Below are 55,417 nucleotides of genomic sequence, written 5' to 3'. Positions count from 1 at the left end.
CGAGGTGTCGATGGAGCGGCGCTCGCCCGAGGCCGCCGCGCCGAGCCCGGGCGGCCCGTGGCTGGCGCTCGTCGAGGAGGCGGCCCGGATGCTGGCAGCAAGGTCGGACGCAGACTGGCGCGTGGACGCCGCCGCGGGTCACGCGACGGTGCGCTTCACCTGCGCCTGAGAGCCTGTGAAGGAATCGGCTCGGTCACCGGCGACGGCGCGCTGCTCGGTCGCCGATTCCTTCACAGGCTCCGAGCGGACGGACGGCGCGCGGGTCCCGCACGCGCGCGGCGAGCGCCGCGATCGGCTCGCCGAGGGTCGGGTGCACGAGCCTCGGCGCCAGCGCCGTCAGGGGCTCCAGCACGAAGGGCCGCTCGGCGAGGCGCGGGTGCGGGAGCGTCAGGCCGGGCTCGTCGAGCACGCGCTCGCCGTGGAGGAGCAGGTCGAGGTCGAGGCTGCGGGCCGCGTTGGGCACGCTCCGCACGCGGCCGGCCTCCCGCTCGATCGCGAGCAGCGCGTCGAGGAGCGCGCGCGGCCCGAGCTCCGTGCGCAGCTTCGCCACCGCGTTGAGGAAGGGGCCCTGGGGCGGTGGCCCCACCGGATCCGTCTCGAAGACCGGCGACACCGCTGTGAGGGCGGTCTCCGGCAGCTCGGCGAGGCGGCGCAGCGCCAGCGCCAGGTGCGCGTCGCGATCGCCGAGATTCGTGCCGATCGAGACGTAGGCGTCCTCGCTCACCCGAGCGCCTCGTCCTCGCGGGTGGCGCGCTCGAGCGTGAGCGGGCGGCGCGTCGCGAAGGGCGCCGAGCGCACCGGGCAGGCCTCGACGGGACAGCCCGCGCAGTAGCGGGGACGGCAGGGGTCGAAGTGGACGATCACCTCGCCAGGCAGGCCCGCGCCGCGGAGCGCCACCTTCTCGACCTGCTCGCTGATCCCGTGCAGGCGGTCGGCGTCGAAGTAGCGTGGCACCACCAGGTGCAGGTCGACGTGCTCGGCGGCGCCCGAGCGCCACGCGCGCAGGCTGTGGGCGTCGATCCACCAGGGCTCGCGCGCGCCCTCGAGCGCGGCGACGATGTTCTGCAGCGTCTCGGGATCGGCCTCGTCCATGAGCCCGCCGACCGCCTGGCGCGCGAGCCGCCAGCCGGTGCGCAGGATCTGGAGCGCGACCGCCAGCGCGACCAGCGGGTCGAGCACCACCCAGCCGGTGACGCGCACGGCCGCGAGCCCGACCAGCACCCCGGCGCTGGTGAGGACGTCGGTGAGCAGGTGCCGGCCGTCGGCGACGAGCGCCAGCGAGCGCACGCGGCGGCCCACCCGGACCAGGTGCCAGCCCACCAGCGCGTTGGCCGCCGTGCCCGCCGCCACGAGGCCGAGCCCGAGCTCGAGCTGGCGGAGCGCGGGGCCCCGCCACAACGCGCGCAGCGCTTCGGCCGCGATCCAGAGCGCGGCGACGCCGATCAGGGTTCCCTCCACGCCGGCGGAGAAGAACTCGACCTTGCCGTGGCCATAGGGGTGGTCGCGGTCGGCGGGCCGGACGGAGACGTAGAGGCTGAAGAGCAGCAGCGCGGCCGCCACCACGTTCACGATCGACTCGAGGGCGTCCGAGAGCACCGCCGCCGAGCCGGTGAGCCGCCAGGCGGCGAGCTTCACGGCGAAGACGGCGGCGCCGGTCCCGAGCGCCAGCCAGCCGGCGCGCAGGCGCGCGCGGGCGGCAAGCCCGTCGGTGAGGGACGCAGCGCTCGGCGCAGCCATCGCCGCAGGATAGGGCGCGACGGCGCGCGGAGCCCCGCAAGCGCCGCGCGCAGCTCCCGGGTCGGGCCGGCCGCTACATTGCGGCCGTGACGCCGCCGCGCAACCTGCCGCCTGCCCTCGTGAGCGAGGTCCCCGGCCCGCGCTCGCGCGCCCTGGCGGCGCGCCTCGCGCGCGTCGAGTCACGCAACGTCACCTGCCTCGCGCCCGAGCCGCCGATCTTCTGGGAGCGCGCCGCCGGCGCCAACGTCTGGGACGCCGACGGCAACCGCTTCGTCGACCTCGGCGCCGGCTTCGGCGTCGCGAGCGCGGGGCACGCCCACCCGCGCGTGGTGGCGGCGCTCGGCGCGCAGGGCGCGACGCTCCTGCACGCGATGGGCGACGTCCATCCGGCGGCGGTCAAGGTGGAGCTGCTGGAGCGCCTGGCGGCGCTCTTCCCGGGCGGCGGCCCGGCGCGCGCGGTGCTCGGCTCGTCGGGCTCGGACGCCGTCGAGGCGGCGCTCGAGACCGCCGCGCTCGCGACCGGCCGCGCCGGGGTGGTCGCCTTCGAGGGCGCCTACCACGGCCTCTCGCTCGGCGCGCTCGACGCCACCTGGCGTCCGGAGTTCCGGGCGCCCTTCGCGGCGCGCCTGCCCGGCGCCACCGTCTTCGCCCGCTTCGGCGACGTCTCCAGCGTGTCGCGGGCGACAGCCGGGGCGCGCCCGCCGGTCGGCGCCGTGCTGGTCGAGCCGATCCAGGGCCGCGGGGGCGAGCGGATCCCCCCCGACGGCTTCCTCGCGGGCCTGCGCGCGCTCTGCGACCGCGAAGGCTGGCTGCTGATCGCCGACGAGGTCTACACCGGACTGGGACGGACCGGGCGGACCTGGGCGGTCGACCACGAGGGCGTGGTCCCGGACCTGCTGTGCGCGGGCAAGGGGCTCGCCGGAGGCATGCCCGTCTCGGCCTGCCTGGGCCGCGCGGCGGTGATGGACGCCTGGCCCGCCTCGACCGGCGAATCGCTCCACACCCAGACCTTCCTCGGCCACCCGCCGGGCTGCGCGGCCGCGCTGGCGGCGCTCGCCGTGCTCGAGGAGGAGAAGCTCGCCGCCCGCGCGGCCACGCTGGGCGCGCGGGTGCTCGCCCACCTGCGCGCGCGGCTCGCGCCGGCGCTCGCCGCCGGGCACGTGCGCGCCGTGCGCGGGCGCGGGCTCCTCCTCGGGATCGAGTGCGACGAGGGCGCGCGCGCGCTGCGCGCCTGCGCCGAGGCGCTCCGGCGCGGCGTCATCGTGATCCCCTCCGGTGACGCGGGGGAGGTCGTCTCGGTGACGCCGCCGCTCACGATCGAGGAGGACCTGCTGCTCGGCGCCCTCGACCTCCTCGCGGAGGCGCTCGCGGCGTGAAGGCCGGCGCGCCGCCGGGCGCGCGCGGGCCCGACCCCGCGCGCGCGGAGCTCGACGCGCGCGTCCTCGCCTGGATGCGCGAGCCGCTGTCCGGGCCGGCGGACGCCGGCGACGAGCCCCGCTTCGACGCGCTCGCGCGCGCCCTGTTCGCGTTCCAGTTCGCGCACTGCGCGCCCTACCGGCGCTTCTGCGCGGGGCGCGGGCGGACCCCGGAGACGGTCGCCCATTGGCGCGCGATCCCGGCGGTGCCGGCGGGGGCCTTCAAGGAGCTCGCGCTGCGCAGCTTCCCCGAGCCCTGCGAGGCCCACGCCTTTCGCACCAGCGGCACCGCCGCGGAGCGGCGCGGCGTCCTGCACCTCGACACGCTCGCGCTCTACGAGGCCTCGCTCCTGCCGAGCTTCCGGCGCGGCGTAGTGCCGGACCTCGCGCCCGGCGCGCGGGCGCGGCTGCGGATCCTGGCGCCCGCGCCGGCCGAGGCGCCCGACTCCTCGCTCTCCCACATGTTCGGCGTGGTCCTGGCGGCGCTCGGCGACGCCGGGAGCGGCTTCGACGTGCGCGGCGGAGCGCTCGACGCCGCGGGCCTGCTCGCGGCCCTCGAGTGCGCCGGCGCCGAGGGCGTGCCGGTCGCCCTGTGCGGCACCGCCTTCGGCTTCGTGCACCTGCTCGACGCGCTGGCCGCACGCGGCGCGCGGCTCGCGCTGCCCGCCGGCTCGCGCGTCATGGAGACGGGCGGCTTCAAGGGCCGCTCGCGCGAGCTGCCGCGCGAGGCGCTCTACGAAGGCATCGCGAGCGCGCTCGGCGTCCCGGCCACCCGGATCGTGAACCAGTACGGGATGACGGAGCTGGGCTCGCAGTTCTACGACTCGGTCCTGTGTTCCCCAGGCGAGCCGCGCCGCAAGCTCGCCCCTCCCTGGGCGCGGGTGCGCGTGATCGACCCCGAGACCGGCGAGGACGCGGCGCCCGGCGCCATCGGCGTGATCCGCATCCACGACCTCGCCAACACCGGCAGCGTCGCCGCGATCGAGACCGCGGACCTGGGCCGCACGGTCGCGGGCGGCTTCGAGGTGCGGGGCCGCGAGCCAGGCGCCGAGGCGCGCGGCTGCTCGATCGCAGCCGACGAGATGCTGGCGCCGTGAGCGCCGGCGCCGAGGTCGCGGGCGCGCTCGCGCGCCTGCGCGAGGCCGGCGCGGAGCTGCGCGCGCGCGCGCCCGCCCAGGTCCACGCGGCGCTCGCCGACGTGCTCGACGCCTGGCGCGCGCCCGGGTCGCCCTGGCAGGCGGAGCTCGTGGAGCGCCTGCCGGCCTGTACCGGCTTCTCGCCGGAGACCGTGCGCCGGGGCCTCGCGCTCGGGCTCGCGCCGCTCGGCGGCGAGGCGCTCCACGCGCTCGTGCGCAGCGAGCTCGGCGGCACGGAGGCGCTCGACCCGCGTGCCGCGGCGTCGTGGCAGGGCTTCGCGACCACCGCCGTCGTGCTGGCCGGAGCGATCCCGCTCCCCACGGTGACGGCAATGATCGCCCCGCTCGTCCTGCGCTCGCCGGTGCTGGTCAAGCTTCCGGCGCACGACCCCGTCACGGCTCCGCTCCTGGCCCGCGCGCTCGCCGAGCGGATGCCGGAGCTCGGCGCGTGCATCGCGATCGCCGACTTCCGCCGCGACGACCCGGCCGCGCTCGACGCCCTGTGCCGGGCCGAGTGCGTCGTCGCGACCGGCAGCGACGCGGCGATCGCGGCGCTCGCCGCGCGCGTCGCGCCGGCCCGGCGCTTCGTCGGGCACGGCCACCGCGTCTCGCTGGCGGTGATCGGCGAGGCGGCCACGCGCGGGGCCGCGCTGCTGCGCGCCGCGCGCGGCGTCGCGCTCGACACGGCGCTCTGGGACCAGCTCGGCTGCCTCTCGCCGATCGCGGTCTTCGTGCTCGGCGACCTGCGCGCGGCGGAGCGCTTCGCCGAGGCGCTGGCCGGCGCGCTCACGGCGCTCGAGCACCGCATGCCGCGCGGCCGCATCGAGCCCGCCGCGGCGGCAGCGATCACGCGCGAACGAGCCGAGGCCGAGCTGCGCGCCGCGGCGGGCGAGCCCGTCGCGCTCCGCACCGGGAGCGGCACCGCCTGGACCGTCGTCTGCGAGGCCGGCGCGCGGCTGCGTCCGGCGCCGCTCCACCGCTTCGTGCGCGTCCAGGCGGTGACGCCGCCGGAGCTCGGCGGCGTCCTGCGCGGCGCGCCGCTCGCCGGGCTCGCGACCTGCGCCGTCCCGCACGGCCTGCTCCTCGACGGCGAGGCCTCGCGCCGGTGCGCGCCGGGCCGGCTCCAGACCCCACCCCTCGCCTGGCCGCGCGGGGGCCTCGGCGTCCTGACCTCGCTCGCGCGCCGCGCCACGATCGAGAGCGACGCCTAGCGCGACGTCCGCGGTCCGGAAGCAGGTGAGCGGTCAGCGCACCTCGAACTGCTGGGTGCCGACGGACTTGCCGTCGGCCAGGATCTCGACCTGGTAGCGGCCGGGCGGAAGCCCGCCGGCGTTCGAGATGTGGAACTCCGAGGCGGCGGGGCCCCGGGGCGCGATCGTCTGGGTCGTCTCGTCGACCACCTGCCCGTCCTCGAAGGTCCAGCGCGCGGTGAGGGTCACGCTCGGCGCGCTGCCGTCGCTCGCGACCGACGTATAGATCGTGTCGCCGGGTGCGAGCGTCGCGGTCGGTGCGGTCACGCGCCGGTCGGCGTTGACGGCGTTGCCGACCTCGATGCTGGTGACCCGGAACGGGGCGGGCGCCGGGGCCGCCGTGGGCGGCGGGCTCTCGACCTTGGGCACCGGTGCCGGCGCGGGCGCCGGGGCCGCGGGGGCCGTCTCGGAGCGTTTGCAGGCGCCGAGCGCCAGCGGCGCGGCGAGGGCGGCGACGGCCGCCAGACGCAGGACGTGGCGATGCATGGGACCTCCTCGAGCGACTCAGTCCGGGATGCGCAGCACCTGGCCCGGGTGGATCAGGTCGGGGTTCTCGATCTGGTCGCGATTCGCCTCGAAGATGCGCTTCCACTGATTGGCGTCACCGTAGGCCTTCCGGGCGATCTTCGAGAGGCTGTCGCCCTGGGCCACCGTGTAGGTCTTCTCCGGCACGGGGCCAGGAGCCGGCGCGCTCGACGAGGCGCCGCTGCGCACCTTCGAGAAGTCCGCCTTCGGCTTCGCGCCGCCGCCGCTCTCGGCAGCCTGCGCGAAGGGTGCGGGGCCCCGCAACGGGTCGGAGGACTGGGCCTGGGCCGCGACGTCGCGCAGCCGCTCGGCCGGCGGCACCTGCCCGCCGGGCGTGAGCTTGTCGATCAGCTTGGGCAGCAGCACCGCGAGCGCCGCTGCGCCGGCGATCCCGCCGAGCCCCGCCCGCGAGGCCACGCCGTCGAGCGGGCTGCCGCGCAGCGCGCGGTCGAGCGCGCTCGGCTCCACCGGCTGGTTCGCGCCGGCGCCGATCCAGGAGGAGATCACGTCGCCGAGACCGGCGCCCTGGAGGCGCCGGGAGAGGCCTTCGATGCCCGCCTCCTGGCCGCCCCCGGCGAGCGACGCGAGGACGCCCCGCACGAGCGCACCCGCCTGGTCGTTCGACACGTTGCGGTCGCTGGCGGTCAGCGATCCGACGAGCTCGTCGAGGAGACCCATGACTCCCTCCACCGCGTGCGCCCGACCTCGCCCCGGTCCGAGCCTCGCCCGAGGGGGGGGCGGAGTCAAGCGGCAATTCGCGCGCGGGGTCCCTCAGGGCTCCGGCCGCTCGCCCTCGGAGCGCACGAGCGCGAGCAGGAGCACGCCGGCAACGATCGCCACGTCCGCGAGGTTGAAGACGCCCGTGCGCAGGGGACCGATCCCGAGGCTCACGAAGTCCGTCACCGCGCCCGCACCGACCCGGTCGAGCCAGTTGCCGAGCCCGCCCCCGACCACGAGGCCGAGGCCCACCATCGCGGCCGCCGACACCTCGCGCGAGCGCAGCACGAGCGCACAGACCACGAGCAGGCAGGCCGGCACCAGGCCGACGAAGACGACCCGCCGCCAGACGGGCGGGAGGCCGTCGCCGAGGCTCAGGAACCCTCCCGTGTTCGCGGCGAGCTGGAAGCGGACCGCGTCGCCGGCGAGCGAGATCGGCGGAGCGCCCTCCAGCCGCTCGACGGCGAGCTGCTTGGTCGCCTGGTCGCAGCCCACCGCCAGCAGGAGCACGGTCGCGAAGACGAGGGTACGGCCACGCACGTTCCGGCTCTCCCTGACGCAGCGACGCCGCCGACACGCTACCAAATGCGCCAGACCCCCATGCGGGCCGCCCTTCGCCGAAGCGGCACTGCGCGAGGTCGAGGCCATGCAGGTGACGGCGCGCGAGGCAGGGGACAGCTCGTGAACCGCCGCGGCTTCCTGCGCCTGCTGCTCCTCGCCAGCGGCGCCGCCGCCGGCCTGCGCGCGCGCGCCGAGGAGGAGCCCCCGGCGCGCGCGCCCGGCGTCCCCACCGTCGAGCCCTTCGAGCTGCCGAAGGCGCGCTGGAAGGAGCTCCTCCCCGCCGACGCCTACGCGGTGCTCTTCGAGGAGGCGACCGAGCCCGCCCGCACGAGCCCGCTCGACCGCGAGAAGCGCGCGGGCACCTACCTGTGCGCCGCGTGCTTCCTGCCCCTGTTCGCCTCGCAGGCGAAGTTCGAGAGCGGCACGGGCTGGCCGAGCTTCTCCGACCACCTGCCGGGCGCGATCGGCACGAGGCGCGACTTCTCGCTGCTGTGGCCGCGCACCGAGTACCACTGCGCCCGCTGCGGCGGCCACCAGGGCCACGTCTTCTCCGACGGCCCCGCGCCGACGGGCCTGCGCTACTGCAACAACGGCGTCGCGCTGCGTTTCGTTCCCGAGAGCGAGCCGCTGCCGGCGCTGCGGACGGGCGCCTGAGGCGCCGCCCGAGCCCGGGAGGGAGGAGGCTCCGTGGCCAGGAAGAGGCGGAGTTCCCGCGCCAAGCCCCGTGGCGCAGCCGCGCGCCGCCCGCGCGCCCGCGCCTCCGCTCCGCCCGCGCCGGCCCTGCGAGCGCTCCCGGAGCTCGGCGACGCAGACGTCGAGCGCCTGCTCGCCACCGGCGAGCACCGGGGCGTGCTCGAGGACGCCTTCGGGCCCGAGCTCACGCGCGAGCTCGAGGAGCTCGCGCGCGAGGCGCGCCGCGAGCCCCGGCGCGGCGGGCCGCCGGTCTGGATCCTGCCCGGGATCATGGGCTCGCAGCTCGGGCGGCGCCGGAAGGGCGCGGCCGACGTGATCTGGATCGACCCCTTCGAGATCGCCCGCGGCCGGCTGCTCGCGCTGGCGCTGCCCGACGCCGGCAGGATCGTGCCGTGCGGCGTCGTGCTCTTCGCCTACCTGAAGCTCGCGCTGCGCCTGCGCCTGGCCGGCTTCGACGCCGCGTTCGTGCCCTTCGACTGGCGCCAGAGCGTCCGCGACGCGGGCAGCGAGCTGGCCGACCGGCTCGAGGCGGCGCCCGCCAGGGTGCACCTCGTCGCCCACAGCATGGGCGGGCTCGTGGCGCGCGCCGCCCTCGCGCGCCCGCAGGCGGCGCGCCGGATCGCGCGCCTGGTGATGCTCGGCACGCCGAACCACGGCTCCTTCGGCCCGGTGCAGGCGCTGCGCGGCAGCTACTCGCTCGCGCGCAAGCTCGCGGCGCTCGACCTCGCCCACGGGCCCGAGGAGCTCGCGAGCCGGCTCTTCGCGACCTTCCCGGGCCTGCACGAGCTGCTGCCCCGGCCCGAGCGCTGGAACGGCGTCGATCTCTACGACGCGGCCGCCTGGCCCGGCGGCGCTCCCGCGCCCCGCCAGGCGATGCTCGACGCCGCGCGCTCCGTGCAGCGCGCGCTCCCCGAGCCGGCCGGCGACGAGCGCATCGCGCTGATCGCCGGCGTCGACCAGGAGACGGTCGTCGGCGTGAGCTTCGAGGACGGCGAGGTCTCCTACGACCTCGGCCGGGAGGGCGACGGCACCGTCCCGCTCGAGCTCGCGCTGCTGCGCGGCACGCGCACCTGGTACGTCGAGGAGGCGCACGGCAGCCTGCCCAACAACGGCGCGGTCGCGGAGGCCGTCGTCGACCTGCTCCGCGGCGGGGACACGAGCCGGCTCCCCACGAGCTGGGCGCCGCCGGGGCGCGCGCGCGCGCGCCGCGTGCGGGAGGCAGAGCTGCCGCAGGACCCGATCGCGCTGCGCGAGCCCGGCTCCTGGAGCACCCGCGACACGCGCCAGCTCGCCGACGAGTGGGTCTCCGCGCGCGCCCGCGCGGCCGGGCCGCCGCTGGCGGTGCCCGGTGCACGGCTCGACGGGGCCGGCGCGCCGCCGCCCGGCCTCCGGCACTCGCTGCGCGACGTCGAGGTGACGCGCCGCCGCGCCCACGGCATCGAGCTGTGCCTCGCGCACGGCAGCATCACCGAGGCGCCCGCGCGCTCGCTCACGCTCGGCATCTTCCAGGGCGTCGACCCGGCCGGCGCCGCCCGCGCGATCGACGAGCGGATGGCCGGCGTGGTGCGCGAGTTCATCACCCGCCGGATGCTCTCGGCCGAGGTCGGCGCCGTCTCGGTCCTCCCGACCGGGCGCCACCTGCTGCACGCCGACAGCGTGCTCTTCGTCGGCCTCGGGTCCTTCGACGGCTTCCGCGACGAGGTGCAGCAGTTCGTCGCCGAGAACATCGTGCGTACCTTCGTGCGCACGCACGTCGAGGACTTCGCGACGGTCCTCTTCGGTGCCGGCTCGGGCTGGAGCGTGGAGGGGCTGCTCTACAACCAGCTCCGGGGCTTCGTGCGCGGGCTCCTCGACGCCGACCGCGAGCATCGCATGCGCCGCATCACGATCTGCGAGACCCACCCCGAGCGCTACCAGGAGCTGAAGGAGGAGCTCTACCGGCTGGCGAGCACGGAGCTCTTCGGTGAGCTGGTCGTGACCTTCGACGAGGCCCGGCTGCCCGAGCCGCCGCTGCTCGGCGAGGCCGTGCGGCGCGCGCCTGCGCCGCGCAGCCAGGCCTACCTCGTCGTCCACCGCGAGGAGCGCAGCGACGCGACCCAGGTGTTCCGCTCGGCGGTGCTGACCGCGACCGGCCGGGCCGCGGTCGTGGCCGGGGCCCGCACGGTGGCGGACCGCGATCTCGACCGGCTCCTCGCGCGGATCGAGTCGCGCAGCTTCACCGCGGCGCGGCTCGCGGCCTTCGGCAGCGAGCTCGGAGCGCTGGTGCTCGACCCGACGGTCTCGGAGGTGCTGGCCGGGCAGCGCGAGTGCCACCTGGTGGTGGTCCACGACGCGGTGTCGTCGCGGATCCCCTGGGAGACCCTGTGCATCGACGGCTGGTTCCCCGCGGCCGAGCAGGGCCTCTCGCGCCGCTACGCCGCGCAGAACCTCTCGGTCGCGAAGTGGCTCGAGGAGCGCCGGCTCGGCGAGACCCTGGAGCTCCTGCTCGTCACGAACCCGACCGCGGACCTCGACGGCGCCGAGCGCGAGGCCCGGCGCCTGAAGGCGCTCTTCCCGAGCGGGAGCGCGGTGCGCCTCGAGGAGGTCGCACGCGAGCAGGCGACCCGCGCCGAGCTGCTCGCCCGGCTGCGCTCGGGCCGCTACGACGTGGTGCACTACGCGGGCCACGCCTTCTTCGACCCCGAGGCGCCGGCCCGCTCCGGGATCCTCTGCCACGGCGACGAGGTGCTCTCGGGCGCGCACCTCGCCGGGCTCGCGCACCTGCCCGCACTGGTGTTCTTCAACGCCTGCGAGGCGGGCCGGATCCGCTCGCCGGCGCTGCGCCGGCGCCGCGAGCTCGACGTCCGGCGCCGGGTCGACCGCACGATCGGCTTCGCCGAGGCCTTCCTGCGCGGCGGCGTCGCGAACTACGTGGGGACCTACTGGCCCGTCGGCGACGACGGGGCCGAGGCCTTCGCCACGACCTTCTACGGCGAGCTCGCCACCGGCGCCCCGATCGGCACGGCCCTCCAGGCCGGCCGCCGCGCGGTGCGCGAGCTCGCCTCGGTGGACTGGGCGGACTACGTCCACTACGGGACCTGTGACTTCGCCTTGAAGCGCGAGGGCTGAGCCATGACGGGCGCTGCGGGCCGCGCGCGGATCGGGGCCGCCGGGCGGATCGGCGTGATCGGGATCGTGCTGCTCGCGGGCGCCGCCAGCCGCGCCGAGCCGGCTGCCCCCGAGCCGGGCGAGCCTGGGACGGCCAGCGCCGTCTTCGCGGGCGGCTGCTTCTGGTGCATGGAGCCGCCCTTCGACGCGCTCGACGGCGTGCTCTCCACCACCTCGGGCTACACCGGCGGGAGCCTCGCGAACCCGACCTACGAGCAGGTCTCGGCCGGCGGCACCGGCCACGTCGAGGCGGTGCAGGTGCGCTACGACCCGCAGCGCGTCGGCTACGCGAAGCTCCTCGAGGTCTACTGGCGCAACGTGGACGCGCTCGACGACGGCGGGCAGTTCTGCGACCGCGGCGAGTCGTACCGGAGCGCGATCTTCGTGGGCGACGCCGAACAGCGGCGCCTGGCCGAGGCGTCGAAGCGCGCGATCGCCGCGCGGCTCGGCGGGCCCGTCGCGACCACGATCCGCGACGCCGCGCCCTTCTACCCGGCCGAGGAGTACCACCAGGACTACGCGCGGAAGAACCCCCTCCGCTACCGCTTCTACCGCAGCCGCTGCGGGCGCGACGCGCGGCTCGAACGGCTCTGGGGCGGCGCCCCAGTCCACTGAGCGCGTCCTCCCCGGAGGGACGACCCCATCTATAATCAGGGATGGATTCAGTCCTCTATTTACCGGACTGGAGCGGTCCCCTAATCTCGGAGCCGTTCGCCGGCGGCTCGTCGCCGCCCGCGGTCCCGAGGTCCCGCGCGTTGCTCCGCATGAGCCGCATCACCGACTACGGCATCGTCCTGCTGACCCACCTGGCAGCCGGCGCCGGCGACCAGGTGCACAACGCCCGCGAGCTCGCCCGCCGCGCCGGCCTCCCGCTCCCGGTCGTGAGCAAGATCCTGAAGATCCTGACCCGCGAGGGCTTCCTGCTCTCGCACCGGGGGATCAAGGGCGGCTACGCGCTGGCGCGCCGGCCCGGGGAGATCTCGGTCGCCTCGATCATCGACGCGCTCGAGGGGCCGATCGCGCTCACCGAGTGCGGGACCGAGGCGCACGGCGCCTGCGCGCGCGAGTCGCGCTGCGCGGTGCGCCAGCCCTGGCAGCAGATCAACCGCGAGGTGCGCAAGGCGCTCGCGCGCGTGCGCCTCGCGGACCTCGTGCCCCCGGGCGGCCCGGCGCCGCCGCACCGCGTCCTCCTGACCCTCACCGATCCGCCGCCGGCGCCGCCGTCCGGCGCACCGGCCGAATAGGAGAGAGCCGCCGCGATGGCCAACGAGACCCTCGAGCAGCTCGCCCGCGCCGACTACGAGTGGGGCTTCACGACCGACGTCGAGCAGGACGTGCTCGAGCCCGGCCTCTCGGAGGACGTGATCCGCCTGATCTCGACCAAGAAGGGCGAGCCCGCGTGGATGCTCGACTGGCGCCTCGCGGCCTATCGGCGCTGGACCCGGATGGAGGAGCCGCACCACTGGGCCCGCGTCGCCTTCCCGCCGATCGACTACCAGGCGATCCGCTACTACGCGGCCCCGAAGCAGAAGAAGAAGCTCGAGAGCCTCGACGAGCTCGATCCCGAGATCCGCCGCACCTACGAGAAGCTCGGCATCCCGCTCGACGAGCAGAAGATGCTGGCCGGCGTGGCGGTGGACGCGGTCTTCGACTCGGTGTCGGTGGCGACGACCTTCAAGAAGGAGCTCGAGAAGCACGGGATCGTCTTCCTGCCCTTCTCGGAGGCGGTGCACCGCGTGCCCGAGCTGGTGCAGCAGTACCTGGGCTCGGTGGTGCCGCAGGGGGACAACTTCTTCGCCGCCCTGAACTCGGCGGTCTTCACCGACGGCTCGTTCGTCTACATCCCGCCCGGCGTGCGCTGCCCGATGGAGCTCTCCACCTACTTCCGGATCAACGCCTCCGAGACCGGCCAGTTCGAGCGCACCCTGATCATCGCCGACCGCGGCGCACACGTGAGCTACCTCGAGGGCTGCACGGCGCCGCAGCGCGACGAGAACCAGCTCCACGCCGCGGTCGTCGAGCTGGTCGCGCTCGACGACGCCGAGATCAAGTACTCGACGGTCCAGAACTGGTACCCCGGCGACGCCGAGGGGCGCGGCGGGATCTACAACTTCGTGACCAAGCGCGGCAAGTGCGCCGGGCGCCGCTCGAAGATCTCCTGGACGCAGGTGGAGACCGGCTCGGCGATCACCTGGAAGTACCCGAGCTGCATCCTGCAGGGCGACGACTCGGTGGGCGAGTTCTACTCGGTGGCCCTGACCGCCAGGCACCAGCAGGCCGACACCGGGACCAAGATGATCCACATCGGCAAGCGCACCCGGAGCACGATCGTCTCGAAGGGCATCTCGGCCGCCCACGGCCAGAACTCCTACCGGGGCCTGGTGCGGATCCAGAAGGGCGCCGACGGGGCCCGCAACTACTCGCAGTGCGACTCGCTGCTGATCGGCGACCGCTGCGGTGCGCACACCTTCCCCTACCTCGAGGTGCAGAACCCGACGGCGCAGGTGGAGCACGAGGCCACCACCTCGAAGATCGGCGAGGACCAGCTCTTCTACTGCCAGCAGCGCGGGCTCTCCGAGGAGGACGCCGTGAACCTGATCGTGAACGGCTTCTGCAAGCGCGTGCTGAAGGAGCTGCCGATGGAGTTCGCCGTGGAGGCGCAGAAGCTGCTCGGCGTGAGCCTCGAAGGAGCCGTGGGATGAGCGTGCCGATGCTGGAGATCCGCGACCTGCACGCCCGCGTCGGGCCCTCCGGCCCGGGCGGCGGCGAGCCGCAGCCCATCCTGCAGGGGCTCGACCTCGTGCTCGAGCGCGGCGAGGTGGCCGCGGTGATGGGGCCCAACGGCTCGGGCAAGAGCACGCTCGCCAACGTGATCGCGGGCAAGCCGGGCTACGAGGTGACGAAGGGCCAGGTCCTCTACGAAGGCCGCGACCTGCTCGCGCTGGCGCCCGAGGAGCGCGCCCGCGCGGGCGTCTTCCTGGCCTTCCAGTACCCGGTGGAGATCCCGGGCGTCGGCAACACCTACTTCCTGAAGCAGGCGCTGAACGCGGTGCGCGCCCATCGCGGGCTCGAGGAGCTCGACGCCATGGAGTTCCTCTCGCTCGTGCGCGCGAAGCTGAAGCTCGTCGAGATGCCCGAGGCGCTGGTGAAGCGCGGCGTCAACGAGGGCTTCTCGGGTGGCGAGAAGAAGCGCAACGAGGTGCTCCAGATGGCGCTCCTCGAGCCGAGCCTCTGCATCCTCGACGAGACCGACTCGGGCCTCGACATCGACGCGCTGCGCGTGGTGGCGGGCGGCGTGAACGCCCTGCGCGGCCCCGAGCGCTCGATGCTGGTCATCACCCACTACCAGCGGCTGCTCGAGTACATCGTGCCGGACCGGGTGCACGTGCTGGCCGGCGGGCGGATCGTGCGCAGCGGCGACAAGGCGCTGGCCCTCGAGCTCGAGGAGAAGGGCTACGGCTGGGTGCAGCCGGCCGCGGGGGCCGCCGCGCGATGAGCGAGGCCTCCCCGGAACGGCACTGGGCGGAGGCCTTCGCCGCGGCCGCCCCCGAGCGGGCCGGCGAGCCGGCCTGGCTCGAGTCCGCGCGCAAGGCCGCGATCGCGCGCTTCGCCGAGCTCGGCCTGCCGTCGCGACGACACGAGGAGTGGAGGTACACGAGCGCCGAGCGGATCGGGCGCGTCCCGTGGCGGCCGGCGCCGGCGGCGGCGCTCGGGGCCGGCGGGCTCGACGCCTTCGAGCTCGCGCTCGGCGAGGGCCCGCGCCTCGTCTTCGTGAACGGCCGCTTCGCGCCCGGGTGGAGCCGGCGCGAGGGGCTCCCGGCCGGCGTCCTGGCCGCGGACGCGCGCTCGCGCTGGGAGCCCGAGGGCGCGTGGCTCGAGCCGCTCCTCGCCCTGCCCGCGGCGCTCGCCGATCGCGCCTTCGCCGCGCTCGCGGCGGCGCTCGCGCCCGACGCGGCGGTGGTGCGGGTCGGCCGCGACGTCGCGCTCGGGCCGCCGCTCACCGTCGTCTTCCTGAGCGCGCCGGGCGCGGACGCGGCCACGACGCCGCGCCTCGTGGTCGAGGCGGAGGCCGGCGCGCGGCTCTCGCTCGTCGAGGTCCACGCCGGCCCCGCCGGCGCCGAGCGCCAGCTCCGCAACGCGCTCGGCGAGATCGTCGTGGGCCCGCGCGCCGCCGTCGACCACGTCCGGATCCAGCTCGACGGCGCCGGCGCGACCCACCTGGGCCACGTCCACGCGCGCGTCGCACGCGGCGGCCGCTACGCGAGCCGCACGGTCTCGCTCGGCGCCGCCGTCGCGCGCCTCGACCTGGTGGTGAGCCTCGACGGCGAGGGCGCCGAGGCGACGCTCGACGGGCTCTACGTCACGGCCGGCGGCCAGCACAGCGACAACCGCACCACCGTGGACCACGCGCGCCCGCACGGCACGAGCCGCGAGCTCTACAAGGGCGTGCTGGCGGGGCACTCGCGGGGCGTCTTCAGCGGCAAGGTGCTGGTGCGCAAGGGCGCGCAGAAGACCAGCGCCGAGCAGCGCAACGCGAACCTGCTCCTGAGCGGCCAGGCCGAGGCGGACAGCAAGCCCCAGCTCGAGATCGAGGCCGACGACGTGCGCTGCAGCCACGGCTCGACGATCGGCCAGCTCGACGAGGAGGCGCTCTTCTTCCTGCGCGCCCGCGGGCTCGACCTCGCGGCGGCCCGCGCGCTGCTCGTGCGCGCCTTCGCGGACGAGATCCTGGCAGGGGTGCCCGGCGAGGGGCTGCGCGAGCGGCTGCTCGCGGGCGTGCTCGCGAAGCTCGCGGCGGCCGGCGCCGCGGAGGCGGCGTCGTGAGCACGCCCTTCCGCGACGCCGAGCTGGCGCGCATCCGCGCCGACTTCCCGATCCTCGACCAGAAGGTGCACGGCAAGCCCCTGGTCTTCCTCGACAGCGCCGCCAGCACCCAGAAGCCGCGCGTCGTGATCGACGCGATCTCGCGGCTCTACGCCGAGGACTACGCGAACGTCCACCGCGGCGTGTATCAGCTCGCCGAGCGCGCGACGGCCGCCTACGAGGCCGGCCGCGAGGCGGCGCGCCGCCTGCTCCACGCCCCCGACGCCCGCGAGGTGATCCTCCTGCGCGGCACCACCGAGGCGATCAACCTGGTGGCGCAGAGCTGGGGCCGCGCGAACGTCGGGCCGGGCGACGAGATCCTGGTCACGGCGATGGAGCACCACTCGAACATCGTGCCGTGGCAGCTCCTGTGCGCCGAGCGCGGCGCACAGCTCGTGGTGGCGCCGATCGACGACAGCGGAGCGCTGGTCCTCGAGGAGCTCGAGCGGCGGGTCGGGCCCCGCACGAAGCTGGTTGCGGCCGTGCACGTCTCGAACGCGCTCGGCACGCGCAACCCGCTGCGCGAGATCGTCGAGATCGCCCACGCGGCGGGTGCGCGCGTGCTGGTCGACGGCGCGCAGGCGGTGGCGCGGCTGCCCGTCGACGTGCGCGCGATCGGCTGCGACTTCTACGCCTTCTCCGGGCACAAGGTCTACGGGCCGTCGGGGATCGGCGCGCTCTGGGGCCGCGCGGAGCTGCTCGAGGCGATGCCTCCCTGGCAGGGCGGCGGCGAGATGATCGAGTCGGTGAGCTTCGAGAAGACGACCTGGGCCCGGCTCCCGCACAAGTTCGAGGCCGGCACCCCGCACATCGCCGGCGGCGCGGGCCTCGCGGCCGCGATCGGCTACCTGGAGGCGGCCGGCGTCGAGCGGGTCGAGGCGCACGAGGACGATCTCCTCGCCTACGCGACCGAGGCGGTACGGGAGGTCCCGGGCCTGCGCCTGATCGGCACCGCGCCGGACAAGGCCGGCGTGCTGGCCTTCGTCCTCGACGGCGTCCACGCCCACGACGTCGGCACGATCCTCGACCGCGAGGGCGTGGCGGTGCGCGCAGGCCACCACTGCGCGCAGCCGGTGATGCAGCGCTTCGGCGTGCCGGCGACCGTGCGCGCCTCCTTCGGCCTCTACAACTCCCGCGCCGACGTCGACGCGCTGCTGCGCGGGCTGCGGACGGTGGTCGAGGTGTTCCGATGAGCGCGGAGCTGCGCGAGCTCTACCAGTCGGTGATCCTCGACCACTACAAGAAGCCGCGCAACTACGGCCGCCCGCCGGGCGCCGACCGGGTGGCCGAGGGCGTGAACCCCCTGTGCGGCGACCACGTGCACGTCTACGCGAAGCTCGAGGGCGAGCGCGTCGCGGAGCTCGGCTTCGAGGGCTCCGGCTGCGCGATCTCGACCGCGGCGGCCTCGCTGATGACCCAGGCCGTGAAGGGCCGCACGACCGGCGAGGTGCGCGCGCTCTTCGAACGCTTCCACGAGCTCGTGACGGGCCGCGGCGAGGTGGACCCCGAGTCGCTCGGCAAGCTCGCCGTCCTGGCGGGCGTCCGCGAGTTCCCGGCGCGGGTCAAGTGCGCGACGCTGGCCTGGCACGCGCTCTGCGCCGCCCTGGACGGCACCGGCGAGCCGGTGAGCACGGAGTGAAGATGACCGACGAGACCCTGCCGGCGAGCGATCGCCACCCGAACGACCCGATCGCGAGCGAGCCCACCCCGGCGCCCGAGCGCGGCGGGATCGAGGCCGCCGTGATCGCCCAGCTCAAGACCGTCTACGACCCCGAGATCCCCGTCGACATCTACGAGCTCGGCCTCGTCTACGCGGTCGAGGTGAGCGACGAGGGCCACGTCGAGATCCGCATGACGCTGACGTCGCCGATGTGTCCGGTCGCCGGCTCGCTGCCGCCCGAGGTGGAGGCGAAGGTGGCCCAGGTGCCGGGGGTGCAGTCGTCCCGGGTCGAGCTGGTGTGGGAGCCGCCCTGGAACCCGAGCATGATGTCGGAGGCGGCGCGCCTCGAACTGGGCTTCGACTGAGGTAGACTGCCCGCGCGCCAGGCGCCCATCGCGAGGGACCATGCCGACCCCGGGAATGCAGGAACGCGGGAAGAGCCTCGAAGAGGCGTTCTTCAAGAAGCAGCACGCCGAGCAGCTCGAGAAGCTGCGCCGCAAGCAGGAGCAGGCCGAGGCGCGCGAGGCGCTGGCCGCCGCCAGCGGCATCAGCGACGACACGGAGCTGCTCGACCGCCTGGCCGCGCTCGGCATCCGCGCCGAGACGCTGGCGGCGCTGACCCTGATCCCGCTCGTCGAGGTGGCCTGGGCCGACGGGAAGATGGATGCGAACGAGCGCAACGCGATCCTGCGCGGCGCCGAGTCGTCGGGGATCGAGCCCGGCTCGCCGAGCCACGTGCTGCTCGAGATCTGGACCCGGGACCGGCCGGCGCCGGAGCTGATGGCGTCCTGGAAGGGCTACATCGGCGCGCTGGCCGGCGAGCTCTCCGCCGACCAGCGGTGGCACCTCGAGGAGAAGATCGTGGGGCGCGCGCGCTCGGTCGCCGAGTCGGCCGGCGGCTTCCTCGGGCTCGGGCGGAAGGTCTCGGCCGAGGAGGAGCGCGTGCTCGGCGAGCTCGAACGGGCCTTCGGCTCGCGCACCTGATCCGCTACGCGCGGGCCGTGCGCTCGAGCAGATCGAGGTAGAGCGCCGCGTCGCCGGCGTGGAAGCAGCAGAAGGTCACGCGCCGCGGCCATTCGTGCTCGACCAGCCAGGCGCCGGCCGAGCGCAGGGCGATGCGCGTCGCGGCCTCGAGCGGAAAGCCGTAGGCGCCGGTCGAGATCGCCGGGAAGGCGATCGTCGCGAGCTCGCTGCGCCGGGCCAGGCGCAGGGACTCGGTGTAGGCCGAGGCCAGCACCGCCGCCTCGCCCTCGCCGCCGCCGCGCCAGATCGGGCCGACCGCGTGGATCACCCAGCGCGCGGGCAGCCCGTAGCCGCCGGTCATGCGCGCCTCGCCCGGCGGGCAGCCGCCGATCGTGCGGCACTCCTCGAGGAGCTTGGGCCCGGCCGCGCGGTGGATCGCGCCGTCCACCCCGCCGCCCCCCAGCAACGACGCGTTCGCCGCGTTCACGATCGCGTCCACGGCCAGCGTCGTGATGTCGGCCGTCACGACCTCGATGCGAGCCATCACGTCGCGCACGCTCCCTCTTTGCCCGCCGCGGTCCCGCCTGTCAACGCCTGCTAGCTTCCGCCGGCGCCCCGGGAGACGTCCGATGAGCTCCGCCCGGCTCCGCCTCGCTGCGCGATCGCCGCGCCCGCCGGCGGCGGCATGAGCGGCGCCGCCCCCGCGGCCGCTCCCGGCCGCGTGCTGGTGACCGGCGCCAACGGGAGCCTCGGCCGCGCGCTGCTCGCGCGCCTCGCGGGCAGCCGCACCGCCGCGCGCGCGCTGGTGCGCTCGGAGCGCGCCGCCGCCGGCGTGCGGGCGCTCCCCGCGGCGCCCGAGGTCGTGACCGCCGACTACCGCGACGCCGCGGCGCTCGGCGCGGCCGCCGCCGGCTGCTCTGCCGTGGTGCACCTGGTCGGCATCCTCAAGGAGTCGCCCGGGACGAGCTACGAGGACGCCCACGAGGGCAGCGCCCGGGCGCTCGCGGCCGCCGCGATCGGTGCCGGCTGCCAGCGCGCCGTCTACCTGAGCATCCTCGGCGCGAGCGTGGGAGCGGCCAACGCCTGCCTCGCTTCGAAGGCGCGCGCCGAGGCGATCCTGCTGGCGCCGCCCCTGCGCACCACCGTGCTCCGGGTCCCGATGGTGCTCGGCGGCGACGACCCCGCCAGCACCGCGCTGCGCGCCCGCGCGCGCGCCCGCTTCGCGCCGCTGGTACGCGGCGGCGCCGCGCTCGAGCAGCCGATCGACGCCGCCGACGTGGTCGAGGCGATCGTCGCGGCCCTGGCACGGCCCGCGCTGGCCGGCCGCGTGCTCGAGCTCGCCGGCCCCGAGTCGCTGCCGCGCCACGCCCTCGTCCGGCGCACCGCCGCGCTCGCGGGCGCACCCGCTCCGACCGTCCTCCCGATCCCCCTCGCCGCCGCGCGCCTCTTCGCCGCGCTCGCCGAGCGCCTCGCCACGAACCCCCCGCTCACGCCCGCCATGCTGGGCGTCCTCGAGCACGACGACTCCGTCGACCCCGCCCCGGCCTGCCGCGCGCTCGGCATCGAGCTCACCGCCCTCGACACCACGCTGCGCCGCTGCCTGGCGGGCGCTCGGGGCGCGTGAGCCGCTTCGCCGGGCGGCGCGCCCCCCGCCGCGGCACCCTCCTGCCCGTGCCCGATCCCGGAGCTCCCGTGCCCGAGCCGGCCCGCACCGCCGCCGCCACCACCACCGAAACGGCCCGGCGCCGCGCGCCGCGCGTCCTGCGGCTCGCGCCCTGGCTCGTGACGCTCGCCTGCTTCGCCTTCCTGTGGAGCCGGATCGACGGCGCCGCCCGCCGGCAGGGCTCGTCGGCGCTGCCGTTCCTGATGGCGGTCTTCGAGCGGGTGGACTGGTGGAGCTGGCTCGTGCTGATGATCCCCTACTCCCTCCTCTACTTCGCGGTGGACTCGGTCGTCGTCTGGCGGGTCGTGAACTGGTTCAACGCGCCCGTCCCGCTGCGCGACATCCTGCCGGTCCGCGCCAGCACCTACATCCTCTCGATCCTGAACGAGCAGATCGGCAAGGGCGTGATGGCCTACTACCTGAACCGGCGCGACGGCGTACCCGGCTGGCAGGTGGGCTCGAGCATGCTCTTCATCATGTTCTGCGAGCTCTACTACCTGCTCACCTGGGCGCTGATCGGAGCCGGGCTGCGCCGGCAGGCGCTGCCCGAGGTCTTCCACGTGCTGCCGATCGTCGGGCTCGGCGCGGCCGCCTTCCTGGTGCTCTGGATCCTCTACTTCCGCGGCGTGATCGCAGGGGGCTCCCGGCTCCGCGAGCGCGAGATCCTGCACGCCTTCCGGCGCGCCCGGCCCTGGCACTACCTCGCGGTCGTGCTCCTGCGCTCGCCGGCGCTGCTCGTGGCGACGGTGGTCTACACGCTCGGGCTCCGCCTGTTCGGGGTCGCGGCCGGCTTCGCGGAGATCCTCGGCGTCCTGCCGCTGGTCTTCTTCGGCGCTGCGATCCCGGGCCCGATGCGCGCGGTGGCGGTCTCGATGTGGGTGCTGCTGTTCCCGGCGCAGCCCGCCGAGATGGTCGCCTTCGGGCTCGTGATGCACAACTTCTTCGTGTTCTTCAACGCGGCGATCGGGCTGCTCTTCGTGCGCCGGGCGCAGCGCGAGCTGTTCGGGACGGGGGCTCAGGCCTGAGGCGGAGCGCGCAGGGCGAGCAGCCGGCCCGCCATCGAGACGGCGGTCGAGGCGAGCAGCAGCCAGCCGGCGGCGAGGATCCAGCCCCGGCCGGGCCCGCCCAGCCCGAGCGCGTCGCGGTAGATCGGGACGGCGACGAGGACGTAGTAGGCGATGCCGTTCCAGCGCCCGAGCGCGCTCGTGCGCAGGGTGCGCCCGGCGAGCGCGCGTGAGTCGAGCACGTACTGCACGAAGGCGGCGGCGACGAGCGGTGCCAGCAGCACCGGCAGCTCGCCGCGCCCCGCCCAGGCCGCGAGCCCCACGACGCACAGGGTGGCATCGGCCGCGTGATCGACGAGGCCGCCGAGCGGCGAGGCCTCGCCGCGCCGGCGCGCGACGCGGCCGTCGGCGAGATCGGTCGCGGCGGCCAGCGCGAAGAGGCCGCCGGCGGCGAGCGGCTGGCCGTGCAGGATCGCGGTACCGAGCGCCGGCACGAGCGCCAGGCGCGCCAGCGAGAGCGTGTTGGCCCAGGTGCCCCAGCGGCCACGGGCCGCGCGCGGGGGCTCCACGACTCCACCCTGCCGCATGGCCGGCACCATACCAGACGGACGCTACGTTCCGGCTCCGCGAAGGGGGGTGGCGTGCGCAAGCGGCTCGGACTGGCGATGGTGGCCGTGGCAGCCGCGATCGCGTGCGATCGCGGGCCGTCGGTGGAGCTCTCCGAGGCTGCGCAGCGCGGGCGCAAGGTCTACCTGAACGTGTGCATCGCCTGCCACAACGCCGACCCGGCCAAGGACGGCACGCTCGGCCCGAACCTGGCCGGCTCGACCAGCGAGCTGATCGAGTGGCGCGTCGTCCGCGGCACCTACCCGCCTGGATACACACCGAAGCGGCCGACCAACGCGATGCCGGCCTTCCCGCACCTGGCCGCGGACGTGGACGACCTCTACGCCTTCGTGCGCGAGACGACCGCGGGCGCCGCCCCGTAGCCCCGCTCTCCGCTCAGAAGGCCGTCAGGATCTCCTGCGCCAGGAACAGCACCAGCGTGAGGCCGAGCCCCATGTGGATCGTGCCGCTCACGGTGCCGAGCTGCTTGAGCCCGGGGCCCATCAGCACGATCAGCTCGAGCGCCAGCATGACCGCCAGCGCGACGATCCAGTAGAGGGTGACCCCGCCGGTGCCCGTGAAGGCGAAGTGGCTCGCGGCGCCCATGAAGAACAGCATCGGGATCGAGAAGAGCACGTTCGCGCGCGAGGCGGTGCCGGCGCGCGGCGCGCGCGCGGCCGCCTCCGGGATCGCCTGGCCACCGGCCGCGACCTGCTCGGCGGAGCGGATCACGAGCTTCTGGGTCGGCCAGATCACGAACCACACGTTGAACCACATCAGGCTGCCGAGGATCCCACCGGTCAGGATGCGGGTCATGTAGCCCGAATCGAGCGGGGTCTGGTCGTGACCCCACTTGGCGAGCACGATCAGCCAGCCGCTCAGGAAGGTGACCATCGCGCCCCAGCGGAACCACCAGAGGGCGTTCGGCACGAGCCCGCGCACCATCGCGCCGCGGGCGCTGCCTCCGAGCTCGGTCGCGAAGAAGGGCGTCTGGACGAAGTTGAAGTAGTAGAGCATCCCGATCCAGGTGATGCCGGCCAGGAAGTGGAGCCAGCGGAGGAGGAAGTACACGCCCTCCATGCTGAACAGTTCCATGTCGGTGTCCCTCCTGTGTGGCGAACGGGAAGCCCATTCTAGCCACACTTCGCGGGCGGGCGCAGGAGGCTCAGCGCCGCTCTTCGAAGACGGTCTCGGCGACGGTCTCGGCGGCGCGGTCGACCGGCAGCTCGCGGGAGCTGCCGTCGCGGCGGCGCTTCAGCTCGACCACCTTCTTCGCGAGCCCGCGGGCACCGACCACGATCCGGTAGGGGATCCCGACCAGGTCGGCGTCCTTGAACTTGACGCCCGGCCGCTCGTCGCGGTCGTCGAGCAGCACGTCGACGCCGGCGCCGCGCAGGGCCTCGTAGAGGCGCTCGCCGACCTCGGCGGTCTCGACCTCCTTCGGGTTCAGGACCGTCACCACCACCTCGAAGGGCGCCACCCCGACCGGCCAGGCGATCCCGGCCGCGTCGTGGCAGCGCTCGACGATCGCCGCCGCCACGCGCCCGACGCCGATCCCGTACGAGCCCATCACGATCGGCACGGACTGGCCCTGCTCGTCGAGCACCGTGGCCCCGAGCGCCTCGCTGTAGCGGGTGCCGAGCTTGAAGATGTGGCCGACCTCGATGGTCTTCGCGACCGCGAGCGGGCTCGCGCAGAGCGGGCAGGCCTCGCCCGCGGCGACCGCGCGCAGGTCGAGCCAGCCGGCGACCGCGACGTCGCGGCCGGGCTCGACGCCGCGCAGGTGGAAGCCGTCCTCGTTCGCGCCCGTGGTCATGCCGCGGCGGCCCTGGAGCGCGAGGTCCGCGAGCACCCGGAGACCGCGCACGCCCACCGCCCCGAGGCTCCCCGCCGAGGCGCCGAGCGCGGCGCGGATCTCCTCGTCGCGGGCCGCGCGCACGGCCGTCGCGCCGGCGCCGTCGGCGAGCTTCTGCTCGGAGAGCAGGTGGTCGCCACGCAGGAGGACGAGCACGGTCTCGCCGTCGACCACGTAGACCAGCGTCTTGATCTGGCGCTCGGCGGGCGCGCCGCCCGGGAAGGACACGAGGTCCTCGATGGTCCGCACGCCGGGGGTCGCGAACTTCTCGGGGGCCGCCGCCGCACCCTCGTCCGCGACCTCCGCGAGCTGCGAGGTGGCCTTCTCGACGTTGGCCGCGTAGCCGCAGGCGCCGCACGAGGCCACCCAGTCCTCGCCCGCGTCGCTCGGCACCATGAACTCGATCGACTCGCTGCCGCCCATCGCGCCCGAGGAGGCCTCGACCGCGAGCGGCTGGAGCCCGCAGCGCTCGAAGATCCGGCGGTACGCGTCGAAGTGGAGCTGGAAGGCGCGGTCGAGCCCGGCGCGGTCGAGGTCGAGCGAGTAGGAGTCCTTCATCACGAACTCGCGCACCCGCAGCAGGCCCGACTTGGGACGCGGCTCGTCGCGGAACTTGGTCTGCACCTGGAACCAGATCTGGGGCAGCGCGCGGTAGCTGCGCACCTCGACGGCGAGCGACGCGAAGACCTCCTCGTGGGTCATGCCCAGGCACAGCTCGGCGCCGCGCCGGTCCTCGAGGCGGAACATCTCCTCGCCCATCACCTGCCAGCGGCCGGAGCGCTGCCACAGCTCCGCCGGGTGCAGCGCCGGCAGCCGGAACTCCTGCCCGCCGATCCGCTCCATCTCCTCGCGCACGATGCGCTCGATCTTGCGGCACACGCGCCAGCCGAGCGGCAGCAGCGAGTAGATGCCGGCGGAGAGCTGGCGTACGAGCCCGGCGCGCACGAGGAGCTTGTGGCTGACGGCTTCGGCGTCGGCCGGGTCGTCGCGCAGGGTCGGGACGAAGGCGTGGGACCAGCGCACCCGCCGTCCTCCTCGGCCGCGAACCTAACCGACGGCTCCGCGGATCGCCTTCACAGGAGCGCGAGCACCGCGGCATAGGTGTGGAGCTCCGTGCTCCCGGCGACGGGCCCGAACTGGAACGACCCGAAGGGCCCCGCGAGCGGCGTCGCGCCGAGCGCGCGCGCGACCACGGCAGCCTCGAGGCCGGCATGGCGGAAGAGCGTCCGCCCGCGGCCCGAGCAGCTGAGGTAGAGGGCCGCCGCAGCGGGCGACGGCGCCGTCGCGAGCACGCGCGCCAGGTCCTCGCGTGCCAGGTCGCCGTCGCGCAGCGCAAAGCGCAGGCGGGCGCCCGGGCGCAGATCCTCGGCGAGCGCGAAGGCGCGCTGCTCGGGTGCGAAGCCGGCCACCGGGCGCACGACGAAGCGGTCGCCGGCGCGCGGCAGGGCTGCGACCACGAGCTCGCCCGCGCGGCGCAGGTCCGCGGCGAGCGGCGCGCCCGCCGCCTCGCAGTAGACGTCGAGCGCGGGCCGCCCCGCGAGCTCGAGCACCCAGTGGCCGTCGCTGCGCGTGACCGGCAGGCAGCCCGTGATCGGCCGGCAGCCGTGATCGACGGCGATCCGTGCCGGCCGCGGCAGGTGGAGCACGAGGCCGGCGGCGCCGCCAGGGGCCAGCTCGCGCCCGCTCCAGGGCGCGCCGGGCCTTCCGTCCGGGGCGATCGCCGCCGCCGCGCCCACCAGCGAGCCGGGCGGCAGGACCTCGTCACAGGCCGCGAGCAGCCGCCGCGTGTCGATCGCGACCGGGTCCGTGAAGAGCACGGCCAGGTCGCCCTCGGCCGCCGAGCGGCCCAGGGCCGCCTCGAGCTCGGCGCCCGCCGCCTCCTCGGCGCCGGCGAGATCGGCGAGACGGAACGGGGTGGCCTCGAGCCCGGCCAGGGCCAGGACGGCGACCGCCGGGCCCTCCTGCTCCTCGTCGGCGCCGGCCAGGACCCCGTGCGCGAGCAGGCCCGCGACGGCGCCCGTCCCGAGGCCCGCCCGGGCAGCCGCCGCGGCTCGTGGCGCGCTCGCCCCGGGACCCGCCACGAAGACGAAGGCGGCGTCCACGGCCCCGAGCGCGGCGCGCGCCTCCCCGGCCAGCGCGGCGGCCGCCCGGCCCGGCTCCTCGTCCCTGGCGAGTGCGGCGAAGGCGCGGATCACGGGCCGAGGATACGCGCCCGGCGCTCGGCTTCCCTCGAAGGGGGGGCTCGGCTAGCATCGGCCCCGCTGCGCCGCTGCACCCCTCCTGGCGCCGCAAAGCCCCTAGGTCGTGAACTCCTGGGACGCCGGCCCCTCTGGGAAGACGAGAGACATTGGCGGACTACGTGCGCATCGAGCGCGAGGCCGAGCTGCGGGCCCTGGCCAAGGACCTGCTTCGCGAGAAGGTGATCGCGGTCGATACCGAGGCCGACAGCTTCTACCACTACTACGACAAGACCTGCCTGGTACAGATCGCATCGAGCGAGGGGATCTTCCTGGTCGATCCCCTGGCGCTCGGAGGCCCCTCGGAGCTGGCGCCGCTCGGGCCGGTCTTCGCCGCCCGGAAGGTGCGCAAGATCTTCCACGCCGCCGAGTACGACCTCTACGTGCTCAAGCGCGACTGCGGCTTCGAGTTCGCGCACCTCTTCGACACGATGGTGTCGGCCCAGCTGCTCGGCTATCCCGCCGTCGGCCTGGCCGCGCTCTCCGAGCGACACTTCAACGTGAAGCTCCCGAAGGACGAGCAGCGCTCCGACTGGTCGACGCGCCCGCTGCGCGAGAGCCAGCTCCTCTACGCCGCCTCCGACGTCGCGCACCTGGTCCAGCTCGCCGACAAGCTCGAGGCACAGCTCGAGGAGAAGGGCCGGCTCGCCTGGGCGAAGGAGGAGTTCGAGACGCTGGTGGCCCGTACCTGGCCGCCGCGCGAGTTCGACGGCGCGGGCTACCTGCGCATCAAGGGCGCCAAGGGCCTGCCGCCCGTTCAGCTCTCGATCCTGCGCGAGCTCTACCTGCTGCGCGACGCGCGTGCGCGCGAGGTCGACCGCCCGCCCTTCAAGGTGCTCGGCAACCGTACGCTGCTCGAGATCGCGCAGCGCCAGCCGCGCGACACCGCGGAGCTCGGCTCGATCAAGGGCATCACCGAGCTGATCCTGCGCCGGCTCGGCAAGGAGATCCTGGCGGCGGTGACGAAGGGCGCCGGCTCGCCGCACGGTCCCTTGCGGCGCGTCGAGGGGAGCGGGCGGCGGCGCATGGACCGCCGCACCGAGAAGCGCGTCGAGCGGCTCAAGCGCTGGCGCACCGGGCGCGCCAGGGAGCTGGGCCTCGACCCGGGGGTCCTGTGCCCGAACACCGGCCTCGAGGCGATCGCGTGGAGGAATCCCGCCCGGGCCGCCGAGGTGGCGGAGATCCCGGAGCTGAAGGGCTGGTTCGTGCGCGAGTTCGGGCGCGAGATCGCCGACGCGCTGCGCGGGGACGAGGAAGAGGGCGACTGAGCCCGCCGCGCCGAGCGCACGGCCCGGAAACAAGAAGCCCCCCGGCACACTCGGCCGGGGGGCTCTGTCGTTCCGGTGCCCCGGGGACTCCGGGAAAGGCGGGGTGCCGATTTCTTGGGGGAAAGCGCCTTTTGGGGTGCTATCCCCGGAGTCCCCGAGACGCGTCCTCCGGAGAACGAGCGCGCCCGTTGCCGTTCTCCGGAGACATCCAGAACGTCTCCACGGCTCCTCGGAGGAGCACGATCCGTGCCAGCTCGCCCCGGCGCGGCTCGCGTGAAGCCAACTGCCTGGAATCAGGGCGGGTTTCCTCCGGATCGACGCGAGAGACGATCTTCGCCTGGCGCAGCCGCAGGAGGCACCAGGAGCTGTGGAAGAACCGGGCGGCAGGCGGCAGATCCGGCTCCAACAGCTGGTTCTACGGTCTTTTCCGCTGTGTCCTCGGCATGCAGCTCCGGGCGGCAGTGCCGCTTTCCGTTCCTCCCGGCCGCATGCCCTCCCGAGCGCGGTATGCTCGCGCGCCATGTTCGCCGCCCGCCGCAAGCGCTTCCTCGAGGCGATGGAGCCGGACTCGGTCGCGATCCTGCTCGGGGCGGAGCCGGCGGTCCGCTCGCGCGACACCCACTACCGCTTCCGCCAGGACAGCGACTTCCACTACCTGACGGGCTTCGACCACCCGGGCGCGGCGGCGGTCCTGCGCCGGGACGGCGGGCCGCCCTTCACCCTCTTCGTCGAGCCGCGCGACCCCGAGGCGGAGACCTGGACCGGCTACCGGCCGGGGGTCGAGGGCGCGCGCGCGGACTTCGGCGCCGACGAGGCGCACCCCCGGTCCGAGCTGCTCGCGAAGCTCCCGGCGCTGCTCGAGCGGGCCCGGCGCGTCCATCACGTGCTCGGCCGCGATCCGCGCGTCGACCAGAGGATCGTCGAGACCGTCGAGGCGGCGCGGATCCGCTCGCGCGCGCACGCGCCGCCGCCGGAGGCGATCGTCGACCCGCGGGCGATCGTGCACGAGATGCGCCTCGTGAAGGAGCCCGAAGAGCTCGAGCTCATGCGGCGCGCCGCCGAGATCAGCCGCGAGGCGCACGCGGCGGCGGCCGGCCGGGCCCACGCGGGCGCCGGCGAGCACGAGCTCGAGGCGCTCCTCGATTACACCTTCCGGCGGCGAGGCGCCGCGGGGCCGGCCTACGAGTCGATCGTGGGCGGTGGGGCCAACGCCACCGTGCTCCACTACGTCGCGAACGACCAGCCGCTGCGCGACGGCACGCTGGTGCTGATCGACGCCGGCTGCGAGTACGCGGGCTACGCCTCGGACGTGACGCGCACCTATCCGGTCGGGGGCCGCTTCACACCCGAGGCGCGGGCGGTCTACGAGGTGGTGCTCGCCGCGCAGGAGGCGGCGCTCGAGGCCTCGCGCCCCGGGGCCACGCTCGACGAGGTGCACGACGCGGCCCTGCGCCGCCTCGTCGAGGGCATGATCGAGCTCGCGCTGCTGCCCCGGACCCCGCTCGACGAGGCGATCGCGGCCGGCGACTTCCGCCGCTACTACATGCACCGCACGAGCCACTGGCTGGGCCTCGACGTCCACGACGTCGGCGCCTACAGCCGGGACGGCAAGCCGCGCCGGCTCGAGCCGGGCATGGTCTTCACGGTCGAGCCGGGCCTCTACGTGCCCGCCCGCGACGAGCGCGCGCCGGCGGCGCTGCGCGGCATCGGCGTGCGCATCGAGGACGACGTGGTCGTCCTCGAGACGGGGCACGAGAACCTGTGCGCCGCGATCCCGAAGCGCCCCGACGAGCTCGAGGCGCTGGTACGGTCCGGCGCGCGCGCCTGACCGCCCTCCCTTCCCCCACCGACCGAGGAGCCCGCTCCCCATGGCCGACATCGAGTCCCTGCTCCGCGAGAAGCGCGTGTTCGAGCCGGCGAAGGCCTTCGCGAAGCAGGCGGTCTGGACCCCGCGCCAGGTGGCCGCGTACCGCAAGCTCGGCGCCCGGAGCCCGCAGCGCTTCTGGGCCGCGATGGCGAAGGAGCACCTGAGCTGGTTCTCGCCCTGGCGGAAGGTCCTCGACTGGAAGCCGCCCTACGCGAAGTGGTTCGTCGGGGGCAAGCTCAACGCCGCCTACAACTGCCTCGACCGCCACGTCGAAGGCCCCGGCGCCTGGCGCCGCAACAAGGCCGCGATCGTCTGGGAGGGCGAGCCCGGCGACAGCCGCGTGCTCACCTACGGGCAGCTCCACCGCGAGGTCTGCCGGTTCGCGAACGTGCTGAAGTCGCTCGGGGTCGCGAAGGGCGACCGCGTCGCCATCTACCTGCCGCTCGTCCCCGAGGCGGCGATCGCGATGCTCGCCTGCGCGCGGATCGGCGCCACCCACTCGGTGGTCTTCGGCGGCTTCTCGGCCGAGGCGCTGCGCGACCGGATCCGGGACGCCGGCGCGAAGCTGGTGGTGACGGCCGACGGCGGCTACCGGCGCGGCGCCGCCTTCGCGCTGAAGCCCGCCGTCGACGAGGCGCTCGAGGAGGTCGAGGGCGTCGAGCACGTGATCGTGCTGCGCCGCACCGGCGCGCCGACGCGGATGCGCAGCGGCCGCGACCACTGGTGGCACGAGCGCATGGAGGGCGCCTCCGCGGACTGCCCGCCCGCGAAGCTCGACTCCGAGCACCCGCTCTTCATCCTCTACACGAGCGGAACGACCGGCAAGCCGAAGGGCATCCTGCACACGACGGGCGGCTTCCTGACCCACGTGGCGGCCACCACCCGGGTGGTCTTCGACCTGAAGGACGAGGACGTCTACTGGTGCACCGCCGACGTCGGCTGGGTCACCGGACACTCCTACGTCGTCTACGGCCCGCTCGCGGTCGGCGCGACGACGGTCATGTACGAGGGCGTGCCCACCCACCCCGCGCCCGACCGCTGGTGGTCGATCATCGAGCGCTGGGGCGTGACGGTGCTCTACACCGCGCCGACCGCGATCCGCGCCTTCATCCGCCTCGGCGAGGAGCACCCCGCGAAGCACGACCTCTCCTCGCTGCGCCTGCTCGGCTCGGTGGGCGAGCCGATCAACCCCGAGGCGTGGATGTGGTACCACCGCGTGATCGGGGGCAAGCGCTGCCCGATCGTCGACACCTGGTGGCAGACCGAGACGGGCGGGATCCTGATCACGCCGCTGCCCTCCTCGACCCCGACCAAGCCCGGCTCCGCCACGCTGCCCTTCCCGGGCATCGACGCCGCGGTCCTCGACGCCCGGGGCCGCGAGGTGAAGGCGCGGGCGGGCGGCTTCCTCGCGCTCCGCAAGCCCTGGCCCGGCATGCTGCGGGGGATCTGGGGCGACAAGAAGCGCTACGAGGAGACGTACTGGAGCAAGTGGAAGAACGTCTACTTCCCGGGCGACGGCGCGCACCGGGACGAGCGCGGCTACTTCTGGATCATGGGCCGCATCGACGACGTCATGAACGTGTCCGGCCACCGGATCGGAACGATGGAGGTGGAGAGCGCGATCGTCGCGCACCCGCAGGTGGCCGAGGCCGCCGTCGTGGGCCGGCCCGACGAGCTGACCGGCACCGCGATCGTCGCCTTCGTGACCCCGCGCGGCGGGGTGTCGGCAGGGCCGGAGCTGGCGGCCTCCGTGCGCGACGCGGTCACGAGACACATCGGCGCGATCGCGAAGCCCGCCGACGTGCGCTTCACCGACGCGCTGCCGAAGACCCGCTCGGGAAAGATCATGCGCCGGCTCCTGCGCGACATCGCCTCCGGCAAGGAGGAGGTCGGCGACACCACGACGCTCGAGGACTACTCGGTGCTGGCGCGGCTGCGGGAGGCGGACGAGGCGGGCTGAGCGACGCGGCGGCGGCGCCTGGCCGGCTACGCCGCCTCGGCCGGCGCCGTCGGTGCGGGTGTCTCGACGCCCGGCGGGTTGCTCGAGCGGGCGCCGATCTCCCAGTGGTCGCCGACACGGGTCAGGATCAGGACCTCGCCGAGCGCGGGCCGGTCGCGCTCCTCGAGCGAGGCGCCGGTGAGCTTGTGGACGAGGTGGCGGATCACGCCCTTGTGGGCGACCAGAAGCGCCGAGGTGGCACCCGAGGCGTCGAGGCGCGCGAAGCCGCGCTCGATGCGCGCGCGGAAGGCCGCGCGCAGCTCGCCGCCCGGGTACTCGAAGCCGGGCGCGAGCTCGCGCCACTGCTCGTAGAGCACCGGGTCGGCGGCGCGGATCTCGTCGACCCGGCGGCCCTCCCAGCGGCCGAAGTGGACCTCGCGCAGGTCGGCCTCGAGGCGCAGGGTGCTACCGCCGGTCAGGACCTGCGCGGACTGCCACGAGCGGCGCGCGGGGCTCGCGACGACGGCGTCGATCACCTGGCCGGCGAGCGCGGCGCGCGCCGCCAGCATCTGGGCGCGGCCCTCGCTCGAGAGCGGCGGGTCGCCGCTGCCGATCAGGCGGATGCGCGAGTTGCCCTCGCTCTCCCCATGCCGCACGAGCACGAGCCGACGCAGAGCCATGGAGGCCTCCCGATGCAGGGCGCGCAGCGCCCGGCCCCCGGCTTCGTCCCGATCGAGGGCCGGCGCAGGATGGAAGAGCCGGCCGGGGCCGTCAACGCCGCCGGAGCGAGCTGTTAGACTGCCGCGCTCGGGGGGGTGCGATGTCGCGTTCGGGACTGGGGATCTTCGTGCTCCTGGCGGCGCTGCCGGCCCTGCTCGCCGTGGGCATGGTGCGCTGCGAGGGCACGCCGCCCGCGATCGAGGCGCCGGCCGCGCTCGCGATCGGCAAGGACGGCCGCACGGTCGCGCTCACCGTGACCGACGCCGGCGCGGGCCCGAAGTCGCTCGCCGCCGTGCTGGTCCACGGGGCGGGCGAGACACCCCTCGTCGAGCAGGCCCTGGGCCCCGGCCGCTGGCTGCCCTTCGGCCCGGGCGCACCGGCCACCGTCGAGCTCGTGATCGACCCGAAGGCGCTCGGCGCGAAGGACGGCGACGCCACGCTGCGCGTCACGGCCCGCGACCACGCCTTCCGGAGCTGGGGCGGGGGCAACGAGACGCAGCTCGAGATCCCGCTGCGCTTCGACTTCCGCTCGCCCGCGGTCTCGGTCGAGCCTGGCATCGTGTACGCGAGGCGCGGCGGCTCCGTGGCGCTCGCCTATCGCGTGGGCGAGCGGACCGTGCGCGACGGGGTCGAGCTCGGCGAGCGCTTCTTCCCCGCCATCCGGGTCGGCGCCGACGACCCGGCCGCCCGGCACGATGCGGGCTGGCGGCTCGCGCTCTTCCCGCTCCCGATCGACCAGCCCGACACGAAGCCGGTGCTGATCGCCGAGGACGAGGCCGGCAACCGCGGCCAGGCGACCCCGCAGGTGAAGATCGAGGAGCGCCGCGTGCCGGAGGCCATGCTGAACCTCCCGCCGAGCTTCCTCGAGAACAAGATCGGCGAGCTGGCGGAAGCCGTGGACGTCGACGCGAGCGACCGCCTCCGGGCCTTCCAGGAGATCAACACCCGGGTCCGGGCGGAGAACGAGAAGCGGATCCGCGAGGTCACGGCCGAGAGCTCCCCGACACCGCTCTGGGACGGCGCCTTCGAGCAGATGGCGAACTCGAAGGTGACGAGCCCCTTCGCCGAGAAGCGCAGCTACATCGTGGACGCCGAGAAGGTCTCCGAGTCGACCCACTACGGCTACGACCTGGCCTCGCTGGCGGGCGCGCCGGTGACGGCCTCGAACGCGGGGCGGGTGGTCTTCGCCGACGAGCTCGGGATCTACGGCCAGTGCGTGATCGTGGATCACGGGCTCGGGCTCTTCTCGCTCTACGGGCACCTCTCGAGCATCGACGTCGCGGTGGGCGACACGGTCGCGAAGGGCCAGACGCTCGGGCACTCCGGCCAGACGGGGCTCGCTGGCGGCGACCACCTGCACTTCGCCATGCTGCTCGCGGGCCACTACGTCGACCCGGTGGAGTGGTGGGACGCGAAGTGGCAGCGCGACCGGCTCGACCCGCAGATCGCCGCCGCCCGGCAGTAGGCGCGCGGGCGCGCCGGCGCCGCGCGCTGCTCGCCTGGTATCGCGCCGCGCGCCGCGACCTGCCCTGGCGCCGCACGCGCGACCCGTGGGCGATCTGGGTCTCCGAGACGATGCTCCAGCAGACCCGCGTCGAGGCGGTGATCCCCTACTGGGAGCGCTTCCTGGCGCGCTTTCCCGATCCCGGCACGCTCGCGGTCGCCGACCTCGACGACGTGCTCGGCCTGTGGTCGGGCCTCGGCTACTACTCGCGCGCGCGCAACCTGAAGCGCGCGGCGGAGGAGGTGGTGGAGCGCTTCGCGGGCCGCGTGCCCGACCAGGTCGAGGCGCTGCGCAGCCTGCCCGGCGTCGGCCCCTACACGGCGGGCGCCGTGGCCTCGATCGCCTACGGCCGGCCGGCCCCGATCGTCGACGGCAACGTGGCGCGCGTGCTCGCGCGCGTGCTCGGCCTGCGCGAGGAGATCGGGAGCCCGGCCGCGCGCGCGCGGCTGTGGGAGGAAGCCGAGGCGCTCGCCGCGGGCGACGCGCCCGGCGACCTGAACCAGGCCCTGATGGAGCTCGGCGCGCTCGTCTGCGTGCCGCGCGCCCCGCGCTGCGACGCCTGTCCGCTCGCCCGCGCGTGCGACGCGCGCGCGGCGGGGGACGCCGGGGCGCTCCCGCGGCGCGCGCCGAAGCGCGCGCCGGAGCCCGTCCACGCGGTGGCGGCGCTCGTGCGGCGCCGCGGCCGCGCGCTCGCCGTGCGGCGACCCGCCCGCGGCCTGCTCGGCGGGCTCTGGGAGCTGCCCGGCGGCGAGGTCGCGAGCGTCCGGGCGGGGGGGCCCGGTGCGCTCGCCGCCCTCCTGCGCGAGCGCCTCGGGCTCGCCGTCGCCGCGATCGAGCCGGCCGGCCGGCTCGACTACGCCTTCACCCACCGGCGGCTCTCCCTGCGCCTGTTCCGCTGCGAGGCGGCGCCGGGCCGGGTGCGCCGCTCCGGGTGGGACGCCCATCGCTGGCTGTCGGACGCGGAGCTCGACGCCCTGCCGCTCGGGACGGTCGGCCGGCGGGCGCTCGCCACGGCACGCAGCGAGCGCGTGCCGGGCGCCTCGGGCAAGCTCGGGCGATGGCCGCGGACACCAGCGAGCGACGGCCCTTCGTGCTGATCGACCACGGCGGCGGCCGCCTCGACGGCGCCGTGCCGGGCTTCGACCGCAAGCGCCTGGCGCGGCTGCGCCAGGGCGACCCGCCGGCGGATCGCGAGCTCGACCTGCACTACCTGCGCCGCGAGGAGGCGCGCCGGCGGCTGCGAGCGGAGCTGCGCGAAGCGCTGGCCGCCGGCGAGCGCTGCCTCCTCGTGATCCACGGGCGCGGCGCGCGCTCGGGCGAAGCCGGGGCGGTGCTGCGCGACGCGCTCCCCGACTGGCTCGCCGAAGAGCCGCACGGCGCCGCGGTGCTGGCCTTCGCCAGTGCGTCGCGCCACGCGGGCGGCGCCAGCTACGTGCTGCTGCGGCGGCGGCGCTGAGCGCGACGAAGCCCGAGCGGGCGACTATCCTGCGCGTCCATGGGCAGCACGACGGGCCGGCTCTTCCGCGCCACCACCTTCGGCGAGTCGCACGGCGGCGGCGTCGGGGTGGTGGTGGACGGCTGCCCGCCGCGGCTGCCGCTCGCGGTCGAGGAGATCCAGCGCGACCTCGACCGCCGCCGGCCCGGCCAGAGCCACCTGACGACCCCGCGCCAGGAGGCCGATCGCGCCGAGCTCCTGTCGGGCGTCTTCGAGGGGAAGACGATCGGCAGCCCGATCGCGATCCTCGTGCGCAACGCCGACGCGCGCCCGCAGGCCTACGAGCACCTGCGCGACGTCTACCGGCCCTCGCACGCCGACTGGACCACCGAGGCCAAGTACGGGATCCGCAACTGGCAGGGCGGCGGGCGCGCGAGCGCGCGCGAGACGATCGGGCGCGTCGCCGCCGCCGCGATCGCGCGCAAGCTCCTCGCCAGCCAGGCCGGCATCGAGGTCCTGGCGTGGGTCCGGCAGGTGCACGCGGTCGACGCGAAGATCGACCCCTCGGCGGTGTCGCTGGCGCAGGTGGAGGCGCATCCCGTGCGCTGCCCGGACGCCGAAGCCGCCGCCCGGATGGAGCGCCAGATCGACGAGGCGCGCCGGCGCGGCGACTCCCTGGGCGGTGTCGTCGAGTGCGTGGCGCGCGGCGTCCCGGCCGGGCTCGGCGAGCCGGTCTTCGACAAGCTCGAGGCCGACCTCGCGAAGGCGGCGCTCTCGCTCCCCGCCTCGAAGGGCTTCGAGATCGGCAGCGGCTTCACCGGCACACGCCAGACGGGCATCGAGCACAACGACCCCTTCGAGCCCGGCCCCGACGGCCGCCCGCGCACCCGCAGCAACCGCTCGGGCGGCGTGCAGGGGGGGATCACGAACGGCGAGGACATCGTGCTGCGCGTCGCCTTCAAGCCGACCGCGACGATCCGCCTCGCCCAGGACACCGTGGACCGCGCCGGCCGTGCGGTCGTGCTCGAGGCGGAGGGCCGCCACGATCCCTGCGTGCTCCCGCGCGCGGTGCCGATCGTGGAGGCCGCCGTCCTGCTGGTCCTCGCCGATCACTGGCTGCGCCAGCGCGCGACCGACGCGATCCCGCGCTGAGAGCGCCGCTGCGCGCAGGGTACCGCCCGGGGCGGTAGGGTTCCGCTGCGCTCGAGGAGGGAAGCCGTGAAGGCCGCCGTGATCCACCGCACCGGACCGCCCGAGGTGCTCCGCTACGAGGAGCTCCCCGATCCGCCCTGCGCGCCCGACGGCGTCGTCGTCGAGGTCGAGGCGATCTCGATCGAGGGCGGTGACCTCGGCAACCGCGCGCGCGGCGCGATCGCGAGCTTCCCGCACGTGGTGGGCTACCAGTGCGCGGGCCGGGTCCGCGAGGTCGGTCCCGAGGTCCGCGACCGGCGTGCCGGCCAGCGCGTGGTCGCGATGATGCTGCACGGCTCGCACGCCGAGCGCGTGGCGGTGCCGGCCGGCTTCACCTGGCCGGTCCCGGACGGCGCCGACCTCGAGGCGGCGGCCTGCGTGCCGATCCCCTTCGGCACCGCCGACGACTGTCTCTTCGAGTTCGGGCGCCTCGCGGCCGGCGAGACCGTGCTGATCCAGGCGGGCGCGAGCGGCGTCGGGCTGGCGGCGATCCAGCTCGCGAAGCGCGCCGGGGCCCGCGTGATCGCCACCGCCGGCAGCGAGGCAAAGCTCGCGCGCCTGCGCAGCGAGCTCGGCCTCGACCACGGGATCGACTACCGCGCGCGCGACTTCGTGGCCGCGGTGCAGGAGATCACCGGGGGGCGCGGCTGCGATCTGGTGGTGGACCCGGTGGGCGGCGCCACGCTCCAGAAGAGCCTTGCCTGCCTGGGCTACCGCGGCCGCTGCATCACGGTCGGCGACGCGAGCCGCGCGGGCCGGCAGCTCGACGTCGCGAGCCTGTCGGCGGGCAACCGCTCGCTCACCGGCGTGTTCCTCGGCGCCGAGGCCTTCTTCGCCCGCGAGCGGGTCTTCGCGATGATCGCGCGCCACCTGGACGACGTCGCGGCCGGCCGCCTGCGGGTCTTCGTCGACCGGCGCTTCCCGCTCGCGGAGGCCGCGGCGGCGCACGCCTACGGCGAGAGCCGCGCGGCCTTCGGCCGCGTCGTGCTCGTGCCCTGAGCGGCGTGAGGGCAGGCGCTCAGCGCCGGCCGAAGCGGCGCAGCGGCAGGGGCGCCAGGGCGCCGAGCGCCGCCGTGGCGAGGAAGAGGCAGCGGTAGGCCGGCCCCTGCGCAATGCCGGCCTCCAGCGCCGCGCTGAGCAGCAGCCCCGCGGCGAAGGGGCTCGCGCCGTAGGCCAGGCTCGTGAGGAGCCCGGCGATCACCAGGGTCGGCGTGGGCTCGTGCTCCGGCGCGATGCCGAAGAGCACGTGCGTGTCGGCGACGCCGAAGCCCGCGTTCAGGATCGCGAGCAGGAAGAAGAAGGCGACCATCGCGGGAGCGCCCGCCGCGCCGCCCAGGAGGGCGAAGGCCGCGAGCAGCGCGGCGGCGCCCAGCGCGGTGAGCCGGAACACCGGGAGCGGGCCGAAGCGGTCCACGACGTGCCCCCAGACGTAGAGCGACGCGAAGCCGCCCGCGTAGAAGGCGGCGGTCGCGAGCGCCACGTCGGCGTCGGAGAGCCCGAGCATGCGGCGCATCATCACGATCGCGAAGGGCGTGGCCGCCCGGAGCGCCGCCCCGTAGAGGATCATGCCCGCCAGGTACCGGCGCAGGCGCGGCTCGCTGCGCAGCAGGCCGAGCGCGTCACGCGCGCGCAGGCGCTCGCGCCCGCAGCCGCGGGCTTCGGGCAGGCGCGCCACGAGCGCGATGCGCAGGAGGCCCGCGAGCGACGCGACCGCGAAGAGCGGCCCGAACGAGCCCGGATGCGCGGCGAGCCAGCGCTCGGCCGCCACGAAGTAGACGATCAGCGTCAGGTGCCAGCCGCTGCGCAGGACAGCGAAGAACTGCCCGGTCCGGCCGGGCTCGACGTAGCCCCGCAGCAGCGGGAACCACACCGCGTTGCCGACCACGATCCCGACCGCGCACAGCGCGAGGCTCGCGAGCGCGAGGGCGGGCCCGAGCTCGGGGCCGGCCTTCGCGAGCACGCCGTAGGCGGCGAGCGGGAGCCCCGCCAGGACGGCGAAGGCCTGGCCCGCGAGCAGGATCGAACGCTTGCGCACGCGCCCGACCGCGCGCAGCGCAACGAGCTGCAGGAGCTGCGAGAGCGGCTCGAAGGCGCGCTGGAGCCCGACCAGCGCCTCGCTCGCCCCGAGCCCGACGAGCGCGAGCGTCGGAAGCTGCTCGGTGTAGATGGTGCGGTGGGTCATGCCGGCCGGGTGGCTCAGCACCGCGAGGCGCCGCCCGCGCCGCCGCTCCGCGGGCGGCAACGGGTCGGCCGCAGGGATCGCTTCAGCGCTCGGTCCGGCCACGATGGGGGCGGACGGTAGCGGCAGATCGACGGCGACCGAGGGTAGGACTTCGAGTCAGCCCCTTGGGGGCGCGAGTCGTGATTGACTCGGTGACGGCCATGGGTGTAGATGGTCCCAGCGCGCCGGCCTTCCTTGGGTTCGCGGCCGGCGCGCTGCCCAGACCACTACGTGTGCCTGCCCCGCAGGTGCGCTGCTCCGGGCGCGATCGGCGCCCGGCCGGGGAGATCTCGTGTCTCGAGTCGTACACATCACGCTGTCGTTCGTCGCGGCCATGCTCCTGCTCGGTGCGAGCTGCAACGAGCCGCCCGCGATCGTGATCCTCTCGCCGGCGCACGGCACCTTCAGCACGGCGCCGACCGTGACCCTCTCCGGCCAGGTCCTCCACCCGAGGGCGGGGCTCGAGGTGCGCGTCAACGGGACCGCCGTGAGCCTCGGCCCCGGCAACACCTGGTCGACGACGCAGCCGCTGGACGCGAACGCCGTCATCAACCCGTTCGTGGCCTCGCTGGTCCAGGTCAGCAACGGCAAGGTGCTGAGCCGGCAACGCATCGTGGTGCACGCCGCCAGCTCGGTGGCCGACGGCTCGTTCTCGAACCAGGGCGTGGCGCTGCGCATCAACGACACGGGCCTCGACCAGCTCGAGCCGATCATCGAGAGCCAGATCGACCTCGATCTGGCCGCCCTGCTGCCCGTGGGCACCGTCATCGTGAACAACGAGTGCTTCCTGGACAGCATCTTCGGCTGCATCGTGCGGGCCTCCGTGACGGTGTCGAGCCCGCCGCCGCCCTCGATCTCGGGCTTCACCTTCGACGCCGACTCCGGGACCAACCAGGTCTTCGGCGACATCGACGTCTACGACATCCAGGTCCAGCTCCAGATCTCGGGCGGCATCAGCTGCGGCCTGCGCATCAACTCGGCGTCGGCGCAGATCACGGGCAACTACGCGCTCCAGCCGGCGGCGGACCCCTCGAACGTCGACGTGAACCTGATCGGGGCGCCCGGCATCTCGCTGGCCGGCTTCAGCCACACCTTCACGAGCGGCGTCTGCGATTGGTTCCTGATCGGCGACATCATCCAGGCGGCGATCGGCGACGTCCGCCCGCGGGTCGAGGGCGGCCTGCTCGAGTTCCTCGACGACGACGACGGGTCGGGCCCGGCCGACTCGCCGCTGGCCGACGCCTTCGAAGTGGCGCTCGCCGACATCTCGATCACCGGGCCGATCGGCCAGGCCCTGGGCGTGAACCTCGAGGCGCCGCTCCACGACGTGCTCGAGGACCCGAGCGGCATCACGCTCGACTCGAACGTGCGGGTGACCTCCTCGATTGGCACCGGCCCCGGCCAGTGCCAGCCGCCGGCGGGCACGCCGGACCTGGCCGCCTCGTACCACGTCGCCGAGAGCTTCCCGACCTTTACGGGGACCACGCCGGTCGGAGGGGTGCCCTACCACCTCGGGATCGCGATCTCGACCTCGGCCTTCAATCAGCTCCTGAAGTCCCAGATCGAGTGCGGGCTCCTCCGCATGGAGATCACCGAGATCGACCTCGGCAACGGCCCGGTGCCGCTCACCGCGGGCACGATGGCGATCCTGATCCCCGAGCTGGGAGGCTTCCCGCCCGAAACCCTGATGCGGGTCACGCTGACGCCGACGCTCGCGCCGTTCCTGACCGGCAACGACGGCCCCGGCGCCGGGCAGATCGGCGAGATCCGGGTCGGCCAGTACTGGATCGACCTGGTCGTCGACAACCAGGACCAGTCGCTGGTGCTGAGCGGCGCGCTCGACTTCCGCGCCGGCCTGACCATGAGCTTCGACGACCTGTCGGGACAGCTCGTGATCGGAATCGGCTCCGTGGCCCCGGCCGACATCACGGTCGCCGTGATCGAGAACACGATCAACACCAACGAGACCACGGTCCAGCTCGCGCTTCCGCACCTGATCGCGTACGTGCTGCCCGAGCTCGGCGAGAGCCTCGGCGCCTTCCCGATCCCGGGGTTCATGGGGCTGTCGCTCCACGGCGTCGAGGTCTCGCGCTCGGGCTCGTTCTACTCGCTGTTCACCGATCTGGAGCCGGCTCCGTAGCAGCGGGAAGCGGGAAGGGGTGCGAAGGGCGCCGGGGCGTTCGCGGCCCGGCGCCCTTCCTGCCTGCGGTGACCGATCAGGGCAGCAGCACGAAGCCGGTCAGCGCCGCGCCCGCGGCGGCCAGCAGCGCGAGCGTCGCGAGCAGGGCGTGCGCGTCGCGCGGGCGGCCGCGGCCGCGCTCGAGGCGGCGGCCGAGGATCCCCGCGGCCACGAAGAGCAGCAGCGCGGCGACACCGATCCACGCGTGCGCGGTGGCGAAGGGCTCGCGCCCCCGCAGCCACGCCATCGACAGCGGCCCGCCGGCGAAGCCGGCCGCCACCATCACGAGGGCGGGCTTGGCGACCGCGAGGTGGCGGCGCAGGTCCTCGGGGCGGCGGCGCACGCGCAGGCGCCGCGCGCGCCGCAGGGCGAGCCCGCTGCGCAGCGCGAGCGCGGCCAGGGTGAGCGCGGCGAGCATCCACGCGGGGTGCGCGTAGGCGAGCCAGCGCGCCAGCCCTCCCTGCGCCGCCGGGTCCGTCACTCGACCTTGTGGACGGCGTCCCGGGGCAGGCGCGCGAGGAGCGAGTCGAGCGCGTGCTGCAGGTAGCGCGAGTCCCGCGACTCGAGGGTCAGCAGGACGCGGAACTCGGGCTCGCCGATCCGGGGGTAGGAGCCGAGCAGCAGCTCGGGGAACTCGGCCAGCAGCGCGTGCAGGTCCGCCGCGATGTCGCTCTCGTGGCGGCGCACGTAGACGCGCCGCAGCACGAAGGGGATGCCCTGGAAGCGCGCGCGGATCGACGTGAACTTGCGGCGCAGGAGCTCCGGGATGCCCGGGAACACGTAGACGTTGTGCACCACCACGACCGGGAACCAGAGGTCCCCGGCGTCGATCAGCACCGCGTCCTGGGGCAGCGCGGCCATCTTGAGCAGGCTCTCGTTGGGGGCGGCGCCCTGGGCACGCGTGAGGCGCTCCACGATCGACTCGTAGATCCGCACCGGCAGCCCGAAGGCCTTCGCAACGCCGTCCATGGTCAGGTCGTCGTGGGTGGGCCCGACGCCGCCCGAGGTGAAGACGAAGTCGTAGGCTTCGCTCTGCGCGCGCACCTCGCGGGCGATCACGTCCACGTCGTCGGGGATCGTGACGATGCGCTCGACGTCGACGCCGAGCGCGCGCAGCTCGCCGCACAGGTAGGGCGAGTTCGCGTCCACGACCTTGCCGGAGAGGATCTCGTTGCCGATGACGACGATGCCGGCGCGGGGCACGGGATCGCAGGGTAGGGAAGCAGCGAAGAGCGCCGCTAGGTAGACTCCGCGCGTGCCGCGCGTGACCTTCCAGCCCTCCGCCCGCTCGATCGAGGTGCCCGCGGGGAGCACGCTCCTCGACGCAGCCCTCGCCGCCGGCCTGCCGATCGCGCGTGCCTGCGGCGCCGACGGCCTGTGCGGGCGCTGCGGGGTCCGGGTCCTGGCTGGGACGGGCTTGGACGGGGAGAGCGCCGCCGAGGCCGCCACGCGCCGCCGCAACCGCCTCGACCCCGACCTGCGCCTCGCCTGCCTTGCGCGCGTGCGGGGCGACGTCGAGGTGGCGGCGGCCTACTGGTAGGCCGTGGGCGGGCCCGGCGCGGACGCCGCGAGCGGAGGCGCGACGAAGCGCGCCGTCGTGCTGGTGGACCACGGCAGCCGCGCGCCCGAGGCCCACGCCGTGCTCGACGAGATGGCCGCGCGGCTGCGCCGCCGGCTGCCCGGGCGGATCGTCGAGGTGGCGCACCTCGAGCTCGCGCCGCCGAGCCTCGCCGACGCCATCGCGCGCTGCGTCGCGGCCGGCGCGCGCGAGGTCGTGGTGCACCCCTACTTCCTGGCGCCCGGCACGCACGCCGGCCGCGACGTCCCGGCGCAGGCAGCCGAGGCGGCGCGACGCCATCCCGGCCTCCGCGTGCGCGTGACGGAGCCGCTCGGCGCGCACGAGGGGATCGTCGACGCGATCGTGGAGCGCATCGATCGCGCCTGAGGGCGGGGTATGATGCGGCTGCGTTCCGCCTGGCGCCGCTGCGGCCGGATGCGGCGCGGTCGGCTGCCGCGCGACCGGAGGGGATCCCATGCGCCGCCCGTTCGTCCTCCTGCTGCTCGCCGCCACGCTCGCCTGCGCGCGCGGGGCGGACCCGGACGCGGCGCTGCGCGAGCGCGTCCGCGAGGCCACGCTCGCGGTCGACGACGCGCGCCTGCGCGAGGCCGGCGGCGACACCGCCGACTGGCTGAGCCACGGCCGCAGCTACGCCGAGCAGCGCATGAGCCCGCTCGCCCTCGTCCACGAGGGCAACGTCGCCACGCTCGGCCTCGCCTGGAGCCTCGAGCTCGGCACCAACCGGGGCGTCGAGGCGACCCCGATCGTCGTGGACGGCGTGCTCTTCACGACCGGGCCCTGGAGCGTCGTCCAGGCCGTGGACGCGCGCAGCGGGCGGCTGCTCTGGCAGCACGACCCGCAGGTGCCGCGCCGCTACGGGCGGATCGCGTGCTGCGACGTCGTGAACCGCGGCGTCGCGCTCTACCGGGGCCGCGTCTTCGTGGGCACGCTCGACGGGCGGCTCGTCGCGCTCGACGCCGCCACGGGCGCAAGGCTCTGGGAGGTCCGCACGGTCGACGCGGACCGGCCCTACACGATCACGGGAGCGCCGCGCGTGGTGGCCGGCAGGGTCGTCGTCGGCAACGGCGGCGCCGAGCTCGGCGTACGCGGCTACGTGTCGGCATACGATCCCGAGACCGGCGCCCTCCTCTGGCGCACCTACACCGTTCCGGGTGATCCCACGCAGCCCTTCGAGTCGCCCGCACTCGAACGCGCCGCGGCCACCTGGCACGGCGAATGGTGGAAGGCCGGCGGCGGCGGCACGGTCTGGGACTCGATGGCCTACGACCCCGAGCTCGATCTCCTCTACGTCGGCACCGGCAACGGCTCGCCCTGGGCGCGGCGCCACCGAAGCCCGGGCGGCGGCGACAATCTCTACCTCTCGTCGATCCTGGCGCTGCGGCCCGCCACCGGCGAGCTGGTCTGGCACTACCAGACGACGCCCGGGGACAACTGGGACTACACCGCGACGCAGCACATGATCCTGGCCGACCTCGAGATCGGGGGACGCCCGCGCAAGGTCCTGATGCAGGCGCCCAAGAACGGCTTCTTCTACGTGCTCGACCGCGCGAGCGGGGAGCTCCTGTCGGCGAAGCCCTACGTGAAGCTGACCTGGGCCCGCGGCGTGGACCCGGAGACGGGGCGCCCGATCGAGGTGCGCGAGGCCGACTACGGCAAGGAGCCGGTCTACATCTGGCCCTCCCCGCTCGGCGGCCACAACTGGCAGCCGATGTCCTTCAACCCGGCGACGGGCCTCGTCTACCTGCCCGTCAACGACCTGCCGGGCGTGCACGCGCTCGACCCGAAGTGGCGGCACCGGAGCGGGTCGTGGAACACGGGGACGGCGCTCGAGGCAAACCTCGGGATCCCCGACGGCTGGAGCGAGATGGTGGAGGGGCGCCTCGTCGCCTGGGATCCCGTGGCGCAGCGTGAGGTCTGGCGGGCGCCGCTCGCGACGGCCTGGAACGGCGGCACGCTCACCACCGCCGGCAACCTGGTCTTCCAGGGCACGTCGGACGGGCGTTTCGTCGCCTATCGCGCCAGCGACGGCGCCGTCCTCTGGGAGGCGCCCGCCGGCACCGGTGTGATCGCCGCACCGGTGACGTACCTGGTCGACGGCGAGCAGTTCGTGACCGTGATGGCCGGCTGGGGTGGTGCGTATCCGCTCGCCTACGGCGAGGCCGCCGCGGCGGCCGGCGTCACGAGCGTCGGGCGCATCCTGACCTTCCGCCTCGGCGGGACCGCCCAGCTTCCGCCGGCGATCCCGCACGCGAGCACGCCGGCCGAGCCGCCCTTCGCGGTGACCGCCAGCGCCGAGGAGCTGCGCGCGGGCGGCATCGCCTTCCACGAGTGGTGCGCGGTCTGCCACGGGCTCAAGGTGGTGGGCGGGGGCGTCGTGCCGGACCTGCGGCAGGCGAGCCCCGAGACCCACGCGCAGTGGAACGACATCGTGCTCGGCGGCACGCGCGCCGCGCGCGGCATGATGTCGTTCGCCGACGTGCTCGACGAGCGCGAGGCGCGGCTGATCCAGCAGTACGTCGTGCAGCGCACGTGGGAGACCCAGCCGAAGGCCGGGGCGAAGCCGTGATCGCGGGCCGGCGTGCCGCGCGCGCGGCGTTCGTCCTCCTGCTCGCGATCGCCGCCGGCTCCGCGCGCGCGCAGGAGCCGGCGGCGTTCCGGCCGCTCGGTGCCCGACCGGACGGCGAGCCCGTGCTGCGCGTCTACGTCGTGCGCCACGCCCAGGCCTGGAAGAACGTCCCGGCGTCGCAGCGCCCGCCCGGCCTCGACGCGGCCGGGCTCGACGCGCTCACCGGGGCTGGCCAGGCACGCGCACGCGCCGTGGGCCTGCGCCTGCGCGGCGCCGGCGCGTCGCGCGTCGTCTGCTCACCGGCGCAGCGCGCCCGCCAGACCGCCCAGGCGATCGCCAGCGTGCTCGGCACCGGCGCGATCGAGCCGAGCGACGCCTTCCAGCCGCTCCAGCACGGCGCGAGCCGGCGCGCCGCCGACTACCGCTGGCGCACCGAGAACTGGCGCGCGGGCCTCGACCCGCGCCCGGAGGGCGGCGAGTCGCTCGCCGACGGCCTCGCGCGCGCGAGCGGCTTCCTGGGTGCGGCGGCGCAGGAGACGCCGGGCGCGACGCTCGTCGTCGTCACGCACGGCGAGATCGCGGCCGCTCTGCTCAGCGAGGCCGCCGGCGTCTCGCCGCTCGCCGGCTACGACCGCAACTTCGTCGGCGAGGGCACGATCAGCGACGTCGCGGTCTACGAAGGTCGCTGGGAGCTGCTGGCGAAGGGGGTGGAGCCGTAGGGGTACCTTCGGCTCGCTGCGCGCGAGCCACGCGCGAGAGGCGCGCGCGGAAGCCGCGGTGGGCGAGGGGCAGCAGGCAGACGCCGAGCAGCACGAGCGTGGCGGCCCAGAAGCGCGGCGTGCCGGGGTCGAGCAGGGTCGAGCCGAAGAACGAGAAGGCGAAGGCGCGCACGGGGGCGGCGAGCGCGACGGCGACCAGGAAGCCCACGACCGGCACCGCCGCGAAGCCCGAGGCCCAGAAGACGGGCGCCATCGGCCCGAGCGGGTGGGCCGTGGCCGCGCCCACGATCAGGGGCCCCGCCGCCTCGGCGTGGCGCTCGAAGGCCGCGACCGCGGCGCCGAAGCGCGCCTGCAGCCACTCGCGCCCGAGCGAGCGGGCAAGGCCGTACTTGAGCGCCGCCGAGAGCAGGATCCCGAAGGCGCCGAGGAGCGTCCCCTCGAGCGCACCGAAGACCACGCCGCCCGCCGGCAGCACGATCGCCGAGGGCAGGAAGAGGAACTGGCGGAAGGTGACGAGGCCGACGAAGAGCGCCGGCCCCTTCCAGCCGAGCGCCGCGACCGCACCCTGGATCGAGCCCGGCTCGAGCTCGATGCCGAGGCTCGCGCGCACGGCGCGGCCGCCGAGCACGAGGGCGGCGACCAGCGCGAGGAACAGGAGGGGGGCGATCCGGCGCACGCCGGGAAGCTAGCCCGGGCCCGGGGGGTCCGCCCCGGCCCCCGCCCGCGCCTCCTTCGCGAGCCGGACCATCTCCGCCCGCAGGTCCTCGGCCGCCGGGCAGGCGCGCGCGAAGGCGATCCAGTGGACCTTCCCGGCGCTGCGCAGGTGGAAGCCCTCCGGGTCGCAGGCGAGCATCGTGACGTCGCCCGCCTCCTCGCCCCGCGCCCGCAGCATCGCCGCCATGGCGTCCCGGTGGTCCTCGTTCATGTGCCCGACGATGCCGGCCTCCCGGAGCTGCCATTCGGGCGTGTCGAGCAGCCACGCGTCGCGGCCGATCCAGCCGATCTCGCCGAAGCCGCCGATCCAGCGCACCCGCACCGGCTCGAGCCACCAGAAGCCGAAGTCGCCGAGCGGCTCGTAGTCGCGCTGCTCGGGGAAGAGCGCGAAGAAGCGCTCGGCGAGCGCCGCGTGCTCGGCCCCCGCCGCCTGGTGGGCCTCGCCGAGCACGCTGGCCCGGGCCACGGCCTGCGGGTCGCCGAGGACGGCCTCGGCGACCGTCAGGCAGGCGTGGGGCTGCGCGGCCAGGTTGCGGGCGTGCTCGGCGAGCCGGCTCAGGTAGAGGAGCGGGCGGCCCTCGCGGGTCAGGACGAAGGGCGCGAACGAGCCGAAGGGGTAGCCGGGCATCGACTGCGAGGTCGTCGAGAGCACCCCGGCCGGCGCCCGCCGCAGGAGCGCGCGCGCACGCCGCGCCGAGGACGCCGGATCGGCCGCCATGCTCAGATCCCCAGGCGCGCCAGCGCGTCGATCACGCGGCCGGCCGCCTCGGCGAGCGCCGGGTGGGACTCCTCGAAGTCCTCCTTCGCCTCGCGCAGCCGGTCGACGAGGCCCTCCGGCTCCTCCGTACGCTCCGCGGCGTCGAGCAGGCGCTGGATGTCCTCCATCACGGCCACCAGGAGCTCGCGCGCGTCGGGCCCGACCTGCGCGCGGCCCTCCGAGACGTCGGACTCGGCGTCGGCGAGCGCGCGGTGGAGCGAGGCGAGCTGGGTCCGGAGCTGCTGCTTCTCCAAGGCGGCTACTCCTTCCCGGCGTCGCCGAAGCGCAGGTCGAGCGCCCGCCAGCGCGCGTAGGTCGAGACCACCCCGCCCAGCGAGAAGAGCACGATCGCGAGCGCGAAGCGGCCGAGCACCGCGGGGTCGCGGAACAGCGCGGGCCCGAACGAACGGCCCTGGACCAGCTCGAGCAGCACGATGATCACGATCCCCATCGGGATCCCGCGCGCGAGGCCGCGCCGGATCGCGTAGGGCCACACGCCGGTGCGGCGGATCCGCTCCCACTCGGCGCGGCGGGGTGCGTCGATCGAGCGCTCGGGCAAGGTCGGCCTCCGTGGAGCGCCCAGCTTACACCTTGCGCGCCGGGTTTCGCGCCTTCGCGGCGCTCGCCCGGATGTAGCGCCTCGTGATCGGCGAGAGGTCGTCGGGGGGCACGCGGCACTCGATCAGGACGAACTCCCGGACCTGATGGGCGGCCGCCAGCGCCTCGCGCAGCTCGGCCCGGGTGCCGGCCCGGAAGCCGACGCCTCCCCAGGCCTGGGCCAGCTCCGCGTACGGCCAGCCCGGGATCGCGAGCAGGTCCCTGCGCGGCGACACCGGGCGGAAGATCTGCCAGCCGCCGTTGTTCACGAGCACCACGACCGGCGAGAGCCCGAGCCGCGGGGCGTGCGAGATCTCCGGGCCGGTCATCTGGAAGGCGCCGTCGCCGGTCAGCACGAGCGGGCGCCGGCCGGTGCCGATCTGGGCCCCCATGGCCGCCGGCACCGCGAAGCCCATCGACGCGTAGTAGCCCTGCGAGAAGTAGAGGCCGTCGCCGCGCAGGCGCAGCTCGAGGCCGCCGAAGAGCGAGTCGCCCGACTCGGCGAAGACGTGGTAGCCGGGGTGCCCGTCGAGGAAGCCGTTCAGCTCGAGCAGCATGTCGTTGACCGAGAGCGGCGCGGACTCGCGGGCGCCCGGCCGCCGCAGGCGGTCGTGATAGGCGATCTTCTCGCGGAAGCGCGGCAGCCGTTCGCGGGCGAGCGCCGCCACGAAGTCCCGGAGCGTCACCTCGGTGTAGGTGTGGAAGGACACGTTCACGCGTCCGTCCACCGCCCACACCGAGCGGTCGCGCCGCACCTGGGGCCGGCTCGCGCCGAGGTTCATGTCGGTGAGCACGGTGCCGAGCGCGAGCACGAGGTCGGCCTCGCGCACGCGCCGCCGGGTGGCCGGCGGGCTGAAGGGCCCCATGTGGATGCCCATGTGCAGCGGGTGGTCCATCGGGAACGCGCCCTTGGCGTCGACGGTGGTGACGACCGGGGCGCGCAGCGTCTCGGCGAGGCGCAGGAAGTCGCGCTCGGCGCCGGCGCGGAAGGTCTCGATCCCGCCGATCAGGACCGGCCGGCGCGCGGCGCGCAGGCGCGCGCGGGTGTCGGCCACCGCCTCCGCCAGCTTGCGCGGGTCCGAGGCCGGCGGCGGGAAGTCCCCGCGCCAGGCGCGGATCGCCTCGGGCACCGGGATCGGCGCGTCCACCAGGTCGCGGTGGATCTCGAGATAGCCGGGCCGGTGCTCGCCCATGATCGCCCGCACCACCGCGTGGATCTCCTCGGCGGCGCGCTCGGGATGGCGCAGGATGCGCGCGTCGCAGGTCACTTCGCGGAACATGCGCCACTGGCCTTCGACGTCCTTCGCCTGGTGGTGGATGCCCGAGAGCTTCTGCTCGGCCTCGCCGGGCCCCCCCGAGACCACCAGCAGCGGCACGCGCTCGGCGTAGGCACCCGCCACCGGGTTCAGCACGTTGTGGCCGCCGGCGCCGTAGGTGACGCAGAGGACGCCGAGCCGGCGCGTGCTGCGCGCGTAGCCGTCGGCGGCGAAGCCCACCGTCGGCTCGTGCGAGAAGGTCACGATGTCGAGCGCGCGCTCGCGGCCGAAGCGGTGGAAGAGCCCGAGCACCAGGTCGCCGGGCAGGCCGAAGAGGTGCGTGACCCCGGCGCGCCGCAGATAGGCGACCAGGAAGTCGCCGAGCGCCATGCGCGGGCGCAGGGTCGAGCGCGGAGCCGGCATCGGCGCCGAAGCTAGCCCGGATCCCGGCCGCTCGGGGCTGCTAGAGTGCGGGCCCCGATGCCTGCGCACCGACCGCTGCGCACGCGCCGCCGTGAGCGCGCCGCCGAGCATGCCTTCGTGGTGCTGGTGGCGATCGCCTGTGGACTCGCGGGCGCCGCGGGCGCGATCGGGCTGCGGGCGCTCGTGCAGGGCTTCTCGGCGCTGCTCTTCGGCGGCGCTACGGACTCGCTCGCGATGCTCTTCGCGCCCGGTGGCACCGGCGAGCCGGAGCTGATGGGCGCGGGCGCGCCGGCCTGGCGGCGGCTCCTCGCGCCCGCCGCCGGGGGCGCGATCGTGGGCCCCCTGCTCTACTGGCTGGCGCGCGAGTCGCGCGGCCACGGGGTGCCGGCGGTGATGGAGGCCGTGGCGCGCCGCGGCGGGGTGATCCGGCCGCGTGTCGTGGCCGTCACCACGCTGGCCTCGGCGCTCACGATCGGCTCGGGCGGCTCGGCGGGCCGCGAGGGCCCGATCGTCCAGATCGGCTCGGCGATCGGCTCCGCGATCGGGCAGCTCCTGCGGCTGCCGGCCCGCCAGGTGCGCACGCTGGTCGGCTGCGGCGCGGCCGCGGGCATCGCGGCCACCTTCAACGCCCCGATCGCCGGCGCGCTCTTCGCCGCCGAGGTCATCCTGCTCGACTTCGCGACCGCGCGCCTCACCCCGATCGTGATCTCCTCGGTCGTGGCGACGATCGTCTCGCGCGCGGTGCTCGGCGACAACCCCTCGTTCGTGGCGCCGAGCTGGGAGCTGGTGAGCCCCTGGGAGCTCCTGGCCTACGGCGCGCTCGGGATCGGCGCCGGCTTCGTCGGCGTGGGCTTCAGCTCGGCGCTCTACACGGCCGAGCGTCTCTTCGGGCGCCTCCCGCTCCCCGACCCGCTGAAGCCGGCGCTCGGGGGCCTCCTGGTGGGCGCGATCGGCGCGCAGCTCCCGCACGTCTTCGGGAGCGGCTACGGCACGATCAACGCCGCCCTGGCCGGCCAGCTCGGGGCCGGCATGCTGGCGCTGCTGCTCGCCGCGAAGCTCGCCGCCACCACGATCACGCTCGGCTCGGGCGCCACCGGCGGCGTCTTCGCCCCGGCGCTCTTCCTGGGCGCGATGGCCGGCGGCGCCTTCGGCGGCGTGCTGCACCTGGCCTTCCCCGCCACCAGCGCCTCCTCCGGCGCCTACGCCCTGGTCGGGATGGGAGCCGTCCTCTCGGCCACCAACCACGCGCCGATCACCGCGATCATCATGATCTTCGAGCTGACCCGCTCGATCGCGATCATCCCGCCGCTCATGATCTCGTGCGTGATCGCGACCCTGGTGGCCTCGACGCTGCGGCGCGAGTCGATCTACACCCGCCCGCTCGTCGAGCGGGGCCTCGACCTCCTCGCCGAGAAGGACCCGAACGTGCTGCGCTCGCTGCGGGTCCGCGACCTCGTGGACCGCGACGTCGAGCGGGTGCCCGCCGACGCCCCCTTCCAGGAGGTGCTCGACCTGGTGGTGCGGAGCCCCCACTCGGAGTTCTTCGTGGTCGACGCGGAGGGCGCCCTGTGCGGGGCCGTCTCGGTGGCGCAGCTCCGCCGCCTGCTCTTCGAGGAGGAGGCGCTCCGGCACGTCGTCGTGGCCGCCGACCTGATCGAGGCCGGCCGCGCGAGCGTGCGCGAGAGCGACGACCTCGACGGCGCGCTCCAGCTCCTCTCCTCGCAGCGGGTGTCCGCGCTGCCGGTCGTGGCCGAGGACGACCCGCGCCGGCTGATCGGCGCCCTCCACGAGCGCGACGTGCTCGAGGCCTACCACCGCGAGATGCTCGAGCGCGACCTCGCCGGCGGCCTCTCGACCCGCGTCGGGCTCGCCGACCGCGGCGGCGCGCTCGACCTCGGCAGCGGCTTCGTGCTCGCGGAGCTCGAGGCGCCACGCGCCTTCGCCGGCCGCAGCCTGCGCGAGATCGACCTGCGCGCGCGCCACGGCGTGCAGGTGCTCCTGCTGCGGCGTCCGGCCGACGACAGCATGCGCGTGCCCACGCCCGACGAGCGCGTGGCGCTCGGCGACGTGCTCGTGGTCGCGGGCCCGGGCGAGGCCGTGAAGCGCCTGGCCGGCGCCGAGTGGCGCCACGGCTGAGCGGCGTCAGAGCACCTGGTCGATCACGATCGCGATGCCGCTCGCACCCGGCTCGTAGGTCCCGGCGGCGACGCCCTGGAGATCGCCGGGCAGGCGCGTCGTCGCGTTGCCGTCGGCGTCGAGGCGGGCGGAGAGGGTGAGCGGGCCGGCAAAGGGCATCTGGTCGATCATGCGATCGTCGGGGCCGAGCGAGAACGCGAGGGGCAGCTCGGGATCCGGGATGCGCTGGACCGCCAGGGGCGGCCCGCTCTCGCCGCGGCGCGCGATCAGGAACAGGATCGCCCCGGCGGGCACCCGGCCGGCCAGGTCCGGCGCCAGCGAGATCGTGCCGCGGAGCGGCTCGGCGGCGGCCGTGACCGGCGGCGCGCCCCGCTCCGGAGGAGCCGCGGCGGGTGCCTGCGCCGCCGCCTCGCGCTCCGCCGAGCGCTCGGCGCCTTCGGGGAAGATCCGGCTCAGGTCGGGCGGCTCGACGCCCTCGCCCGGCACGTAGGGCTCGACGGCGCGATCGCAGGCGCCGAGCGCCAGCGCGGCGGCGAGCAGGGGGGCCAGGCGCTGGGTCGTCGGCATGGCCGGCCGACGGTAGCGCAGGGCGCGCGGCGCTCCCGGCCCGCGCGCTGCGCTCCCGGCCCGCGCGCGGCGCTCCGCTCCTAGCCCTCGCGCTGGCGCGGCTCGAGCGGCCCGTCGGCCCACTGCATGCGCGAGTAGTCGAAGTCGCCGCGCGCGAGCGGGTTGAACTTCACGACGTCGAAGTAGGGCGAGAGGTCGAAGTCGCGCGGGGTCACGAGCGTCGGGTGGCGCATCCGGAAGAGCCCCGTGTACTCGCGGCTCGGGTGCCCGAAGGCGCGCCGCAGGAGCGCTCGCCCGAACGGCTCGGGTGCGCGCGCGCCGGGCCGCGGCGGCCGCGCGGGAGGCTCCGGCGACGGCGGCGCTGCCTCGGCCGGCAGCGCGACCACCTGGGTCGGGAGGATCGGGAAGCGGACGTGGTAGAAGAGCCGCGCGAGCAGGCTCGAGCAGATCACCTCGGTGGGCTGGCCGCTCCCGAAGTGGAGCGCCTGGAGGCGCCAGCGGTCCGGGATGATCCGGACCGGGATCAGGTAGCGCGCGAGGTCGAGGACGTTCTGCAGGTCGTAGCGCCAGCCGATCGCCGCCACCGCCTCGTCGAGCAGGCGCTCGACGTCGGCCGGGCGCAGGCCGTGCGGGCGGCAGATCCGGAGGTTCAGGTCCACGTACCGGGCGAGCGGCGTCGCCTCGACGCCGCGCGGCAGCGCCTCGACCAGCAGGTGCCCCGCCTCGGCCCCGAAGCGCGCCCGCGCGCGCGCCGCCTGCTCCCCGCCCCGGCGCAGCAGCTCGTCGCCGATGTAGAGCGCCGAGTGCGACCAGGGGCTCTGGGTCAGGTAGCGGATGATCGCGGAGACGCGCTGATCGCCCTCGACGAGCAGCACGTCGCCCTTGCGCACGTGGGCCTTCAGGGCGGCGACGTCGTTCCGGACCCGCTGCTCGTAGTGGTCGAGCGGCCGGGTCAGGTAGTCGATGATCCACTCGACCAGCCAGCGGCGCACCCGGGCGCGGATCGACTCCGACTCGGCCATGCTGGTCCTCCGGCCTCCGATTGCCGAAGATCGCGCGCCATGACGACCCCCGCCCGCGCTCGCTCCCGCGTCCTCGCCGGCGCCCTGCTCTGGGTGGCGATCGGGGGCTGGTTCGGTGCGCTCCTGCTCTTTGCAGCGGTCGTGGCGCCGACGGCCTTCTCGATGCTCCCGGACCCGCGCCTCACGGCCCACATGGTGGGCCGCGTGCTGGCCTCGCTCCAGCTCGCCGGGATGGGGCTCGGCGTCCTGCTGGCGGCCCTCGGGGGCGGGCTGGGGCGCGGCCGCCTCGCCGTCGCGCTGCCGCTGGTGCTGGCAGCGATGTGCGCCGCCAACCACTTCGGGGTGGCGCCCGCCGTGGCCGCCATCGACCTCACGGACCCGGCCGCCGGCGCCGGTGCGGGAGCCCGCTTCGCCCGCCTCCACCAGCTCTCGATGGGCCTGTTCCTGGCGACGACCGCCGGCGTCCTCCTGCTCGGCATCCTCCACGCCGTGCGCGAGCTCGGTGAAGAAGGGCGAAAAAAGGCGAGAATTCCGTAGCCGCCCGTCCGGGCGTCCGGTACATTGCGGCGGTTCCTGAACAGAATTCCAAGCGAAGCCGCGGAGTTGCGCGGCAGACGAGAGCACACGACAGAGCGATGGACGTCAAGATCAAGGCCAATCTCCAGTTCACGATCTCGGGCCCGGCGCTCGAGGACGCGCTGGCCGAGTACGACGAGCTCACCGTCGAGGGCCTCCTCCGCGAGATCCTCGACAAGGCGATCGCCTGCGACGCCATCCGGGTGCAGATCCTCGAGGGACCCAACACGCTCGAGGACTACGACAAGCAGGCCGAGGCCAGCCCCGAGCGCTAGCGAGCTAGAAGAGCGCGAGCTGCTGCGGCGCGGCGGGCCGCTCGGGCGTCCGCAGGGCGACACCGGGCAGGGGTTCCAGCCCGGCCGCGCGTGCGGGAGCCGGCCGGCGCACGGACCTGCGCTCCGGCGCTTCTCCGGGTGCCCGCTCGCGCTCGTGATCGGGCGCGCGATCGGGCCCCGGCCGGTAGACCCCCGTGCGCCGCGCGTGCTCGAGGATGCGCCGGTAGAGCGCCTGGAAGCGCCGGCCGTGGTTGAAGTGGCGCAGGTGCGCGAGCTCGTGGCAGAGCGTGTCCACGAGGCTCGAGTACTTGAGCGGCCGGCCGCTGCGCGCGTGATGGAGGCGGATCCGGATCGTGCCGTCGGCGTAGCAGACACCGAGCCGGCGCCGCACGTGCGGCCGCTCCGGCTCGATCGCCCGGTAGCGGAGCCCGAACACGCGCGCGATCGCGCTGGCGTCCTGCTCGAGGCGCGCGATCAGCCCGACCGCGGACTCCGTGGCCGTCCCCCCTCGCGCGCGAGTCTCTCCTCGGAGCCGCTTCGCGTCAAGCACCGCGGCGCTACCCTGCGCCGGTGTCCGCCGCGTCCGAGGAGATCCCGCTCTTCCCGCTGCCGGGGGTCGTGCTCTTCCCCCGCGCGCGCGTCCCGCTCCACGTCTTCGAGCCGCGCTACCGGCAGATGACGGCGCACGCGCTGGCCGGCTCGCGCCGCATCGGGATGGTGGCGGTACGGCCCGAGCGCGCGGAATCGACGAGCGGGGATCCGCCCGTCTTCGCGATCGGCTGCGCGGGCGTCGTCGAGGAGGCGGTGCGCCGCGACGACGGGCGCTACGACGTCGTCCTGCGTGGCACCGAGCGCTTCCGCATCCTCGAGGAGACGCCCCGGGAGGGCGAGCGGCTCTATCGCGTGGCACGCATCGAGCCGCTCGAGGATCCCTTCGACGAGGCGCGCGAAGGGCTCGCGCTCCAAGGGCTGCGCGCGGACGCGATCGACCTGCTCTCGCAGCTCCTCCGGCTCGCGGGCCCACCCGGTCCGCGGCCGCTCGACCCGCGCCGCTTCTCCGGCATCGACGACGCGAGCTTCGTGAACGTGCTCTGCCAGCTCCTCGACCTGGCGCTCCCCGAGAAGCAGGGACTGCTCGAGACGACGGGGATCCTCGCGCGCTGCGAGGCGCTCGTGACGCTGCTCCGCTTCCGCGTGGCCGAGCAGGACGGCGGAATTCGCACGGCCCCCCGCACGTTGCACTGAGATCGAGAACTTTGTAGGAATCGTCAGGGATCTCGCGAAATAGTGAGATCGCAGAATCCGGTGACCGGCGGGACCGGGCCCGGCCCGGCGCGGGTGCGGGACGTCCGCAGCCGCTCGCGTCCGGTCGGGAACCCCTCGAAACGAAACCCGGTTCCGGTTTGCAAACGGCGGTTCTCCGTCGGCGAGGTGCTGTTTCGGGCTGCCTCTTGCCGGTGTCGGCGTGTTCTCGCGATCGGCGCTTTCTCCTCTTGCGCGGTCCCGACCCCTATGGTCTACTCCGCCGCGCTGCGAACGGCTCCCATGCGGAAAACCTCCGCATCGATCCGGAAAACCTCCGAGAATCCAACCGATGACCTGTCCCCCTCAGGTCGAAAGGGCGGCGTCTGTCCCCACGCGGACGACCGCGCTGTGGACGGCCGTGCTCGCGCGCCTGCGCGCCGAGACGCCGTCGCAGGCAGCCGCGCTCGAGGCGTGGCTCGAGCCCCTCGCCGCGTGCGAGGCGGGCGGCGGCCTGCGCCTCGCATGTCCGAGCGCCTTCCATCTCGAGCGCGTGCGCGAACGCTACCTCGCGCGCATCGAGCGCCACGCGCGGGAGGCGGCCGGCGCGCCGATCGCGGTCGCGCTGGTGG

Annotated in this window: 58 protein-coding genes (2 of these 58 cut by a window edge); 36 read left to right on the top strand and 22 right to left on the bottom strand. The window is 75.2% G+C overall.

Translation table 11 applies throughout. The features are described from left to right. Positions 1-169 carry the end of a hypothetical protein gene (locus OZ948_08180; protein ID MEB2344702.1) on the top strand. The gene continues 512 nt to the left of window position 1, outside the view, so the window shows 169 of its 681 coding nt (coding positions 513-681); its start codon lies beyond the left edge, outside the window; the stop codon is at positions 167-169. Between the two features lie 24 nt (positions 170-193). Here OZ948_08180 and folK read toward each other — a convergent pair whose 3' ends face one another. Further along, entirely contained in the window at positions 194-724 is a 531-nt protein-coding gene (gene folK / locus OZ948_08175) for a 2-amino-4-hydroxy-6-hydroxymethyldihydropteridine diphosphokinase (GenBank protein ID MEB2344701.1), read from the bottom strand. Next, entirely contained in the window at positions 721-1,737 is a 1,017-nt protein-coding gene (locus tag OZ948_08170) for a cation diffusion facilitator family transporter (GenBank protein MEB2344700.1), read from the bottom strand. The genes folK and OZ948_08170 overlap by 4 nt, the downstream gene beginning before the upstream one ends. Before the next feature lie 86 nt (positions 1,738-1,823). On the opposite strand from OZ948_08170, the gene OZ948_08165 reads away from it, so the two are divergent. The 3 genes from OZ948_08165 to OZ948_08155 are packed head-to-tail and all read left to right on the top strand — an operon-like array spanning position 1,824 to position 5,499. After that, the gene (locus tag OZ948_08165; protein ID MEB2344699.1) at positions 1,824-3,113 is read left to right on the top strand and encodes an aminotransferase class III-fold pyridoxal phosphate-dependent enzyme; all 1,290 of its coding nucleotides are present in this window, start codon (positions 1,824-1,826) and stop codon (positions 3,111-3,113) included. Continuing rightward, the gene (locus OZ948_08160; GenBank protein MEB2344698.1) at positions 3,110-4,249 is read left to right on the top strand and encodes a long-chain fatty acid--CoA ligase; all 1,140 of its coding nucleotides are present in this window, start codon (positions 3,110-3,112) and stop codon (positions 4,247-4,249) included. Before OZ948_08165 ends, OZ948_08160 begins: the two co-directional genes overlap by 4 nt. Further along, on the top strand, positions 4,246-5,499 hold the full coding sequence (locus OZ948_08155) for a hypothetical protein (GenBank protein ID MEB2344697.1): 1,254 nt from the start codon (positions 4,246-4,248) through the stop codon (positions 5,497-5,499). The genes OZ948_08160 and OZ948_08155 overlap by 4 nt, the downstream gene beginning before the upstream one ends. Before the next feature lie 33 nt (positions 5,500-5,532). Here the strand turns inward: OZ948_08155 and OZ948_08150 are convergent, their stop codons facing one another. From OZ948_08150 to OZ948_08140, 3 genes are all read right to left on the bottom strand, one after another. Further along, on the bottom strand, positions 5,533-6,024 hold the full coding sequence (locus tag OZ948_08150) for a hypothetical protein (GenBank protein MEB2344696.1): 492 nt from the start codon (positions 6,022-6,024) through the stop codon (positions 5,533-5,535). Positions 6,025-6,042: 18 nt separating this feature from the next. Further along, on the bottom strand, positions 6,043-6,741 hold the full coding sequence (locus OZ948_08145) for a YidB family protein (protein MEB2344695.1): 699 nt from the start codon (positions 6,739-6,741) through the stop codon (positions 6,043-6,045). Between the two features lie 93 nt (positions 6,742-6,834). Continuing rightward, the gene (locus tag OZ948_08140) at positions 6,835-7,320 is read right to left on the bottom strand and encodes a signal peptidase II (GenBank protein MEB2344694.1); all 486 of its coding nucleotides are present in this window, start codon (positions 7,318-7,320) and stop codon (positions 6,835-6,837) included. Between the two features lie 267 nt (positions 7,321-7,587). Between OZ948_08140 and msrB the strand changes: the two genes are divergently transcribed. The 11 genes from msrB to OZ948_08085 all read left to right on the top strand — a co-directional run bounded on the left by msrB (position 7,588) and on the right by OZ948_08085 (position 18,688). Further along, positions 7,588-7,995, top strand: a complete 408-nt coding sequence (gene msrB / locus OZ948_08135) for a peptide-methionine (R)-S-oxide reductase MsrB (protein ID MEB2344693.1) — start codon at positions 7,588-7,590, stop codon at positions 7,993-7,995. Positions 7,996-8,028: 33 nt separating this feature from the next. Beyond that, entirely contained in the window at positions 8,029-11,142 is a 3,114-nt protein-coding gene (locus tag OZ948_08130; GenBank protein MEB2344692.1) for a CHAT domain-containing protein, read from the top strand. A gap of 3 nt (positions 11,143-11,145) precedes the next feature. After that, positions 11,146-11,796, top strand: coding sequence for a peptide-methionine (S)-S-oxide reductase MsrA (gene msrA / locus OZ948_08125; GenBank protein MEB2344691.1), 651 nt, complete (start codon positions 11,146-11,148; stop codon positions 11,794-11,796). A 149-nt stretch (positions 11,797-11,945) separates the two neighbouring features. Continuing rightward, entirely contained in the window at positions 11,946-12,425 is a 480-nt protein-coding gene (locus tag OZ948_08120; GenBank protein MEB2344690.1) for an SUF system Fe-S cluster assembly regulator, read from the top strand. Between the two features lie 15 nt (positions 12,426-12,440). Continuing rightward, positions 12,441-13,883 carry a Fe-S cluster assembly protein SufB gene (gene sufB, locus OZ948_08115; GenBank protein ID MEB2344689.1) on the top strand — a complete coding sequence of 481 codons (1,443 nt, stop codon included), beginning with the start codon at positions 12,441-12,443 and terminating at the stop codon, positions 13,881-13,883. Positions 13,884-13,891: 8 nt separating this feature from the next. Beyond that, positions 13,892-14,677, top strand: a complete 786-nt coding sequence (sufC, locus tag OZ948_08110) for a Fe-S cluster assembly ATPase SufC (GenBank protein ID MEB2344688.1) — start codon at positions 13,892-13,894, stop codon at positions 14,675-14,677. After that, positions 14,674-16,005 (top strand): Fe-S cluster assembly protein SufD, encoded by a 1,332-nt coding sequence (gene sufD / locus OZ948_08105; GenBank protein MEB2344687.1) that lies wholly within the window; start codon positions 14,674-14,676, stop codon positions 16,003-16,005. Before sufC ends, sufD begins: the two co-directional genes overlap by 4 nt. Continuing rightward, complete coding sequence (locus OZ948_08100) at positions 16,002-17,237, top strand: cysteine desulfurase (GenBank protein ID MEB2344686.1); 1,236 nt, start codon at positions 16,002-16,004, stop codon at positions 17,235-17,237. The genes sufD and OZ948_08100 overlap by 4 nt, the downstream gene beginning before the upstream one ends. Then, a complete protein-coding gene (locus tag OZ948_08095) occupies positions 17,234-17,683 on the top strand; it encodes an SUF system NifU family Fe-S cluster assembly protein (protein ID MEB2344685.1) in 450 nt (149 codons plus the stop codon). The genes OZ948_08100 and OZ948_08095 overlap by 4 nt, the downstream gene beginning before the upstream one ends. A 2-nt stretch (positions 17,684-17,685) precedes the next feature. Beyond that, positions 17,686-18,069, top strand: coding sequence for an SUF system Fe-S cluster assembly protein (locus tag OZ948_08090; protein MEB2344684.1), 384 nt, complete (start codon positions 17,686-17,688; stop codon positions 18,067-18,069). A 40-nt stretch (positions 18,070-18,109) separates the two neighbouring features. Then, a complete protein-coding gene (locus OZ948_08085; protein ID MEB2344683.1) occupies positions 18,110-18,688 on the top strand; it encodes a hypothetical protein in 579 nt (192 codons plus the stop codon). Between the two features lie 4 nt (positions 18,689-18,692). Here OZ948_08085 and OZ948_08080 read toward each other — a convergent pair whose 3' ends face one another. Next, positions 18,693-19,211, bottom strand: a complete 519-nt coding sequence (locus tag OZ948_08080) for an O-acetyl-ADP-ribose deacetylase (GenBank protein ID MEB2344682.1) — start codon at positions 19,209-19,211, stop codon at positions 18,693-18,695. A gap of 141 nt (positions 19,212-19,352) precedes the next feature. Between OZ948_08080 and OZ948_08075 the strand changes: the two genes are divergently transcribed. Both OZ948_08075 and OZ948_08070 read left to right on the top strand, forming a co-directional pair. Further along, the gene (locus tag OZ948_08075) at positions 19,353-20,291 is read left to right on the top strand and encodes an NAD(P)H-binding protein (GenBank protein MEB2344681.1); all 939 of its coding nucleotides are present in this window, start codon (positions 19,353-19,355) and stop codon (positions 20,289-20,291) included. 68 nt (positions 20,292-20,359) lie between these two features. Then, positions 20,360-21,355, top strand: a complete 996-nt coding sequence (locus tag OZ948_08070) for a hypothetical protein (GenBank protein ID MEB2344680.1) — start codon at positions 20,360-20,362, stop codon at positions 21,353-21,355. Here the strand turns inward: OZ948_08070 and OZ948_08065 are convergent. Beyond that, positions 21,346-21,903, bottom strand: coding sequence for a CDP-alcohol phosphatidyltransferase family protein (locus tag OZ948_08065; protein MEB2344679.1), 558 nt, complete (start codon positions 21,901-21,903; stop codon positions 21,346-21,348). The two genes, OZ948_08070 and OZ948_08065, sit on opposite strands and share 10 nt — an antisense overlap. A 72-nt stretch (positions 21,904-21,975) precedes the next feature. Here OZ948_08065 and OZ948_08060 point away from each other — a divergent pair, with 72 nt between their 5' ends. Continuing rightward, positions 21,976-22,323: a cytochrome c gene (locus OZ948_08060; GenBank protein MEB2344678.1), complete on the top strand. Its 348-nt coding sequence runs from the start codon at positions 21,976-21,978 to the stop codon at positions 22,321-22,323. Positions 22,324-22,336: 13 nt separating this feature from the next. On the opposite strand, the gene OZ948_08055 is transcribed toward OZ948_08060, so the two are convergent. From OZ948_08055 to OZ948_08045, 3 genes are all read right to left on the bottom strand, one after another. Continuing rightward, positions 22,337-23,035 carry a urate hydroxylase PuuD gene (locus OZ948_08055; GenBank protein MEB2344677.1) on the bottom strand — a complete coding sequence of 233 codons (699 nt, stop codon included), beginning with the start codon at positions 23,033-23,035 and terminating at the stop codon, positions 22,337-22,339. 70 nt (positions 23,036-23,105) lie between these two features. Further along, positions 23,106-24,818, bottom strand: coding sequence for a proline--tRNA ligase (locus tag OZ948_08050; GenBank protein MEB2344676.1), 1,713 nt, complete (start codon positions 24,816-24,818; stop codon positions 23,106-23,108). 50 nt (positions 24,819-24,868) lie between these two features. Then, positions 24,869-25,990, bottom strand: coding sequence for an FIST C-terminal domain-containing protein (locus OZ948_08045; protein ID MEB2344675.1), 1,122 nt, complete (start codon positions 25,988-25,990; stop codon positions 24,869-24,871). A gap of 152 nt (positions 25,991-26,142) precedes the next feature. On the opposite strand from OZ948_08045, the gene OZ948_08040 reads away from it, so the two are divergent. The 3 genes from OZ948_08040 to acs all read left to right on the top strand — a co-directional run bounded on the left by OZ948_08040 (position 26,143) and on the right by acs (position 31,127). Next, positions 26,143-27,300: an HRDC domain-containing protein gene (locus OZ948_08040; protein ID MEB2344674.1), complete on the top strand. Its 1,158-nt coding sequence runs from the start codon at positions 26,143-26,145 to the stop codon at positions 27,298-27,300. 520 nt (positions 27,301-27,820) lie between these two features. Continuing rightward, positions 27,821-29,128: an aminopeptidase P N-terminal domain-containing protein gene (locus tag OZ948_08035; GenBank protein MEB2344673.1), complete on the top strand. Its 1,308-nt coding sequence runs from the start codon at positions 27,821-27,823 to the stop codon at positions 29,126-29,128. A 40-nt stretch (positions 29,129-29,168) separates the two neighbouring features. Next, entirely contained in the window at positions 29,169-31,127 is a 1,959-nt protein-coding gene (gene acs, locus OZ948_08030) for an acetate--CoA ligase (GenBank protein MEB2344672.1), read from the top strand. 26 nt (positions 31,128-31,153) lie between these two features. On the opposite strand, the gene OZ948_08025 is transcribed toward acs, so the two are convergent. Beyond that, positions 31,154-31,786 carry a histidine phosphatase family protein gene (locus tag OZ948_08025; protein MEB2344671.1) on the bottom strand — a complete coding sequence of 211 codons (633 nt, stop codon included), beginning with the start codon at positions 31,784-31,786 and terminating at the stop codon, positions 31,154-31,156. A 140-nt stretch (positions 31,787-31,926) separates the two neighbouring features. Here OZ948_08025 and OZ948_08020 point away from each other — a divergent pair, with 140 nt between their 5' ends. The 5 genes from OZ948_08020 to OZ948_08000 all read left to right on the top strand — a co-directional run bounded on the left by OZ948_08020 (position 31,927) and on the right by OZ948_08000 (position 36,955). Beyond that, on the top strand, positions 31,927-33,291 hold the full coding sequence (locus tag OZ948_08020) for a M23 family metallopeptidase (GenBank protein MEB2344670.1): 1,365 nt from the start codon (positions 31,927-31,929) through the stop codon (positions 33,289-33,291). After that, positions 33,243-34,427, top strand: a complete 1,185-nt coding sequence (gene mutY, locus OZ948_08015) for an A/G-specific adenine glycosylase (protein MEB2344669.1) — start codon at positions 33,243-33,245, stop codon at positions 34,425-34,427. The genes OZ948_08020 and mutY overlap by 49 nt, the downstream gene beginning before the upstream one ends. Next, a complete protein-coding gene (locus tag OZ948_08010) occupies positions 34,388-34,786 on the top strand; it encodes a Smr/MutS family protein (protein MEB2344668.1) in 399 nt (132 codons plus the stop codon). Before mutY ends, OZ948_08010 begins: the two co-directional genes overlap by 40 nt. Positions 34,787-34,825: 39 nt before the next feature. Further along, positions 34,826-35,917, top strand: coding sequence for a chorismate synthase (gene aroC, locus OZ948_08005; protein MEB2344667.1), 1,092 nt, complete (start codon positions 34,826-34,828; stop codon positions 35,915-35,917). Between the two features lie 66 nt (positions 35,918-35,983). Beyond that, entirely contained in the window at positions 35,984-36,955 is a 972-nt protein-coding gene (locus OZ948_08000) for a zinc-binding dehydrogenase (GenBank protein ID MEB2344666.1), read from the top strand. 19 nt (positions 36,956-36,974) lie between these two features. On the opposite strand, the gene OZ948_07995 is transcribed toward OZ948_08000, so the two are convergent. Further along, complete coding sequence (locus tag OZ948_07995) at positions 36,975-38,138, bottom strand: hypothetical protein (protein MEB2344665.1); 1,164 nt, start codon at positions 38,136-38,138, stop codon at positions 36,975-36,977. Between the two features lie 331 nt (positions 38,139-38,469). Here OZ948_07995 and OZ948_07990 point away from each other — a divergent pair, with 331 nt between their 5' ends. Then, the gene (locus tag OZ948_07990; protein MEB2344664.1) at positions 38,470-40,317 is read left to right on the top strand and encodes a hypothetical protein; all 1,848 of its coding nucleotides are present in this window, start codon (positions 38,470-38,472) and stop codon (positions 40,315-40,317) included. A gap of 76 nt (positions 40,318-40,393) precedes the next feature. Here OZ948_07990 and OZ948_07985 read toward each other — a convergent pair whose 3' ends face one another. Further along, complete coding sequence (locus OZ948_07985; protein ID MEB2344663.1) at positions 40,394-40,837, bottom strand: DUF4079 family protein; 444 nt, start codon at positions 40,835-40,837, stop codon at positions 40,394-40,396. Next, positions 40,834-41,559: a molybdopterin-binding protein gene (locus OZ948_07980; protein MEB2344662.1), complete on the bottom strand. Its 726-nt coding sequence runs from the start codon at positions 41,557-41,559 to the stop codon at positions 40,834-40,836. Before OZ948_07980 ends, OZ948_07985 begins: the two co-directional genes overlap by 4 nt. Before the next feature lie 52 nt (positions 41,560-41,611). Here OZ948_07980 and OZ948_07975 point away from each other — a divergent pair, with 52 nt between their 5' ends. The 4 genes from OZ948_07975 (at position 41,612) to OZ948_07960 (ending at position 45,220) form a co-directional block, all read left to right on the top strand. Then, the gene (locus tag OZ948_07975) at positions 41,612-41,896 is read left to right on the top strand and encodes a 2Fe-2S iron-sulfur cluster-binding protein (GenBank protein MEB2344661.1); all 285 of its coding nucleotides are present in this window, start codon (positions 41,612-41,614) and stop codon (positions 41,894-41,896) included. 3 nt (positions 41,897-41,899) lie between these two features. After that, positions 41,900-42,301 carry a cobalamin biosynthesis protein CbiX gene (locus OZ948_07970; protein MEB2344660.1) on the top strand — a complete coding sequence of 134 codons (402 nt, stop codon included), beginning with the start codon at positions 41,900-41,902 and terminating at the stop codon, positions 42,299-42,301. A gap of 88 nt (positions 42,302-42,389) precedes the next feature. Then, positions 42,390-44,501, top strand: a complete 2,112-nt coding sequence (locus OZ948_07965; GenBank protein MEB2344659.1) for a PQQ-dependent dehydrogenase, methanol/ethanol family — start codon at positions 42,390-42,392, stop codon at positions 44,499-44,501. Continuing rightward, the gene (locus OZ948_07960) at positions 44,498-45,220 is read left to right on the top strand and encodes a histidine phosphatase family protein (GenBank protein MEB2344658.1); all 723 of its coding nucleotides are present in this window, start codon (positions 44,498-44,500) and stop codon (positions 45,218-45,220) included. Before OZ948_07965 ends, OZ948_07960 begins: the two co-directional genes overlap by 4 nt. Here OZ948_07960 and OZ948_07955 read toward each other — a convergent pair. The 5 genes from OZ948_07955 to OZ948_07935 are packed head-to-tail and all read right to left on the bottom strand — an operon-like array spanning position 45,159 to position 48,967. Beyond that, positions 45,159-45,896 carry a VTT domain-containing protein gene (locus OZ948_07955; GenBank protein ID MEB2344657.1) on the bottom strand — a complete coding sequence of 246 codons (738 nt, stop codon included), beginning with the start codon at positions 45,894-45,896 and terminating at the stop codon, positions 45,159-45,161. The two genes, OZ948_07960 and OZ948_07955, sit on opposite strands and share 62 nt — an antisense overlap. Positions 45,897-45,905: 9 nt before the next feature. Then, positions 45,906-46,652 carry a DUF2470 domain-containing protein gene (locus tag OZ948_07950; GenBank protein MEB2344656.1) on the bottom strand — a complete coding sequence of 249 codons (747 nt, stop codon included), beginning with the start codon at positions 46,650-46,652 and terminating at the stop codon, positions 45,906-45,908. Positions 46,653-46,654: 2 nt separating this feature from the next. Beyond that, positions 46,655-46,945, bottom strand: coding sequence for a DUF4404 family protein (locus OZ948_07945; protein ID MEB2344655.1), 291 nt, complete (start codon positions 46,943-46,945; stop codon positions 46,655-46,657). Between the two features lie 5 nt (positions 46,946-46,950). Continuing rightward, positions 46,951-47,250, bottom strand: a complete 300-nt coding sequence (locus tag OZ948_07940; protein MEB2344654.1) for a hypothetical protein — start codon at positions 47,248-47,250, stop codon at positions 46,951-46,953. Positions 47,251-47,275: 25 nt separating this feature from the next. Continuing rightward, on the bottom strand, positions 47,276-48,967 hold the full coding sequence (locus OZ948_07935) for a thiamine pyrophosphate-binding protein (protein ID MEB2344653.1): 1,692 nt from the start codon (positions 48,965-48,967) through the stop codon (positions 47,276-47,278). A gap of 57 nt (positions 48,968-49,024) precedes the next feature. Between OZ948_07935 and OZ948_07930 the strand changes: the two genes are divergently transcribed. Then, complete coding sequence (locus OZ948_07930; GenBank protein ID MEB2344652.1) at positions 49,025-51,103, top strand: chloride channel protein; 2,079 nt, start codon at positions 49,025-49,027, stop codon at positions 51,101-51,103. 6 nt (positions 51,104-51,109) lie between these two features. On the opposite strand, the gene OZ948_07925 is transcribed toward OZ948_07930, so the two are convergent. Together OZ948_07925 and OZ948_07920 are read right to left on the bottom strand one after the other, a co-directional pair. After that, entirely contained in the window at positions 51,110-51,670 is a 561-nt protein-coding gene (locus OZ948_07925) for a hypothetical protein (GenBank protein ID MEB2344651.1), read from the bottom strand. Between the two features lie 80 nt (positions 51,671-51,750). Further along, positions 51,751-52,692: a YiiX/YebB-like N1pC/P60 family cysteine hydrolase gene (locus OZ948_07920; GenBank protein ID MEB2344650.1), complete on the bottom strand. Its 942-nt coding sequence runs from the start codon at positions 52,690-52,692 to the stop codon at positions 51,751-51,753. Positions 52,693-52,731: 39 nt separating this feature from the next. Here OZ948_07920 and OZ948_07915 point away from each other — a divergent pair, with 39 nt between their 5' ends. Both OZ948_07915 and OZ948_07910 read left to right on the top strand, forming a co-directional pair. Continuing rightward, on the top strand, positions 52,732-53,229 hold the full coding sequence (locus OZ948_07915) for a DUF4149 domain-containing protein (protein ID MEB2344649.1): 498 nt from the start codon (positions 52,732-52,734) through the stop codon (positions 53,227-53,229). Positions 53,230-53,327: 98 nt separating this feature from the next. After that, complete coding sequence (locus OZ948_07910; GenBank protein ID MEB2344648.1) at positions 53,328-53,543, top strand: hypothetical protein; 216 nt, start codon at positions 53,328-53,330, stop codon at positions 53,541-53,543. A 4-nt stretch (positions 53,544-53,547) separates the two neighbouring features. Here the strand turns inward: OZ948_07910 and OZ948_07905 are convergent, their stop codons facing one another. After that, positions 53,548-54,093, bottom strand: a complete 546-nt coding sequence (locus OZ948_07905) for a DUF45 domain-containing protein (protein ID MEB2344647.1) — start codon at positions 54,091-54,093, stop codon at positions 53,548-53,550. Between the two features lie 20 nt (positions 54,094-54,113). On the opposite strand from OZ948_07905, the gene OZ948_07900 reads away from it, so the two are divergent. Both OZ948_07900 and OZ948_07895 read left to right on the top strand, forming a co-directional pair. Next, positions 54,114-54,788, top strand: coding sequence for an LON peptidase substrate-binding domain-containing protein (locus tag OZ948_07900; protein MEB2344646.1), 675 nt, complete (start codon positions 54,114-54,116; stop codon positions 54,786-54,788). Between the two features lie 349 nt (positions 54,789-55,137). After that, a protein-coding gene (locus OZ948_07895; protein MEB2344645.1) for a DnaA/Hda family protein crosses the window boundary here: on the top strand, positions 55,138-55,417 show its start. It continues 1,169 nt past the right edge of the window; 280 of the gene's 1,449 nt are visible here — the first part of the coding sequence; its start codon is at positions 55,138-55,140; the stop codon falls past the right edge of the window.

The organism is Deltaproteobacteria bacterium, assembly GCA_035063765.1.
Taxonomy (GTDB): Bacteria; Myxococcota_A; UBA9160; order UBA9160; family PR03; genus CAADGG01.
This window is presented reverse-complemented; position numbering and strand designations above follow the sequence as displayed.

What these genes read in the sequence shown, in the direction of transcription:
- OZ948_08020 (MEB2344670.1), top strand. Translation starts at nt 31,927, where the DNA reads ATGTCGCGTTCGGGACTGGGGATCTTCGTGCTCCTGGCGGCGCTGCCG.
- OZ948_07910 (MEB2344648.1), top strand. Translation starts at nt 53,328, where the DNA reads ATGGACGTCAAGATCAAGGCCAATCTCCAGTTCACGATCTCGGGCCCG.
- OZ948_07915 (MEB2344649.1), top strand. Translation starts at nt 52,732, where the DNA reads ATGACGACCCCCGCCCGCGCTCGCTCCCGCGTCCTCGCCGGCGCCCTG.
- OZ948_08145 (MEB2344695.1), bottom strand. Translation starts at nt 6,741, where the DNA reads ATGGGTCTCCTCGACGAGCTCGTCGGATCGCTGACCGCCAGCGACCGC.
- OZ948_08150 (MEB2344696.1), bottom strand. Translation starts at nt 6,024, where the DNA reads ATGCATCGCCACGTCCTGCGTCTGGCGGCCGTCGCCGCCCTCGCCGCG.
- OZ948_08080 (MEB2344682.1), bottom strand. Translation starts at nt 19,211, where the DNA reads ATGGCTCGCATCGAGGTCGTGACGGCCGACATCACGACGCTGGCCGTG.
- OZ948_07950 (MEB2344656.1), bottom strand. Translation starts at nt 46,652, where the DNA reads ATGGCGGCCGATCCGGCGTCCTCGGCGCGGCGTGCGCGCGCGCTCCTG.
- OZ948_08075 (MEB2344681.1), top strand. Translation starts at nt 19,353, where the DNA reads ATGAGCGGCGCCGCCCCCGCGGCCGCTCCCGGCCGCGTGCTGGTGACC.
- acs (MEB2344672.1), top strand. Translation starts at nt 29,169, where the DNA reads ATGGCCGACATCGAGTCCCTGCTCCGCGAGAAGCGCGTGTTCGAGCCG.
- OZ948_08035 (MEB2344673.1), top strand. Translation starts at nt 27,821, where the DNA reads ATGTTCGCCGCCCGCCGCAAGCGCTTCCTCGAGGCGATGGAGCCGGAC.
- OZ948_07935 (MEB2344653.1), bottom strand. Translation starts at nt 48,967, where the DNA reads ATGCCGGCTCCGCGCTCGACCCTGCGCCCGCGCATGGCGCTCGGCGAC.
- OZ948_08120 (MEB2344690.1), top strand. Translation starts at nt 11,946, where the DNA reads ATGAGCCGCATCACCGACTACGGCATCGTCCTGCTGACCCACCTGGCA.
- OZ948_08010 (MEB2344668.1), top strand. Translation starts at nt 34,388, where the DNA reads ATGGCCGCGGACACCAGCGAGCGACGGCCCTTCGTGCTGATCGACCAC.
- msrA (MEB2344691.1), top strand. Translation starts at nt 11,146, where the DNA reads ATGACGGGCGCTGCGGGCCGCGCGCGGATCGGGGCCGCCGGGCGGATC.
- OZ948_08055 (MEB2344677.1), bottom strand. Translation starts at nt 23,035, where the DNA reads ATGGAACTGTTCAGCATGGAGGGCGTGTACTTCCTCCTCCGCTGGCTC.
- OZ948_07965 (MEB2344659.1), top strand. Translation starts at nt 42,390, where the DNA reads ATGCGCCGCCCGTTCGTCCTCCTGCTGCTCGCCGCCACGCTCGCCTGC.
- sufD (MEB2344687.1), top strand. Translation starts at nt 14,674, where the DNA reads ATGAGCGAGGCCTCCCCGGAACGGCACTGGGCGGAGGCCTTCGCCGCG.
- OZ948_08090 (MEB2344684.1), top strand. Translation starts at nt 17,686, where the DNA reads ATGACCGACGAGACCCTGCCGGCGAGCGATCGCCACCCGAACGACCCG.
- OZ948_07995 (MEB2344665.1), bottom strand. Translation starts at nt 38,138, where the DNA reads ATGACCCACCGCACCATCTACACCGAGCAGCTTCCGACGCTCGCGCTC.
- sufC (MEB2344688.1), top strand. Translation starts at nt 13,892, where the DNA reads ATGCTGGAGATCCGCGACCTGCACGCCCGCGTCGGGCCCTCCGGCCCG.
- OZ948_07925 (MEB2344651.1), bottom strand. Translation starts at nt 51,670, where the DNA reads ATGCCGACGACCCAGCGCCTGGCCCCCCTGCTCGCCGCCGCGCTGGCG.
- OZ948_08095 (MEB2344685.1), top strand. Translation starts at nt 17,234, where the DNA reads ATGAGCGCGGAGCTGCGCGAGCTCTACCAGTCGGTGATCCTCGACCAC.
- sufB (MEB2344689.1), top strand. Translation starts at nt 12,441, where the DNA reads ATGGCCAACGAGACCCTCGAGCAGCTCGCCCGCGCCGACTACGAGTGG.
- OZ948_07930 (MEB2344652.1), top strand. Translation starts at nt 49,025, where the DNA reads ATGCCTGCGCACCGACCGCTGCGCACGCGCCGCCGTGAGCGCGCCGCC.
- OZ948_08025 (MEB2344671.1), bottom strand. Translation starts at nt 31,786, where the DNA reads ATGGCTCTGCGTCGGCTCGTGCTCGTGCGGCATGGGGAGAGCGAGGGC.
- aroC (MEB2344667.1), top strand. Translation starts at nt 34,826, where the DNA reads ATGGGCAGCACGACGGGCCGGCTCTTCCGCGCCACCACCTTCGGCGAG.
- OZ948_07920 (MEB2344650.1), bottom strand. Translation starts at nt 52,692, where the DNA reads ATGGCCGAGTCGGAGTCGATCCGCGCCCGGGTGCGCCGCTGGCTGGTC.
- OZ948_08170 (MEB2344700.1), bottom strand. Translation starts at nt 1,737, where the DNA reads ATGGCTGCGCCGAGCGCTGCGTCCCTCACCGACGGGCTTGCCGCCCGC.
- OZ948_08085 (MEB2344683.1), top strand. Translation starts at nt 18,110, where the DNA reads ATGCCGACCCCGGGAATGCAGGAACGCGGGAAGAGCCTCGAAGAGGCG.